The 57,187-nt window shown below is 61.5% G+C and carries 49 protein-coding genes, 5 tRNA genes and 1 pseudogene (2 of these 55 only partly in view); 22 read left to right on the plus strand and 33 right to left on the minus strand.

Going from position 1 to position 57,187, the window contains the following annotated elements; all coding sequences use genetic code 11:
* The 4 genes from gloA to PR017_RS08135 form a co-directional block, all read left to right on the plus strand.
* On the plus strand, positions 1-121 hold the 3' portion of the coding sequence (gene gloA, locus PR017_RS08120; RefSeq protein ID WP_111221776.1) for a lactoylglutathione lyase. It extends 320 nt beyond the left edge of the window; the window shows 121 of its 441 coding nt (coding positions 321-441); its start codon lies off the left edge, out of view; its stop codon occupies positions 119-121.
* 300 nt (positions 122-421) lie between these two features.
* A complete protein-coding gene (locus tag PR017_RS08125) occupies positions 422-1,195 on the plus strand; it encodes a hypothetical protein (RefSeq protein ID WP_111221775.1) in 774 nt (257 codons plus the stop codon).
* 190 nt (positions 1,196-1,385) lie between these two features.
* A tRNA-Glu gene (locus tag PR017_RS08130) sits at positions 1,386-1,460 on the plus strand.
* Between the two features lie 254 nt (positions 1,461-1,714).
* A tRNA-Glu gene (locus PR017_RS08135) sits at positions 1,715-1,789 on the plus strand.
* A 58-nt stretch (positions 1,790-1,847) separates the two neighbouring features.
* On the opposite strand, the gene recJ is transcribed toward PR017_RS08135, so the two are convergent.
* From recJ to PR017_RS08155, 4 genes are all read right to left on the minus strand, one after another.
* The gene (recJ, locus tag PR017_RS08140; RefSeq protein ID WP_111221774.1) at positions 1,848-3,656 is read right to left on the minus strand and encodes a single-stranded-DNA-specific exonuclease RecJ; all 1,809 of its coding nucleotides are present in this window, start codon (positions 3,654-3,656) and stop codon (positions 1,848-1,850) included.
* Positions 3,657-3,773: 117 nt separating this feature from the next.
* Positions 3,774-5,099, minus strand: coding sequence for a homoserine dehydrogenase (locus tag PR017_RS08145; RefSeq protein ID WP_111221981.1), 1,326 nt, complete (start codon positions 5,097-5,099; stop codon positions 3,774-3,776).
* 53 nt (positions 5,100-5,152) lie between these two features.
* Positions 5,153-6,373 carry an LL-diaminopimelate aminotransferase gene (locus tag PR017_RS08150; protein ID WP_111221773.1) on the minus strand — a complete coding sequence of 407 codons (1,221 nt, stop codon included), beginning with the start codon at positions 6,371-6,373 and terminating at the stop codon, positions 5,153-5,155.
* Between the two features lie 223 nt (positions 6,374-6,596).
* Positions 6,597-7,004 (minus strand): hypothetical protein, encoded by a 408-nt coding sequence (locus PR017_RS08155; RefSeq protein ID WP_240539100.1) that lies wholly within the window; start codon positions 7,002-7,004, stop codon positions 6,597-6,599.
* Between the two features lie 153 nt (positions 7,005-7,157).
* On the opposite strand from PR017_RS08155, the gene phaC reads away from it, so the two are divergent.
* The 6 genes from phaC (at position 7,158) to sthA (ending at position 13,806) form a co-directional block, all read left to right on the plus strand.
* Positions 7,158-9,002, plus strand: a complete 1,845-nt coding sequence (phaC, locus tag PR017_RS08160; protein ID WP_111221772.1) for a class I poly(R)-hydroxyalkanoic acid synthase — start codon at positions 7,158-7,160, stop codon at positions 9,000-9,002.
* Positions 9,003-9,059: 57 nt separating this feature from the next.
* Positions 9,060-9,803 (plus strand): DNA/RNA nuclease SfsA, encoded by a 744-nt coding sequence (sfsA, locus tag PR017_RS08165; protein WP_111221771.1) that lies wholly within the window; start codon positions 9,060-9,062, stop codon positions 9,801-9,803.
* A gap of 9 nt (positions 9,804-9,812) precedes the next feature.
* The gene (map, locus tag PR017_RS08170; RefSeq protein WP_111221770.1) at positions 9,813-10,649 is read left to right on the plus strand and encodes a type I methionyl aminopeptidase; all 837 of its coding nucleotides are present in this window, start codon (positions 9,813-9,815) and stop codon (positions 10,647-10,649) included.
* A gap of 3 nt (positions 10,650-10,652) precedes the next feature.
* A complete protein-coding gene (gene radC, locus PR017_RS08175) occupies positions 10,653-11,495 on the plus strand; it encodes a RadC family protein (RefSeq protein WP_111221769.1) in 843 nt (280 codons plus the stop codon).
* Positions 11,496-11,693: 198 nt separating this feature from the next.
* Entirely contained in the window at positions 11,694-12,296 is a 603-nt protein-coding gene (locus tag PR017_RS08180) for a dual specificity protein phosphatase family protein (RefSeq protein ID WP_206423216.1), read from the plus strand.
* Positions 12,297-12,399: 103 nt separating this feature from the next.
* Positions 12,400-13,806, plus strand: coding sequence for a Si-specific NAD(P)(+) transhydrogenase (sthA, locus tag PR017_RS08185; protein ID WP_111221768.1), 1,407 nt, complete (start codon positions 12,400-12,402; stop codon positions 13,804-13,806).
* A gap of 740 nt (positions 13,807-14,546) precedes the next feature.
* On the opposite strand, the gene tig is transcribed toward sthA, so the two are convergent.
* The 4 genes from tig to PR017_RS08205 all read right to left on the minus strand — a co-directional run bounded on the left by tig (position 14,547) and on the right by PR017_RS08205 (position 18,144).
* Positions 14,547-16,025 carry a trigger factor gene (tig, locus tag PR017_RS08190; RefSeq protein WP_111221978.1) on the minus strand — a complete coding sequence of 493 codons (1,479 nt, stop codon included), beginning with the start codon at positions 16,023-16,025 and terminating at the stop codon, positions 14,547-14,549.
* Between the two features lie 189 nt (positions 16,026-16,214).
* Positions 16,215-16,299 (minus strand) — tRNA-Leu (locus tag PR017_RS08195).
* Between the two features lie 142 nt (positions 16,300-16,441).
* Positions 16,442-17,044, minus strand: coding sequence for a GDYXXLXY domain-containing protein (locus PR017_RS08200; protein WP_111221767.1), 603 nt, complete (start codon positions 17,042-17,044; stop codon positions 16,442-16,444).
* Positions 17,041-18,144, minus strand: coding sequence for a DUF2157 domain-containing protein (locus PR017_RS08205; RefSeq protein WP_111221766.1), 1,104 nt, complete (start codon positions 18,142-18,144; stop codon positions 17,041-17,043). Before PR017_RS08205 ends, PR017_RS08200 begins: the two co-directional genes overlap by 4 nt.
* A gap of 742 nt (positions 18,145-18,886) precedes the next feature.
* Here PR017_RS08205 and PR017_RS08210 point away from each other — a divergent pair.
* The 3 genes from PR017_RS08210 to trmFO all read left to right on the plus strand — a co-directional run bounded on the left by PR017_RS08210 (position 18,887) and on the right by trmFO (position 21,039).
* Positions 18,887-19,033: a DUF1127 domain-containing protein gene (locus PR017_RS08210; protein WP_111221764.1), complete on the plus strand. Its 147-nt coding sequence runs from the start codon at positions 18,887-18,889 to the stop codon at positions 19,031-19,033.
* Positions 19,034-19,321: 288 nt separating this feature from the next.
* Positions 19,322-19,465, plus strand: a complete 144-nt coding sequence (locus PR017_RS08215; protein WP_111221763.1) for a DUF1127 domain-containing protein — start codon at positions 19,322-19,324, stop codon at positions 19,463-19,465.
* A 128-nt stretch (positions 19,466-19,593) separates the two neighbouring features.
* Complete coding sequence (gene trmFO / locus PR017_RS08220) at positions 19,594-21,039, plus strand: methylenetetrahydrofolate--tRNA-(uracil(54)-C(5))-methyltransferase (FADH(2)-oxidizing) TrmFO (RefSeq protein WP_111221762.1); 1,446 nt, start codon at positions 19,594-19,596, stop codon at positions 21,037-21,039.
* Here the strand turns inward: trmFO and PR017_RS08225 are convergent.
* From PR017_RS08225 to yajC, 5 genes are all read right to left on the minus strand, one after another.
* Complete coding sequence (locus PR017_RS08225) at positions 21,030-21,491, minus strand: hypothetical protein (RefSeq protein WP_111221761.1); 462 nt, start codon at positions 21,489-21,491, stop codon at positions 21,030-21,032. The two genes, trmFO and PR017_RS08225, sit on opposite strands and share 10 nt — an antisense overlap.
* 71 nt (positions 21,492-21,562) lie before the next feature.
* Positions 21,563-22,417 carry a phytoene/squalene synthase family protein gene (locus PR017_RS08230; RefSeq protein ID WP_111221760.1) on the minus strand — a complete coding sequence of 285 codons (855 nt, stop codon included), beginning with the start codon at positions 22,415-22,417 and terminating at the stop codon, positions 21,563-21,565.
* Positions 22,418-22,426: 9 nt separating this feature from the next.
* The gene (locus PR017_RS08235) at positions 22,427-22,816 is read right to left on the minus strand and encodes an Mth938-like domain-containing protein (protein WP_111221759.1); all 390 of its coding nucleotides are present in this window, start codon (positions 22,814-22,816) and stop codon (positions 22,427-22,429) included.
* Positions 22,816-25,365 carry a protein translocase subunit SecDF gene (gene secDF / locus PR017_RS08240; RefSeq protein WP_111221758.1) on the minus strand — a complete coding sequence of 850 codons (2,550 nt, stop codon included), beginning with the start codon at positions 25,363-25,365 and terminating at the stop codon, positions 22,816-22,818. The genes PR017_RS08235 and secDF overlap by 1 nt, the downstream gene beginning before the upstream one ends.
* Positions 25,366-25,427: 62 nt before the next feature.
* Positions 25,428-25,778, minus strand: a complete 351-nt coding sequence (gene yajC / locus PR017_RS08245) for a preprotein translocase subunit YajC (RefSeq protein WP_111221757.1) — start codon at positions 25,776-25,778, stop codon at positions 25,428-25,430.
* A gap of 199 nt (positions 25,779-25,977) precedes the next feature.
* Between yajC and PR017_RS08250 the strand changes: the two genes are divergently transcribed.
* From PR017_RS08250 to PR017_RS08260, 3 genes are all read left to right on the plus strand, one after another.
* Positions 25,978-26,853 carry an ATP-binding protein gene (locus PR017_RS08250; protein ID WP_425070022.1) on the plus strand — a complete coding sequence of 292 codons (876 nt, stop codon included), beginning with the start codon at positions 25,978-25,980 and terminating at the stop codon, positions 26,851-26,853.
* Between the two features lie 212 nt (positions 26,854-27,065).
* Positions 27,066-28,613, plus strand: a complete 1,548-nt coding sequence (locus tag PR017_RS08255; protein ID WP_111221756.1) for a putative bifunctional diguanylate cyclase/phosphodiesterase — start codon at positions 27,066-27,068, stop codon at positions 28,611-28,613.
* Positions 28,614-28,909: 296 nt separating this feature from the next.
* Positions 28,910-29,152 carry a GNAT family N-acetyltransferase gene (locus PR017_RS08260; RefSeq protein WP_206423215.1) on the plus strand — a complete coding sequence of 81 codons (243 nt, stop codon included), beginning with the start codon at positions 28,910-28,912 and terminating at the stop codon, positions 29,150-29,152.
* A gap of 205 nt (positions 29,153-29,357) precedes the next feature.
* On the opposite strand, the gene PR017_RS08265 is transcribed toward PR017_RS08260, so the two are convergent.
* The 12 genes and pseudogenes from PR017_RS08265 to PR017_RS08320 all read right to left on the minus strand — a co-directional run bounded on the left by PR017_RS08265 (position 29,358) and on the right by PR017_RS08320 (position 44,386).
* Positions 29,358-30,959: a LysM peptidoglycan-binding domain-containing M23 family metallopeptidase gene (locus PR017_RS08265; RefSeq protein ID WP_111221755.1), complete on the minus strand. Its 1,602-nt coding sequence runs from the start codon at positions 30,957-30,959 to the stop codon at positions 29,358-29,360.
* Between the two features lie 166 nt (positions 30,960-31,125).
* On the minus strand, positions 31,126-31,779 hold the full coding sequence (locus PR017_RS08270; protein WP_111221754.1) for a protein-L-isoaspartate(D-aspartate) O-methyltransferase: 654 nt from the start codon (positions 31,777-31,779) through the stop codon (positions 31,126-31,128).
* A 216-nt stretch (positions 31,780-31,995) separates the two neighbouring features.
* Positions 31,996-33,279, minus strand: a complete 1,284-nt coding sequence (serS, locus tag PR017_RS08275) for a serine--tRNA ligase (RefSeq protein WP_111221753.1) — start codon at positions 33,277-33,279, stop codon at positions 31,996-31,998.
* Positions 33,280-33,381: 102 nt separating this feature from the next.
* On the minus strand, positions 33,382-34,209 hold the full coding sequence (gene tatC / locus PR017_RS08280) for a twin-arginine translocase subunit TatC (protein WP_111221752.1): 828 nt from the start codon (positions 34,207-34,209) through the stop codon (positions 33,382-33,384).
* 275 nt (positions 34,210-34,484) lie between these two features.
* Positions 34,485-35,069: pseudogene (gene tatB / locus PR017_RS08285) on the minus strand (Sec-independent protein translocase protein TatB); the annotation flags it as partial.
* 54 nt (positions 35,070-35,123) lie between these two features.
* Positions 35,124-35,357, minus strand: a complete 234-nt coding sequence (locus PR017_RS08290) for a twin-arginine translocase TatA/TatE family subunit (RefSeq protein ID WP_111221750.1) — start codon at positions 35,355-35,357, stop codon at positions 35,124-35,126.
* Between the two features lie 187 nt (positions 35,358-35,544).
* Positions 35,545-36,225, minus strand: coding sequence for an SMC-Scp complex subunit ScpB (scpB, locus tag PR017_RS08295; protein ID WP_111221976.1), 681 nt, complete (start codon positions 36,223-36,225; stop codon positions 35,545-35,547).
* Positions 36,226-36,260: 35 nt separating this feature from the next.
* Complete coding sequence (locus PR017_RS08300) at positions 36,261-37,082, minus strand: segregation and condensation protein A (RefSeq protein WP_425070023.1); 822 nt, start codon at positions 37,080-37,082, stop codon at positions 36,261-36,263.
* 49 nt (positions 37,083-37,131) lie between these two features.
* Positions 37,132-38,145, minus strand: a complete 1,014-nt coding sequence (gene nagZ / locus PR017_RS08305) for a beta-N-acetylhexosaminidase (RefSeq protein WP_111221748.1) — start codon at positions 38,143-38,145, stop codon at positions 37,132-37,134.
* A 112-nt stretch (positions 38,146-38,257) separates the two neighbouring features.
* The gene (locus PR017_RS08310; RefSeq protein WP_111221747.1) at positions 38,258-41,293 is read right to left on the minus strand and encodes an SPOR domain-containing protein; all 3,036 of its coding nucleotides are present in this window, start codon (positions 41,291-41,293) and stop codon (positions 38,258-38,260) included.
* A 60-nt stretch (positions 41,294-41,353) separates the two neighbouring features.
* A complete protein-coding gene (argS, locus tag PR017_RS08315) occupies positions 41,354-43,114 on the minus strand; it encodes an arginine--tRNA ligase (protein WP_111221746.1) in 1,761 nt (586 codons plus the stop codon).
* 54 nt (positions 43,115-43,168) lie between these two features.
* A complete protein-coding gene (locus PR017_RS08320; RefSeq protein ID WP_111221745.1) occupies positions 43,169-44,386 on the minus strand; it encodes a deoxyguanosinetriphosphate triphosphohydrolase in 1,218 nt (405 codons plus the stop codon).
* Between the two features lie 206 nt (positions 44,387-44,592).
* Between PR017_RS08320 and erpA the strand changes: the two genes are divergently transcribed.
* Both erpA and xth read left to right on the plus strand, forming a co-directional pair.
* Entirely contained in the window at positions 44,593-44,925 is a 333-nt protein-coding gene (erpA, locus tag PR017_RS08325; RefSeq protein WP_111221744.1) for an iron-sulfur cluster insertion protein ErpA, read from the plus strand.
* A gap of 125 nt (positions 44,926-45,050) precedes the next feature.
* Positions 45,051-45,842, plus strand: coding sequence for an exodeoxyribonuclease III (xth, locus tag PR017_RS08330; RefSeq protein ID WP_111221743.1), 792 nt, complete (start codon positions 45,051-45,053; stop codon positions 45,840-45,842).
* 21 nt (positions 45,843-45,863) lie between these two features.
* On the opposite strand, the gene exoR is transcribed toward xth, so the two are convergent.
* The 8 genes from exoR to PR017_RS08370 form a co-directional block, all read right to left on the minus strand.
* Complete coding sequence (gene exoR, locus PR017_RS08335; RefSeq protein ID WP_111221742.1) at positions 45,864-46,667, minus strand: exopolysaccharide production regulator ExoR; 804 nt, start codon at positions 46,665-46,667, stop codon at positions 45,864-45,866.
* Entirely contained in the window at positions 46,660-46,980 is a 321-nt protein-coding gene (locus PR017_RS08340) for a hypothetical protein (RefSeq protein WP_111221741.1), read from the minus strand. The genes exoR and PR017_RS08340 overlap by 8 nt, the downstream gene beginning before the upstream one ends.
* A 352-nt stretch (positions 46,981-47,332) precedes the next feature.
* Positions 47,333-48,601, minus strand: a complete 1,269-nt coding sequence (locus PR017_RS08345; protein ID WP_111221740.1) for an OmpP1/FadL family transporter — start codon at positions 48,599-48,601, stop codon at positions 47,333-47,335.
* 403 nt (positions 48,602-49,004) lie between these two features.
* Positions 49,005-51,932 carry a valine--tRNA ligase gene (locus tag PR017_RS08350; protein ID WP_111221739.1) on the minus strand — a complete coding sequence of 976 codons (2,928 nt, stop codon included), beginning with the start codon at positions 51,930-51,932 and terminating at the stop codon, positions 49,005-49,007.
* Positions 51,933-52,050: 118 nt separating this feature from the next.
* On the minus strand, positions 52,051-53,025 hold the full coding sequence (locus tag PR017_RS08355; protein ID WP_111221975.1) for a DUF2497 domain-containing protein: 975 nt from the start codon (positions 53,023-53,025) through the stop codon (positions 52,051-52,053).
* 240 nt (positions 53,026-53,265) lie between these two features.
* Positions 53,266-53,937, minus strand: coding sequence for a protein-L-isoaspartate O-methyltransferase family protein (locus PR017_RS08360; RefSeq protein ID WP_111221738.1), 672 nt, complete (start codon positions 53,935-53,937; stop codon positions 53,266-53,268).
* Positions 53,938-54,340: 403 nt separating this feature from the next.
* Positions 54,341-54,414: transfer RNA gene (locus PR017_RS08365), tRNA-Cys, on the minus strand.
* Positions 54,415-54,572: 158 nt separating this feature from the next.
* Positions 54,573-54,890 (minus strand): hypothetical protein, encoded by a 318-nt coding sequence (locus tag PR017_RS08370; RefSeq protein ID WP_111221737.1) that lies wholly within the window; start codon positions 54,888-54,890, stop codon positions 54,573-54,575.
* A 117-nt stretch (positions 54,891-55,007) separates the two neighbouring features.
* Between PR017_RS08370 and PR017_RS08375 the strand changes: the two genes are divergently transcribed.
* The 4 genes from PR017_RS08375 to uvrB all read left to right on the plus strand — a co-directional run.
* A tRNA-Asn gene (locus tag PR017_RS08375) sits at positions 55,008-55,082 on the plus strand.
* Positions 55,083-55,332: 250 nt separating this feature from the next.
* Positions 55,333-55,623, plus strand: a complete 291-nt coding sequence (locus PR017_RS08380) for a hypothetical protein (protein ID WP_133255648.1) — start codon at positions 55,333-55,335, stop codon at positions 55,621-55,623.
* Between the two features lie 148 nt (positions 55,624-55,771).
* The gene (locus PR017_RS08385) at positions 55,772-56,263 is read left to right on the plus strand and encodes a hypothetical protein (RefSeq protein ID WP_240539099.1); all 492 of its coding nucleotides are present in this window, start codon (positions 55,772-55,774) and stop codon (positions 56,261-56,263) included.
* A 126-nt stretch (positions 56,264-56,389) separates the two neighbouring features.
* A protein-coding gene (uvrB, locus tag PR017_RS08390; RefSeq protein WP_111221735.1) for an excinuclease ABC subunit UvrB crosses the window boundary here: on the plus strand, positions 56,390-57,187 show its beginning. The gene runs 2,148 nt beyond the window's last position; only the first 798 of its 2,946 coding nucleotides appear in the window; it begins with the start codon at positions 56,390-56,392; its stop codon lies beyond the right edge, outside the window.

The following is a 57,187-nucleotide window of genomic DNA, read 5'->3' on the forward strand; positions in this document are numbered from 1 at the left end:
CGACGGTCACATGGCCTTCGTACGCTCGCCGGACGGCATTTCCATCGAGATTCTCCAGAAGGGCGACAACCTGCCGAGCACTGAGCCCTGGGCTTCGATGACCAATACCGGCGTCTGGTAGCCCCAGGCTTTCCCGAGGCTTGCAGGAAAGTCGAATGACGGCCTGCAAGCCACCTTCGCCCTTGCCGACGGGCAATGGCGCCAGCATGGTCCGGCTATCGAAGCATCACGCATCGACTCGTCGCGGCCTTGTCTCTCTCCCGCCGGCGGATCCACGGCGTCGTCCCTCCTGGACAGCGGTGCTTCTCGAGAGCCAACGCGGGGGACCGATCCTTTGGGCACAGTGCAGACGACTTCAAGCAGACAGTTCCTGCTCCGCGCGGCTACGGCCACCGCATGCCTCGTGATGTTGTCGGGATGCATGACGACCTCGGCCAAGAAGGCCAAGGAACAGCAGGTCGCGGACGCCGCAGAGCCCGCGCCGGAAGTGGTCATGCGGACGCCGGGCGAACAACTGGCGGCGGAACTGAACGCCAAGGCGCAGGCACAGGGCCAGAAACCGGGCGCCTATCGCGACCCGCAGGTCCGCACCGGCTCAGGCCAGCAGACGATAGCCCAGCAATCAGCGACCGGCCTGTTTCCCAACGCGCCGATGCCCGCATCACAGGCGCCCACCGAGCCCGCCAATATCGGCGGCCTGATCACCCAGCCGACGGCGGTCAATGCCAACCGCTCCAGCATATACGCCGCCCCGCCACCCATCGCCGTCAACCCAGACGGCACGCTGGCACCGGTCTCCGCCTATGCGGCACCGGCTTTGCGCAACGTCTACGCCATGCCACCGGGAACGGCGATGCAGCCGCAACCTCAGCAGCAACAGCCGATGATGACGCCGCCATCCGGCCAGTCCTCGAATGCGATGCCCCAGAGTGCGCCGAGGATGGCATCTGCCTCCGCGACCCGCCCGACAGCAGACGCAACACCTTCCCACGTCCTGCCAGCCCCCGGTTCGAAGGGCAGGCATCTCGATAGCCAGGAAGCGCTGATGATGGCGCGCAATCTCGCATCGGGCGGCAAGAGCACTCCCGCAAACTCGATGATGCCGCCGTCCTCCTCAGGCCTGACCCTGCCGCAAGGCGTCACGTTGCCACCGGGTGTGACATTGACGCCGGGCATGGAAGCCTCGCTGAAGTAGCGTGTTGCCCGGTCAAAGCCTGCGCCCCGCACACCTGCAACGACATCCGAAAGCCCCTGCAACCCGCTGTTTCCGCCCGTTATTCGCTTAGTGCCGGAACGACGATATAGACCTCGATTTTTTTCGGGAAAAAGCAGATTGCCGTCTTGCAGGATCTGAAACGTCCCCCTATAAGGGCGCCACAAGTTATGCGCCCTTCGTCTATCGGTTAGGACGACAGATTTTCATTCTGTAAAGAGGGGTTCGACTCCCCTAGGGCGTACCACTTGTTTTCCTTTTCAGTGCCGACCGTTATTTGCCGTGCTTGCCGCTGTGAGCGCCTGCCTTCTCGTATTCGGCGTTTCCACCACGATAGCAAATTATCGTCTCGCAAAGAGCGCTCGCCTCTCCGAGGCCGCGAGCCACTGCAAATCGCGCGCCTCCAAACACCGCTCAAAAAACCGCTTTTCATTGTGGATTTGTGACGATTTTGCGCTTGCGGGATCGGAATGGCCTGACTATAAGGGCGCCACAGTGATTGCGCCCTTCGTCTATCGGTTAGGACGACAGATTTTCATTCTGTAAAGAGGGGTTCGACTCCCCTAGGGCGTACCACTGCTTTTCCCCAAAATTCGAAATTACTGCTTCCGCGCGTCACTACAGGCAACTTCTGTCATGGCGCCTTGGCGGCATCCGTGACCCTTAGCTGGACGCGGCGGGCACCCTGCCAGTGGTCAGCACCCAGCGTTCCCGCGACGTGCAGCTGTGCTCCGCGTGAACCGAGCAGCAGGTCGCCGAGCGGCGTCTCTGCGGCCCGGAACGCAATGCCTTCCAGGCGGCCGCCATCCATTGCCTCGAGCGTCACCTTGATATGGTTCTGGCCGACCAGTCGCGAATCGCGCAGGCGGTGGCTGGGTATGGCGAAAATCGGCTGCGGGTGGCCGGAGCCAAACGGTCCCGCAGTTTCCAGTTGATCGACAAGTTCGACCGTGGCGCCGCTCGCCCCCAGCGCGCCGTCGATCTTCAACGTCGAATCGGCGACGAGCCCGAACACCTGCTTTTCGGCCCGCTCGGCAAAGAAAGCCCGCAGCTTGCCGAGATTGGCACGTTCGACCGTCAGGCCGGCAGCCATTGCATGACCGCCGCCCTTGACGAGCAGCCCGGCATCGACGGCGGCGCGCACCATCTTGCCCATGTCGAAGCCGCTGATCGAACGGCCGGAGCCGGTGCCCTTGCCCTGCGAATCGAAGGCGATGGCGAAGGCCGGCCGGCGGAACGAATCCTTCAGCCGTGACGAGATCAGCCCGACGATGCCCGGATGCCAGTTGTCATGGGCGGTAACGATGACGGCAGCACCCTCGCCGTTGCCGTATTCGGCCAGCGCTTCCGCCTCGGCCTCCTTCAGCATGACCGCTTCCATCGCCTGCCGCTCGCGGTTGAGCTCGTCGAGCTTCTCGGCAATGACGTCGGCTTCCGATGCGTCCTCTAATGTCAGTAGCCGGCTACCGAGCGCGGCATCGCCGATGCGGCCGCCGGCATTGATGCGCGGGCCGATCATGAAGCCGAAATGGTAGGGCGTAACGGGGCCGCCGAGCCCCGCCTTGCGGAACAGCGCCGCCAGCCCCGGATTACCTTGGTGGCGGGCAGCCAGCAGGCCCTTGACCACATAGGCGCGGTTCAGCCCCTTCAGCGGCACCACGTCGCAGACGGTGGCAAGCGCTACGATGTCGAGCCAGGCAAGCAGGTCGATATTGCCGGCTCTGAGATCGCCGGACTGGCGCAGCAGCCGCAACGTCGCCACCAGCACAAGGAAGACCACGCCGGCAGCGCAGAGATGGCCCTGCCCCGATAGATCGTCCTCGCGGTTCGGATTGACCAGCGCATGGCAATGCGGCAGCGCGTCGCCGACCTGGTGGTGATCGATGACGACGACGTCGATGTTCCGCGCCTTGGCAGCATCCAGCGATTCGAAGCTGGTGGAGCCGCAGTCGACAGTGACGATCAGCCTCGCACCGTTGTCGATCAGCTGGTTGATGGCTGTCGGGTTCGGGCCGTAGCCTTCGAAGATCCGGTCGGGGATATAGATGGTCGCCGGCACGTCGAAGTGCCTCAGGAATTTGTACATCAGCGCCGAGGAGGCTGCACCGTCGACATCGTAGTCGCCGAATACAGCGACACTCTCGCCTGTCTTGACGGCCTGCAGCAGCCGCTCGGCAGCCTTCTCGCAATCCGTCAGCCGGTGCGGATCGGGCATCAGGCCGCGAATGGTAGGATCGAGAAAAGCCATAGCCTCGTCGAGACCGACGCCGCGGCCGGCAAGCACGCGGGCGATCAGGTCCGCCATCCCGTGGGTCTGGGCCATCGCCAGTGCCCGGTTCTGTCCGGCCTGGTCGAGCCGCGACACCCAGCGGTTACCGCCGGCCGAACGCTCCACCCCCAGAAATGCCCGCTGTACGGGGTCTGCCGCTTCGATCGGTCCCATCAGATTGGCCGGATCCGTTCTTTCATTCGCAGAAGCCGGCCATCAGGGCGCGGCCTGGCGTGCTTTCGGGGCAGATTATCGCAAGCAGGAGGCGCGTCCACGGAAATTGCGGTCGCCTCACTGCTCGTGCTTCGGGCGCTCGATGCGGATGACCTGCGGTTCGCCGACAAGATAGCCATCGGTCTTGATCGCCGCCACCGCCTTGCGCACCGAATCCTCCATGGTCGCATGAGTGACGAGGATGATGGTCTGCTGGTCGGACGGCGACACGTGCTGCTTGGAGCGCTGGACGATCGATTCCAGCGAAATATGGTTTTCCGCCATGTGGCCGGCAATGCTGGCGAAGACGCCCGTGCGGTCCTGCACGCTGAGACGAATGAAGTAGCCGCCCTCATGGCTCTGCATCTGCGCCTTGCGGTAAGGCTCGAGCGACTTGGCGGGATGGCCGAGCACGGGCACGCGCTGCGTGCCGGGCTGGCTCTTGGCAATGTCGGCGATATCGCCGAGCACGGCCGATGCCGTGGCATTGCCGCCGGCGCCGGGGCCGACCATCAGCAGTTCGCCGAGAATATCGGATTCGATCGCCACCGCATTGGTCACGCCGTCAACCTGCGCGATGACTGAATCGAGCGGCACCATCGTCGGATGAACGCGCTGCTCGATGCCGGTCTCGGTGCGCTGGGCAACGCCGAGCAGCTTGATCCGGTAGCCGAGATCGGCGGCAGCCCGGATATCCTCGATGGAGATGTTGGAGATGCCCTCGAGATAGATGTCGTCGGCGGCAAGGCGGTTGCCGAAGGCGAGCGTCGTCAGGATCGCCAGTTTATGCGCCGTATCGTTGCCGTCGATGTCGAAGGCAGGGTCGGCCTCGGCATAGCCGAGCCGCTGGGCTTCCTTCAGGCAATCGGCAAACGACAGGCCTTCCTTCTCCATCCGCGTCAGGATGTAATTGCAGGTGCCGTTCATGATGCCGTAGATGCGCGAAATCGTGTTGCCCGTCAGCGACTCGCGCAAGGCCTTGATGACCGGAATGCCGCCGGCGACGGCCGCTTCGAAGTTCAAAAGCGTGCCCTTCTCCTCGGCGATCTCGGCAAATTCGACGCCGTGATAGGCAAGCAGCGCCTTGTTGGCGGTAACCACATGCAGACCGCGAGCCAGCGCCGCGCGCACCGATGCATTGGCCGCGCCCTCGGAACCGCCGATCAGTTCGACAAAGACATCGATATCGGCCTTGTGGGCGAGATCGACCGGACCGTCGAACCATTCGACGCCATCGAGATCGATGCCGCGATCCTTGCTGCGATCCCGCGCCGAGACGGCGACGATCCTGATCGGGCGCCCGCAGGTGGCCGTCAGCTCGGCGCTGCGCTGCTGAATGATACGGACAAGCGAGGCACCAACGGTGCCCAAGCCCGCAATGCCGATTTTGAGGGCATCTGCCATGATCGATCCTGATATGTCACGAAGCGGCAGCCGCATGGCGGCTGCCCTTGAAGTTAGCGGTGGGCGTTGAGCGAGATCACGTTGTGCATGGTCTCGTCTGCCGTCGATAGAAAGCGTTTCAGATTGCGCGCCGCCTGGCGGATGCGGTGTTCGTTTTCCACCAGCGCGATGCGGACATAGTCGTCACCCATCTCGCCGAAGCCGATGCCGGGCGCAACCGCAATGTCGGCCTTCTCGACCAGCAACTTGGAAAACTCCAGGCTGCCGAGATGGCGAAACTTCTCGGGGATCTTTGCCCAGGCGAACATCGTTGCTGCCGGCGGCGGGATCTCGAAGCCGGCTTTGCCAAAACTCTCGACCAGCACATCGCGGCGGCGCTTGTAGATCGAGCGCACCTCGGCAATGTCGGACCCGTCGCCGTTCAGCGCGTGGGTCGCGGCCACCTGGATCGGCGTGAATGCGCCGTAGTCGAGATAGGATTTCACCCGCGTCAGCGCTGCAACCAACCGCTCGTTGCCGACGGCAAAACCCATGCGCCAACCGGGCATGGAAAAGGTCTTCGACATCGAGGTGAACTCAACGGCGACATCGATGGCCCCGGGCACTTCGAGAACCGAAGGCGGCGGGGCGTTGTCGTCGAAATAGATTTCCGAATAGGCAAGGTCCGACAGCACGATGATGTCGTGTTTCTTCGCAAAGGCGATGACGTCCTTGTAGAAATCCAGCGTCGCAACATAGGCGGTCGGGTTGGACGGATAGTTGAGGATCAGCGCGATCGGCTTCGGGATCGAGTGCTTGACGGCCCGCTCCAGCGGCGGAAAGAAGCTTTCGTCCGGCTCGACCGACATCGAGCGGATGACGCCGCCAGCCATAAGGAAGCCGAAGGCATGGATCGGATAGGTCGGGTTCGGGCAGAGGATCACGTCGCCGGGCGCGGTGATTGCCTGCGCCATGTTGGCAAAGCCTTCCTTCGAGCCGAGCGTCGCCACGACCTGCGTGTCCGGGTTCAGCTTGACGCCGAAACGACGGGCGTAATAGCCGGCCTGCGCGCGACGCAGGCCTGGAATGCCCTTGGACGAGGAATAGCGATGGGTGCGCGGATCCTGCACGGCTTCGCAGAGCTTGTCGACGATCGACTGCGGGGTCGGCAGATCGGGGTTGCCCATGCCGAGATCGATAATGTCGGCACCGCCCGCTCGTGCGCTGGCCTTCAAACGGTTGACCTGTTCGAAGACGTACGGCGGCAGGCGACGGACTTTATGAAACTCTTCCATTTCTTCCCCCATGGGACGGCGGTGATCGAGGCGGCAATGAAGTTCGTCTGTCTCCGGGCAGCCGCGATACGAACCTCAGGATCGCGGCGCCATATTCTCGTTTGACGCGAGTGATGCGGTGAATTTGGGGCGAGCACGGCACACTTGCCGCCTCAAACCCGAACGATACATGCAAACGCTTCTTGATTGAACCCTTTGCGTGCAAATGGGCTTTTGCACAAGGTTACTTTTGGAGATCCGAGAGCGTCTGCTGCTGTTCGGCCTGCAGCTTGCGCATCTCAGCGACCTTGGCGTCGTACTGCGCCTGGGTAATCGCTCCGGAATTACGCGCGGCGCCGGCGGCCGTCAGCTGCTTGCGGATATCCAGCGCCTGCGGATCGGCGATCTGGACGTTGGCGGACGTGAGCGGGCCGTTGAAGGTAGGATAGCCGTCCTTGCCGTATTCTAGCGTCTTGGCGGCAGGTTCGCCCTTGCCCGTCTTCATCACCACGGCAGTCGGAGCGGCGCGCTTGCGGGCATCTTCCGCCTGCTTTTCGGCAATGGTCTTGCAGCCGGTCAGTGTCAGCGCAACGAGCCCGAAGACCACGGAATACCGGTAGAAACTTGCCACTATGCCGCTGCCTATCATCATTATCCTGCCCGGTCCCGCATTGCCCGGAACGACTGTTAAATTCGTCGTCCCAGCAAAGCAAGAGCAGGCGTGCCTGTCATTGGAACTTGTATTCCATTTCCCGGGCGATGTACAAACGGAAATGAGAGCAGCACCGCCGCCGGAGAATGACGCGTGAGCGACAGCAAACGGGACGATAGCAAGGGCGAACCGGCCAAATCCGCGTTCGACGCGGCATCGGCGGATCCCTATATCGTCAAGGATCCGGAGACGATGGCGTTGAATTTCGCCCGTGCCCTGGAGAATCTCGGCAAGGCTGCGTCCGCCTGGCTGGCCCCGCGCGAACGCGGCGAGCGGGTCGAAGGCAATGATTCGATGACCGACATGGTCAAGACGCTGTCGACCGTCTCGGATTATTGGATGTCCGACCCCCAGCGCAGCTTCGAGGCGCAGACCAAGCTCCTGTCCGGCTATTTTGGCCTGTGGACGCAATCGATGCAGCGGCTTTCGGAACCGCAAAGCGAACCGCCGCCGCAAGCGCCGATCAAGGACAAGCGGCTCTCCGGCGATGACTGGCAGAGCAATCCCTTCTTCGACTTCCTCCGCCAGACCTACCTCGTGACTTCCGACTGGGCGGACACGCTGGTGACTGAGGCCGAGGGGCTCGACGCGCACACCCGTCACAAGGCTTCGTTCTATGTCAGGCAGATCATGGCGGCGATCTCGCCCGCCAATTTCATCGCCACCAACCCGCAACTTTATCGCGAGACCGTCGCCTCGAATGCGGAGAACCTTGTGCGTGGCATGAAGATGCTGGCAGACGACATCGGTGCCGGCGGCGGCGACCTGAAGCTGCGCCAGACCGATCTCAGCCACTTCGCCATCGGCCGCAACCTGGCCATGACGCCGGGTAAGGTGGTGGCCGAGAGCGAGCTCTGCCAGATCGTCCAGTACGAGCCGGCAACCGAGACGGTCTTCAAACGTCCACTGCTGATCTGCCCGCCCTGGATCAACAAGTTCTACATCCTCGACCTCAACACGGAAAAATCCTTCATCAAGTGGTGCGTCGACCAGGGCCACACGGTTTTCGTCATTTCCTGGGTCAACCCGGATGCCCGCCATGCGGAGAAAGATTGGGCAGACTACATTCACGAGGGCATAGACTTCGCACTGGACGCGATCGAGACCGCGACCGGCGAAACCGAGGTGAATGCGATCGGCTACTGCGTCGGCGGCACGCTGCTGTCGTCGGCACTGGCGCTGCATGCGGCTGAAGGCATCGAGCGCGTCAAGTCCCTGACCCTCCTGACCTCACAGGTCGACTTCACCCATGCCGGCGATCTCAAGGTCTTCGTCGACGAGGACCAGCTGCAGGCGCTGGAAAAGCAGATGAGCCTGTCCGGCTATCTCGACGGCTCGAAGATGGCGACCGCCTTCAACATGCTGCGCGCCTCGGAGCTGATCTGGCCCTATTTCGTCAACAACTACCTGAAGGGCCAGGAACCCCTGCCCTTCGACCTGCTCTACTGGAACGGCGATTCGACCCGCATGGCAGCGGCCAATCACCTTTTCTACCTGCGCAACTGCTATCTGGATAATACGCTGAGCCAGGGCCGCATGGTGATCGACGGCAAGACGCTATCGCTCAAGGACGTCACCATTCCTGTCTATAACCTCGCTACCCGCGACGACCACATCGCACCGGCGAAATCGGTTTTTCTGGGCGGCTCGTTCTTCGGCGGCCCGGTCGATTTCGTGGTCGCCGGCTCCGGCCATATCGCCGGCATCGTCAATCCGCCAGAAAGGCGCAAGTACCAGTTCTGGTCCGAGGGTCCTTCGGGCGCAGACTTCGACGGCTGGATGGCTGGCGCCAGGGAGACCGCCGGCTCCTGGTGGCCGCACTGGCAGACGTGGATCGAGACACTCGATGCGACAAGGGTCGTCCCCCGCATCCCCGGCAACCACTCGCCGGTCCCCCTCGAGCCGGCGCCCGGCTCGTTTGTGATGCAGAAGACCTGACGGGCCTCGTTCACAAGACCTGACGGCCAACGGCCACCCTCCCCACAGAGTATCGCAATGCTGTTCGAACGCCCCCTCGTGCCGGCCCGGCTGATTGCCCGCTACAAGCGCTTTCTCTTCGACGCCGAACTGGAGAGCGGCGGCATCGTCACCGGCTTCTGCCCCAACACCGGCTCGATGCGCGGCCTGACGACACCGGGGTCGCTGATATGGCTCTCCGAGCACGACAGCCAGACGCGTAAATACCGTTATGTCTTCGAGTTGATCGAGGCAGACGGAACGCGCGTCGGCGTCAACACCGCCTTGCCCAACCGGCTTGCCGAGGAGGCCATCCGCGCCGGCCTCGTTGCCGATCTCGGCACCTATCCCGATCTGCGCCGCGAGCAGAAATACGGGCGCAATTCGCGTATTGACCTGCTGCTGGCCGCTCCCGGCAAGGCGCCAGCCTATGTCGAGGTCAAGAACGTCCACTTCGCCCGCACGCCCGGCCTCGCGGAATTTCCGGATTCGGTGACCTCCCGGGGTGCAAAGCATCTGGAGGAACTCGGCGACATGGTGGAACTCGGTCACCGCGCAGTGATGCTCTACGTCATACAGCGCGACGATTGCACCCGCTTCCGGATCTGCGATGACCTCGATCCGCAGTACGGCCGCGCCTATCTCAGGGCCCGGCAGCGCGGCGTCGAGGCCTTTGCGCTCAAATGCTCGATATCGCCGCTCGAAATCACGGCCGCAGGATTGATCCCCATGGACGAACCCGGCATAGCTGCATTACAAACTCAAACGGCAATTGTAGACTGAAGGCATATCATGGTGAACTATATCGAAGCAGCGACGGCATCGCCGAAGAATACCGGCGCCATCCGTCTCTACGGAGACGATGCTTTTGCCGGCATGCGCAAGGCCTGCCAGCTGACGGCACGCTGCCTCGACGAAATGGCTGCCCTCGTCGTTCCGGGCGTCGCCACCGACGTGCTCGACCGCTTCGTCTTCGAATTCGGCATGGACCACGGCGCCTACCCGGCGACGCTGAATTATCGCGGCTATACCAAGTCGAGCTGCACCTCGATCAACCACGTCGTCTGCCACGGCATTCCCAACGACAAGGGCCTGCGCGAAGGCGATATCGTCAACATCGACGTCACCTACGTGCTCGACGGCTGGCACGGCGATTCCAGCCGCATGTACCCGGTCGGTGTCATCAAGCGTTCGGCCGAACGACTGCTGGAGGTCACCTATCACTCGCTGATGCTCGGCATCGCGGCGGTCAAGCCGGGCGCCCGCATCGGCGCCATCGGCGAGGCGATCCAGACCTATGCCGAGGGTGAGCGCTGCTCGGTGGTGCGCGATTTCTGCGGCCACGGCGTTGGCAGCCTGTTTCACGATTCGCCCAACATCCTGCATTACGGCCGCGCCAGCGATGGCCCCGAGATGCGCGAAGGGATGATCTTCACCATCGAGCCGATGATCAATCTCGGCAAGCCGCACGTCAAGGTGCTTGCCGATGGCTGGACAGCCGTGACGCGCGACCGCTCGCTTTCGGCCCAGTACGAACACACCGTCGGCGTTACCTCGACGGGCTGCGAGATCTTTACGCTGTCGCCCGCCGGGCTCGATCGGCCGGGCCTTCCTCCTTATCAAGGGTGAACCATGGCCAAGCGCCCCGGTCTGGAAAACGGACATGGCGAGAGATCACCAGACAGCGAGGCCATACCGGGCGATAGCGAACCGGCGCTGTTCGACGAACGGATGTTCTTTGCCGAGCAGCCGGCCAAGACCGCCCAGCTGCGAAAACCCATCGACCTGCAGAAGGCCGACCCCATGGCCCATGTCCACGGTCATCGCGAACGGCTGCGGACGCGCTACCGGGAAAATGGCGATGCGGCGCTGGCCGACTACGAAATCCTCGAACTGCTGCTGTTCCGGCTGATTCCGCGCCGCGACACGAAGCCCATCGCCAAGGCGCTGATCGACCGCTTCCAGACGCTGGGCGGCGTCATGGGCGCGCCGATTGCGCTGCTGCAGGAGGTCAACGGCATCGGCGAGGCGGTGGCGCTTGATCTCAAGCTGATGGCCTCAGTCGCCCAGCGCATGCTGAAAAGCGAGATCCGTGGCAAGAAGGTGCTGGCCTCCTGGTCCTCCGTCATCGATTACTGCCACAGTGCCATGGCCTACGAAACCCGAGAGCAATTCCGCATCCTGTTCCTCGACAAGCGCAACACGCTGATCGCCGACGAGGTGCAGGGACGCGGCACCGTCGACCATACGCCGGTCTATCCGCGCGAGGTCGTCAAGCGGGCGCTGGAGCTGTCGGCAACGGCGATCATCCTCGTCCACAACCACCCCTCCGGCGACCCGACCCCGTCGCGCGCCGACATCGACATGACCAAGACCATCGTCGATACCGCCAAGCCGCTCGGCATCGTCGTCCACGACCACATCATCATCGGCAAGGACGGCCATGCGAGCTTCAAGGGGTTGCGGCTGATCTGAGGCCAGCAGGACCCTCACCGGCGCCCACGTTTCGGCGTGCCCTGTCACGATTTCATCATAGTTTCTTCAGGTGGCTGTCAGTCTGGTCTGGCAGAACGGCGATACTGCAGATCGCGGCATCTCCGGATGCTCGAGAGGTGCGGGAAAACCGATCGCTTTCACCTCGCCGGGCCTATGGAGCCGGCGCCCGGAGATACCATGCTGACAGCAGCTTCGCCGCGCCGCTTTTCATCCCTTCGCCTGATGGCGCGGGGATTTTTCATGTATGGGGTCCTGCCCCTTCTCGCCCTGATCGGCGGCTTCTATGCCCATATGATCTGGACCACGAATTTCCATCCGGTCATTTCAGGCGAACTCTACCGTTCGTCGCAGCCTTCTGCTGCCACGATTGCCGCACTGCAGAAGCAGTATGGCATCAAGACGATCATCAACCTGCGCGGCGAGAATGCCGGCCATGGCTGGTACGATGCCGAAGTTGCCGAAGCCAAGGAACTCGGTATCAACCACATCGACTTCCGCATGTCCTCGCGCCACGAGCTGACGCAGGAGCAGGCGGCAACACTGGTGCAATTGATGCGCGATGCACCGAAGCCGCTGCTGATCCATTGCCAGGCCGGCGCCGACCGCACGGGGCTTGCCACCGCCCTCTATCTTGCGGCGATCGACAAGACAACGGAGAAGGTTGCCGAAGGCCAGATGTCGATCATCTACGGCCATGTCTCGCTGCCGATCAGCGCCGCCTACCCGATGGACGAGACCTTCGAAAAGCTCGAACCCTGGCTCGGCCTCTCCAATTCGTGATTGTCCGCCGTTAGACAATCTGTAACACTGCTCCGGTACCGATTGAACTGCGTATATTGTGCGACGCACCACTGATTCGCATTCAATCCTGCGGGGCCATTCGATGTACCAATACGATCTTATTGTTATCGGCAGCGGTCCGGCTGGCCGCAGAGGCGCCATTCAGGCTGCCAAGCTCGGCAAGACGGTTCTGGTCATCGAGCAGGGCAAGCGCGTCGGCGGCGTCTCCGTCCACACCGGCACCATCCCTTCGAAGACACTGCGCGAAACGGCGCTCAACCTGTCCGGCTGGCGGGAACGCGGCTTCTACGGCCGCGCCTACCGCGTCAAGCAGCAGATCAGCGCCGAGGACCTGCGCCGCCGCCTGCTGATCACCCTCGACCACGAGGTCGAGGTGCTCGAGCACCAGTTTGCCCGCAATCACGTCCAGCACGTTCGCGGCAAGGCGAGCTTCGTCGATCCGCGCACGATCGAAATTACCAAGGACGACGGCGAGGTCGTGCGGGCGACGGCAACCAGCATCCTGCTTGCCGTTGGCACAAAACCTTTCCGCCCGAGCTACATGCCGTTCGACCACCAGACCGTGCTCGACAGCGACGAAATCCTCGAGATGGAAACGCTGCCGCGCTCGCTGATCGTCATCGGCGCCGGCGTCATCGGCATCGAATACGCGACGATCTTCTCCTCCCTTGACACGCAGGTCACTCTTCTCGATCCGAAATCGACGATGCTCGACTTCATCGACAAGGAGATCGTCGAGGATTTCACCTACCAGCTGCGCGATCGCAACATGAAGCTGCTGCTCGGCCAAAAAGCCGACAAGGTGGAGAAGCTCGAAAACGGCAAGGTCGAGGTCACCCTCGGCAGCGGCCGCCGCCTGGTGACCGACATGGTGCTGTTTGCCGCCGGGCGCATGGGCGCCACCGACGAGCTCAATCTGCCGGCCGCAGGCCTGGAGGCTGACAGCCGCGGCCGCCTCTCGGTCAACCCGGAAACCTTTGCCACCAGCGTGCCGCACATCTTTGCCGCCGGCGACGTCATCGGCTTTCCGAGCCTCGCCTCGACTTCGATGGAACAGGGCCGCATCGCTGCCCGCGTCGCCGTCGGCGCCATCGCCAAGGAGCCGCAGAAATATTTCCCCTACGGCATCTACGCCGTGCCGGAAATCTCCACCTGCGGCCTCACCGAGGAAGAGGTCAAGGAACGCGGCATCCCCTACGAATGCGGCATCGCTCGCTTCCGCGAAACCTCGCGTGGCCACATCATGGGGCTGGATACCGGCCTGCTGAAGATGATCTTCTCCTTGAAGACCCGCCGCCTGCTCGGCGTCCACATCGTCGGCGAAGGCGCCACCGAGCTGGTCCATATCGGCCAGGCCGTGCTCAACCTAAAGGGCACCGTCGAATATTTCGTTGAGAATACCTTCAACTACCCGACGCTGGCCGAAGCCTACAAGATCGCAGGCCTCGATGCAGGCAACCGCATGGGCGACATCAAGTCGGAGCTTTGAGGGTTTTCAACCGGCTGAAACCGGTTGAACCTAACCATCGCGGAAAAAACCACGCGATGGAATCCATCGGTGGGATCGAGCGGAAAGTCCGGAACAGGCGCTGAAAGCTGCCTCGCAGTGATAGTGGATTGAGTTTCTAAGTGACACCTCTCAGCGCCTCCCGTCCGGCCTGATACCGCCGGGTGGGACCCTCCGCACCCGCCAGCCGTTCCCATTCGAGCGGCTGACAGGTGCGTCTGCATCTCTGCACACAAGGGGTCTTTCGCAGCCCATTCGCCACGCTGTTCCCCTGGAGGTGACCTTACCTACGGTCGGAAAAGCAGCCTGCGTCCTGCCCCATCCCCAAACCGGCCCCGCTGAAACTGTCACGCCTGACAGCGACATCGGGACGATTGGAATATATTCCTATTTATCGGAGATGGGAAGCGAAATCTCGGAAGAGGCAAGATTGACGTCGGTTAGCGCCGCGCCAGCAAGCCCCCCTCTGTCACTGCGTGACATCTCCCCCACCAGGGGGGAGATTGGCTGGGGCAACTTTTTTTTGCAAAACCAGCACCGAACTCACAACGCCCTTCTGGTAAAACCGCGACCTATCGGCTGATCTCCCCCCTCGTGGGGGAGATGTCGGCGTCGCCGACAGAGGGGGGTGGCGCCACACCCTATGCAACGCGTTGCCCCAAACGCAAAAAGGCCCCGCCGCGAGCGGCAGGGCCTCCAAAACTTGCAGAGAGTTCCGAAAATCACTCGGCGGTGTCGTCGGTGGCCTTCTTCTTCGAAGCGGCCTTCTTCTTCGGAGCGGCTTCTTCGCCCTCGGCTTCGGAAGCGTCTGCCTTGGCAGCCTTCTTCTTCGGTGCCTTCTTGCCGTCGCTCTTCTCGGTGCTGTCGTCGTCTTCGGCGAGCAGCGCTTCCTTGGTGACCGTCTTGTCCGTCACGTCGACTTCGGAGAGCAGGTGGTCGATGACCTTTTCTTCGAAGATCGGCGCGCGCAGGTTGGCGGATGCGCCGGGCGTGTTGCGGAAGAATTCCAGGATTTCTTTTTCCTGGCCCGGGAACTGGCGGAGCTGTTCGTAAAGCGCGCGCTGCAGTTCGTCTTCGCTGACTTCGATGCCGGCCTTTTCGCCGATTTCGGAGAGAACGAGGCCGAGGCGGACGCGGCGTTCGGCAAGCTTCAGATACTCGGCGCGGGCTGCCTCTTCCGTCGTGTCTTCGTCTTCGAAGGTCTTGCCGCTTTCACCGAGATCGGTCTGGATCTGGCGCCAGATGCTTTCGAATTCGGCTTCGACGAGCTTCTGCGGGGTGTCGAACTGGTACATCTCGTCGAGCTGGTCGAGGATCTGGCGCTTGACCTTCTGACGCGTGACCGAGCCGTACTGGCTTTCGATCTGGCCGCGAACGATTTCCTTCAGGCGATCGGCCGATTCGAGGCCGAGCTTGGTGGCCAGTTCGTCGTTGATCTCGGTGGCGGCAGCAGAGGCCACGTCCTTGATCGTCAGGTCGAAGGTGGCTTCCTTGCCGGCCAGGTTCTTGGCTGGGTATTCGCTCGGGAAGGTGACCGTGATGACCTTCTCGTCGCCAGCCTTGACGCCGACGAGCTGCTCTTCGAAGCCGGGGATGAAGCGGTTCGAGCCGATGATCAGCTCGGCATTCTCATCCTTGCCGCCTTCGAAGGCTTCGCCGTCGACCTTGCCGAGGTAATCGAGCGTAACGCGGTCGCCATCGGCAGCTTGGCCTTCCTTGGTCTCGTAGGTGCGAGCGCTCTCGGCGATCTTCATGATCTGCTCGGTCACTTCGTCTTCGCCGATCTCGGCGACTTCGCGGATGACCTTGATGCCGTTCACTGGCTTCAGTTCGATCGCAGGGATGACTTCGTAGGACAGCGTGAATTCGAAGTCGGCTTCGGCAGCGAGGATCTTCTCGGCTTCGTCCTTGTCTTCGGTCATCGCGATTTCAGGCTGGGTGGCAGACTTTTCGCCGCGGCCGGTAAGGATCTGCGCCGGCTGGTCGCGAACGATCTCGTTGACGAGATCGGCCATGATCGACTTGCCGTACATCTTCTTCAGGTGCGCTGGCGGGACCTTGCCGGGACGGAAGCCGTTGATCTTGACCTTGTCCTTGACCTCTGCAAGGCGCTCGTTCATGCGGCCTTCCATGTCCTTGGCCGGAATTACGACCTTGATTTCGCGCTTCAGCCCTTCAGCCAGCGTTTCGATAACCTGCATTTTCTCAACCTTCATTTCGTAGCGGCGGTGCCCAGACAGCCGTTCGTTTCAATGAGCACGACGCCGGACCGACGACCGGGCGTGGCTTTTCATGCAATTCTCAAACATTTTGCAGGAGGCAAAATGGCGCGTCTTCTCGCAAGCCTTCGGATGAGACTGTATCAGCCTCCCCCGGCAGCAAAGCAGCCTTGGTGCGGGTAGAGAGACTTGAACTCCCACGCCTTGCGGCACCAGAACCTAAATCTGGCGTGTCTACCAATTTCACCATACCCGCGTCCCTAAAACCGCATAGCAATGCCTACGCATGAGGCCTTCCGGAGCGCGGCGTCTCTATATCACCCGTTTCAAACCGCGCAAAGGAAAAATGACAGTTGTGCGGACAGGATCGGGCAATCCCCGATTTTGTTCGAAAACGCTCAGTATAGCGGCTCTTCATACACAGGCTTGTTGTCGAGAAGCAGCGCTTTGATCTGTGCCGTGCCGCCCGGCGATACGCTGGCGGAGATGGCCATCCGGCCGTCCAGCTGCGCCTGCTCGAGCCTGTGCCCCTCGCCTTCCGGCACGTAATAGCTCTCGATCCCGTAATCGACCCGGATCGTCGCGGTATCGGCCGTCGGGCGATAATCGAAGGGCTTGCTGGCAAGCACGACAGTGCCGTCCTTGGGCGCCAGCGTCGCGAAGGATGATTCGGCGATGCCCCAGTAGCCATCCGCCTGCTTCGTCAGCCGCACCGAAAGCGTCTGCTCGCCCGCGACGCCAGGCCGCTCGCCCACCAGCGTCGACACCGGCACATTCGAGATATCGTAGTTGAGGATGACGTAGTCGCCACGCAAAAGATCGCGCGGATCGACCGGCGATGCCTTCAGCAGCACCTCGGAGCCGTTTCGCAGGATCGTCGCGCGACTGACGATCATGGTGCCGATCACAGCGGTCTGCAGCAGCGCCAATGCGATGGCAGCGATATAGGCGCGGCGAGCGAACGGCCGGCTCTCACTGGCGGCATCGATCAGAAAGCTCATGGCGTGACCTCCGGCGATGGGCTTGCAAAGCGGCGTTCCACGCGGATCACCAGCCATGCGACGACCGCAACCAGCAGTCCGGCAACCAGGAAGAAACCCGACGTCCCGATGATCGAGCCGATGGTTTCGGAGGCGAGAAACAGGATCTCCCCGGCAAACACCAGATAACCGGTGTAGCGCACCGCGCCGTTGTCCCGCCCGCAAAGAGCGATGGCGCCGACCGCGATGGCAAGGGTGGCAAGTCCCAGCGCAATGAGGCGGGGTCCGCTGACGATCTCGATATGCAGCAGCAGAAGACCGATGGCGACAATGCAGAATGTATAGAAGGCCGGCGTCGGCCCGGCAGTGCGCAGCATCCTTGCCAGCGGCGAAACCGGAACGCCGACGCACAGGAAGGCGACAAGCCCGATAACTGTGTAGAGCACCGCCATCCCCAACCCGTCGTTCAGGGAATAGATCCAGGTCAGCCAGCCGATCAAAAGCAGATAGACCAGATGCCGTGCCCGCCCGGCGCCGGTATAATAGATCAGCGCCAGCACGATGGCGGCCATCATCGGCGGCGCATATGGCGACCAGCCGATCCAGTTCGAAAGATTATTTTCCAGATAGAGCGCGAAATAAGCCCAGGCGAGAAAGCCGGCAACCACGACCTGGCTTCCCGAGCGAAACAGCAGGGCCGAGAGGCAGGCAAGCCCGAACCACATCAGCACCATCGTCATCTCGTCGCCCGAGAGATGATACATCTGCGCCACCAGCGACACGGCGCCGCCAAAGCTCAGGGTTGCCAGCAGCAGCATGGCGGCGGCCAGCGACGGCTGGTTGCGGGAGGAGAAGGCGGCACCGGACAGATAGAAGCCCCAGATCAGCAGCAGGCAACCAACGACCCGAACCAACCTCGGTATTTCCTCCCAGTTGGAAGCAACCAGCAGCAGGATGGCCGCAGCCACCAGCAGCGCTGCCAGCACCGAGAGAACACTGCCTAGACTGAAGCTCGCCGGACGGCTGTCGTAATCTGCCATGATGGCGGTTGCCTGGTCGCTCGCGAGCAAGCCCTTGTCCACCCAGCCACCGAGATCTCTCTGAAGTCTGCCGCGATACATTACTGCCTCATGCTGCACCCGGCGCCATCCGCCTCGCCATTCTCTATAGCGACCAAATGTGGCAGGTGGCAAATGCTGGCAAGCTTCGCCTTTTCGCTGCACGACATCAGGATGCGTCGAAATTTAACGCTCCGTTAGGATCGCTACATTATACTCGGCTAATGGAATGCAGGCTTGAGCAATCAGATATGCAACAGCAGCATGCCTGACAATCGATTGTAGAAGAGTAAACCCGGAGATCACGCCCGTGAAAGCGGGGCTCGTTGACAACTCCAAGCCACCGACCAATAGAACGCAGACTGACACGCAGACCGAGTTCGTGACGTTTCGGAGCCGCTCGTCCTCCCCGGCTGCTCCGATTGATCGGCAATCCTCCCCCATCCCTTGCTGATCCAAGCAAACAATGCCCACAGCTCCTCCCGCTGCGGGCATTGTTGTTTCCGTCACAAGCCCGCCCTCCGGGCATCCCTGACAAGCTCAGGCGGCCGACGCTGAGCGAATCGCCAATGGCGACCCACGCCGGCCGCACCCACGCACCCTGCATTTCTGGCAATGCGACAATTGCGCACATTTTATAACCAATCATGGTGCAAATAGTGGCAAGCAATGCGTCTTACGCATGGGTGGCATGATGCATTGACGCTTTTGGTTTTCGCGGCATGCGGTATATTCAGCCTCAGTAGAAAGAAGCCAGCGCAAACGATTGCTGCTGGCGGATCAAACCCTCGGAAAGGGGCTTACCATGAACATCACACGCTCTTACAACAACTGGCGCAAGTATCGTCAGACCGTTACCGAACTCGGCCGCATGAGCACACGCGAACTGCACGACCTCGGCATCGACCGTTCTGACATCCACCGCGTTGCCCGCGAAGCCACTGGTCGCTAAGTAGACCCTGGCATCGCCACCTGCGATAGCCTTACAACGCCCGTTGCGGATCCCGCGGCGGGCGTTCTTTTTTGTCTTTTATCAACCGGCGCCGTGTCACTGAAACCTACGCTATTTTGTCGCCTAAATTTTAAGTCGCGACTGTTATTTATGCGGCGTAGTGCACAAACGCATGGCAGTAGCCTTTTAATTGCACTGCACATTTTTCGGTCTATCGCCTATATAGAGGTCAACCGATGACACGGCAATCAAGCCTGTCTCAAACCTGATAGAACCGAGGATACCACCATGAACCCGATCCGTATTGCCAAGAGCTGGATTTCCTACCGCCGCACACTGAGCGAACTCGGCAGCCTGTCGAACCAGACGCTCTCCGACATCGGCATCAGCCGCTACGAAATCCGCAACATTGCCAACCGCTCGTTCCGTTAATAGTCTACGGAACGTTCTTCTAAAAACGGCGCCCGGGTGGCGCCGTTTTTGATTCTGAAGTTTTTGATTCTGGCGTTTTTGATTCCGGGTGATTGGAAGCGGCGAGCCATCGTGCTATTCAGCCGCCCATGAAAACAACCCTATCTCCCATCCACGTCATCGGCGGCGGCCTTGCAGGCTCGGAAGCCGCCTGGCAGATCGCAGCCTCCGGTATACCGGTAATCCTGCACGAAATGCGCGGCGTTCGCGGCACCGATGCTCATAAGGGCGACGACCTCGCAGAACTCGTCTGCTCCAATTCCTTCCGCTCCGACGATGCCACCAGCAATGCCGTCGGCGTCATCCATGCGGAAATGCGGCTGGCCGGTTCGCTGATCATGGCCTGCGCCGATCGCAACCAGGTGCCGGCCGGCGGCGCACTCGCCGTCGACCGTGACGGCTTTGCCGCCGATGTCACGCGGGAAGTCGAAAGCAACCCGCTGATTACCGTCGTTCGCGAGGAAATCACCGGACTGCCCCCGAAGGAATGGGATCAGGCGATCATCGCCACGGGACCATTGACCGCGCCGGGCCTTGCGGCCGCGATCCAGGCGGAAACCGGCGCCGATGCGCTGGCTTTCTTCGATGCGATTGCGCCGATCGTCTACCGCGACAGCATCGACATGGATATCTGCTGGTTCCAGTCTCGTTACGACAAGGTCGGCCCCGGCGGTGACGGCAAGGACTACATCAACTGTCCTATGGACGAAGCCCAGTACAATGCCTTCATAGATGCGCTGATCGGCGGCGACGCCGTCGGCTTCAAGGAATGGGAAGGCACCCCCTATTTCGACGGATGCCTGCCGATCGAGGTCATGGCCGAGCGCGGTCGCGAGACGCTTCGCCACGGGCCGATGAAGCCGATGGGGCTGACGAACGCCCACAACCCGACTGTCAAGGCCTATGCAGTCGTCCAGTTGCGCCAGGACAATGCGCTGGGTTCGCTCTACAACATGGTCGGCTTCCAGACGAAACTGAAATATGGCGCGCAGGCGGATATCTTCCGCATGATCCCCGGCCTGCAGAATGCCGAGTTTGCCCGCCTGGGCGGCCTTCACCGCAATACCTACATCCACTCGCCGGTGCTGCTCGATCACTCGCTGGCGCTGAAGTCGCGGCCGGGCCTGCGTTTTGCCGGACAGATCACCGGCTGCGAGGGCTATGTCGAAAGTGCCAGCATCGGGCTTCTCGCCGGACGGTTCGCAGCTGCTGAACGCCTCGGGAAAACGCCGAGCCTGCCGCCGGCCACCACTGCGCTCGGCGCACTTCTCAACCACATTACCGGTGGCCATATCGTCAGTGACGAGGAGCCCGGCAAGCGCTCGTTCCAGCCGATGAACATCAATTTCGGATTGTTCCCGGAGCTCGAACCCGGTTCGATCGTCAAGCCGGAAGGCATCAAGCGCTTTCGCGGCAAGGACAAGACGATCATGAAGCGGCAGCTGGTGGCAAAGAGAGCGCTGGCGAATTGCGCTCAATGGCTCGGTCTTGAGCCGGCTGCCGAACCAGTCGAGGCCATGGCCGCTCAGGGCTGATTGGCAGCTGTCTTTTCCGGCAGGACGAGATCATCGGTCGCGATATAGTTGCCGAGCAGCCACAGCGACACCTCGGCAGCCTCCTTTGCCGAGGTGAATTCGTAAGTGCCGTTGTGATGCGGCACGTCGAGGAAATCGATGGTGATGCGGCGATGGTCGGCTGCATCCCGCACCCGCGCCCTGCCCGGCTCGATCACGTGGCAGGCGAAATGCTTGCCGAGATCCTTCATGAAGCCCGCCTTGTTGTCGTGCAGGCGGACGAACAGCGCCTTGCCGTCTCTCGTCTTCTGCAGCTGGCGGATCGCCTCGGTCGGGAAGGCCCGGCCGAATTCGAGGATGGCGAGACCGAGGTCGTTGAGGCTCTCTTCCTTGTCCTGCGCCACCATGCGGGTGGCGTAGAACCCGAAACCTACGACAGCAACAAAGATCGCCAACCAGATAAACATTGCCATGGCGATTCTCCCTTAAGGACGAGTACGTTGAAGCCGCATAGCGCGCGAGACTTGCGCGAGTTTGACGGGCGTCAGAACTTTCCGCGCATCGCGGCGACGGCCATGACGAGCTGGCGACGCCATTGCGACGCTTGTATCGGCCGATCGAGAATGCCGGCGCCGAGTTTCTGCGCCTTGCGAAGGATAGGCCCTGCCAGCGCAACAGGCAAGAAGGCCGGCATGAGGCCGGGTGCGACGGGCGCTGAGGCGCGGGCTTTGGCCAGATGCTCCTGCCCGAGACCTGCAAATGCGTCGATGGCAGCGGTGATCCGGGAGATATCCTTGCCCGCGAGAAAGCTGTCACGGTCGAGCCCGACGGCGGAGAGGATTTCCAGCGGCAGGTAGAGCTGGCCACGATGGCGATGCAGCGGCATCAGCAGCAGACAGCCGGCGATCGCCTGGGCGACGCCCGCATGGCCGGCAGCATCGGTCGAGCGGACGGCATCGGACGGCGACAGCACCAGGCCGGCCAGCTGTATCAGCGCCGATGCGGTCTCGCCCGCATAGCCTTCGAGGGCATTCCGGTTTTCCATCGGGTCGTCATAGAGATCGAAGATCCGGGCGTCGATCATGTTGACCAGCGTGGCGCGTGGCAGCCTGTGTGCCTCGATTGCCTGCAACAACTCCGACGCCAGAGGATTGGCCTCGGTCGACCCGTGCGACTGGCCTTCGAGCAGGTCGCGCCAGTATTGCAGTCGCACTTCGCCGGGCAGTGGCTCGTGGACCAGATCGCGAATGCGGGCAAGTTCGGCATGAAAACCATAAAGTGCGGCCAACGGCCGGCGCTTGTCCTCCGGCGACAGCAGGCACGCGAGATAACGGTCGCGATCGGTGTCGCGAAGGGTGGCGAGGCAGATCTCCTCGTTGCTGCGAAGCGCTGCCGCCATCTCGGGCCCCTAGTCGACGGCGATCAGGGCGCAGGCAACCGCCCGCGATTCGGACAGCATGATGTTGAAGGTCCGCACTGCTGCTCCCGTATTCATCGGATCCGACGACATGCCGGCATCGCGAAACGCCGTCTTCAGCGCCTGCGGCAAGGGTCGCATGTCGTCACCGGTGCCGACCAGCAGGAATTCGATCTCGGCAGCCTCATCGATGACCTTCTGGAAGCGATCCGGCGTCAGTGCATCGGCGGCCGTCATGTCCCAGCCGTAGATGCCAGACGGCAGGCAGAGGATCGAGCCGCGATGTGACATGTCGGCAAAACGAAAGCCGCCATTGCCATAGACGTCGATCGGCGCGCGGCCGGGAAAATGGGCGGAGCGGATCTCTATGCCACGGGCCATCAGGCCACCGCCTTGCCGGCTGGCGGCACATCAGGCTGCGGACCGGGCTGCACACCGCGCGGCCGAAGCTTGAAGGCGATCAGCACCGGTGCGGCGATATAGATCGACGAGAAGGTGCCGACCGCAACGCCGAAGAACATCACGAAGGTGAACGAGCGGATGACCTCGCCGCCGAAGATCGACAGCGCCAGCAGCGCCAGCAATGTGGTTGCCGCCGTCAGCACGGTGCGCGACAGGGTCTGGTTGATCGACGCATCGATGAGGATCGGCAACGGCATCTGCTTGTAGTGCCTGAGGTTTTCACGCATCCGGTCGTAGACGACGACGGTATCGTTGAGCGAATAGCCGATGATCGTCAGCACCGCTGCGATGCTCGTTAGGTTGAATTCGATACCGGTGACAACGAACAGGCCGAAGGTCAGGATGATATCGTGCAGGGTGGCGATAATCGCGCCCAGCGCATACTGCCAGGCAAACCGCACCCAGATGTAGATGAAGATCGCCGCCAGGGAGGCCATCACGCCGAACGTACCCGCCCTCGTCAGTTGGCCCGAGATTGCCGGACCCACCACCTCGACACGGCGGAACTCGTACTTGTCCTGCAATTCGCCACGCACCAGCGTGACCGCCGACTGCTCGGCATTTTCGCCGCCATCCTGCGACTGCAGACGGATCAGCGCACCGGTCGCATTGCTGATCGGTTGCGCCTGCACATCGCCGATATTCAGCTGCCCGAGCCGCGTCTTGATATCCGGGATATCGACCTTGCCCTGCTTGGCACGAACCTCGATCAGCGAGCCGCCGGTAAAATCGACACCGAGATGCATGCCGAACGAGAAGAAACCAATCATCGACAGCACCGAAAGCACGGCCGAGATCGTGAAAGTATAGCGGCGGATGCCCATGAAGCGGATATTGGCACCGTCGAAGACAGCAGTCCGCACACCCTTCGGCAAATGCTTGGGCCGGCGGCGCTTGATCCAGATAGCAATCAGCCAGCGCGTCAGCGTGAAAGCCGTAAACAGCGACGCGATGATGCCGATCCCGAGCGTCACGGCAAAGCCGCGCACGGGACCGCTCCCCATGGAGAACAGGATGGCAGCGGCAATCAGGGTCGTAACATTGGCATCGATGATGGTCGTGTAGGCGCGCGCAAATCCGCTTTCGCAAGCCTGCACGAACGGCGTCCCACCTTTCAGCTTTTCGCGTATACGCTCATAGATCAGCACGTTCGAATCGACCGCCAGGCCCATCGTGAAGATGATGCCGGCGATACCGGGCAAGGTCAGCGTCGCCTGGAAAAGGCTGAGGATCGCCATGATAAGAATGATGTTGAAGACCAGCGCCGCAGTCGCGAAACCACCAAGCGAACCATAGAAGAACACCATGAAGGCAACCACGGCCAGCGCGCCGACGATGCCGGCGATGATGCTGGCCCGGGCGGAATCCGCGCCGAGCCCGGGCTCGACAGTGCGCTCCTCGACGACGGTCAGCGTTGCCGGCAACGAGCCGGAGTGCAGGAGGATAACCAGATCGGCAGCCCCCTCGGGCGAAAAATTGCCTGCCAGCATGCCCTTGCCATCGGTCACGGGCTGCTTGATCAGCGGCGCCGAGATCACCTGGTCGTCAAGCACGGCGACATAGGATTTTCCGACGTTCTTCGCCGTCGCCTGTGCGAATGCCTGGGTGGCCTTCGCGTCAAGCTGGAAGGTCACGACATTCTGCTTGGTCTGGGTATCCAGCATCGGCTCGGCGGCGATGATGCTCTGGTCGTTGGCAACGGGCCGCTTGAAGGCAAGGTAGCTTTCCGGCGGATCGTCCTGTGAATACAGTACTTCGGAATTTGCCGGTGGCTGGGTGTCGATCGCCGTCTGCACCGGCATGCTGGTATCCAGCATGTTGAAAGTCAGCTTGGCCGGCTGGTTCAGCAGCGTCTTCAGCCGCTGGGGATCGGTCAGGCCGGGCACCTCGACGATGAGCCGGTCGTTGCCCTGCCGCTGGATCAGCGGCTCGCGGCGGCCGACCTGCTTGACGCGGCTGCGAACCACTTCGATCGACTGGTCTAGCGCCTCTGCAGTACGGAAGGCGATGCCTTCGTTTGTCAGTGCCACGGTAATCAGGCCGCCATCGCCGGGGACGACGGTCGCCTCGCGGATTGAACCGCCAGTGGCCGAACTGCCGACGCTGTCGGTCAAAGGCTTGAGTGCATCGGTTGCCGCCGCCATCTGGCCGACGTCGGTCAGGTGCATGGTGATGGTCTGGACGGTACCGGAAAGATCGACGGTGGGAATTTTCGCATCACGCAGCCGACGGGCGACATCGTTGATCGTCGATTGCAGCCGGGCGGCGACGATCTCGTCGCGCTCGATCTTCAGCGAGATCCGCGATCCGCCCTGGAGGTCGAGACCGAGGATTGCCTTGTGGTGCGGCAGCCAGCTCGGGAAACGCTCGAGCTGGCGGTCGCTGAACAGGTTGGGAAGTGCGACGAGGACGCTGGCAACGACGGCAAGCCAAACGAGGATTGTCTTCCAGCGGGAGAATTGCAGCATGGCGTTCTCGACTTTACTATTCGTCGCGACGCGGCCGGACGGCCGGCCGCCCGTTATCGATGCTAGGCTGCGTCCGCCTTGACCGGTTCACCCTTGACGCGGACTTCCGATATCGCCGTACGGACAACGCGGACCTTGACGCCTTCGGCAATCTCGACTTCGAGTTCCTTGTCGTCGACGACCTTGACGACCTTGCCGACAATGCCGCCGCCCGTGACGATCTGGTCGCCGCGACGGATATTCTTCAGCACGTCGTCACGCTTGCGCGCCTGGGCGCGCTGTGGCCGGATAAGGAGAAAATACCAGACGACCATCAGCGGAACGAAGAGGAAAACCATTTCCATGCCGGAACCGCCAAACACGCCCATGGCGGTGTCGGTGGCGCTCTGGGCGTATGCGTTGGTGACAAACATCGGGAACTCCTCAAAATCCAGGCGGGAAACAACCCGTACACCGCGCGAGATATCATTGTGATCGTGGCAAATGCAACAAAAACAGCCGATAACCGTACCGTTTTCTCAGCCTCTTAACCTTTCGGCCGGGGAAAGGCCATGCTACCCGGCAGCGAAATAAACTTTTGCCGCTGCGTCCCATAACCCATCCGGAGTAAACATGGTGACCGAAGATCAAAACGCACTGATCCTTGCCGAACTCCGCCGTCTGGCATCGGCGGTCGAAAGGCTGGCCGGCCCGCCACCGGCCGTCAATGACTGGGATGTTGCAGACTGCTTCGTCTGGAGCCCTGCCCGCGAGCACCTGCAGCCAGTGCCGCGTCCGAACCGCGTGGCAATCGGTCTCATCCGGGGTGTCGATCATGTTCGCGACATCCTGCAGGAAAACACGCTGCGTTTCGCCGAGGGCTTTGCTGCCAACAACGTGCTGCTCTGGGGCGCGCGCGGCATGGGCAAATCCTCGCTCGTAAAAGCCGTGCACGCCGACATTATCCGCTCGACCGGCGTCGCATTGAAACTGGTTGAGGTCCACCGGGAGGATATCTCGACGCTGCCCCTGCTGCTCGACATCGTCAAGGCCGCGCCTCTGCGTGTCATCGTCTACTGCGACGACCTCTCCTTCGATCACGACGACACCGCCTATAAATCGCTGAAAGCAGCGCTCGACGGCGGTGTCGAGGGCCGACCCGACAATGTCCTCTTCTACGCCACGTCCAACCGGCGCCACCTCTTGCCGCGCAGCATGATGGAAAACGAGCAGTCGACGGCGATCAATCCGTCAGAGGCCGTCGAGGAGAAAGTCTCGCTCTCCGATCGTTTCGGTCTTTGGCTCGGCTTCCACAAATGCAGCCAGGACGACTACCTGTTGATGATCGATGGTTACGCCGAGCATTTCAACCTCGCGCTTGACCGAGAAGAAATGCACCGGGAGGCACTGGCTTGGTCCACGACCCGGGGAGCACGCTCTGGACGCGTTGCCTGGCAATACATCCAGGATCTCGCCGGCCGACAGCGGATCGACCTGCCGCGCGACTGATATCGCCCGACCCGTTCAAGGACGCGCTGAGATGTGCGAGCGTTCAGCCTGAACGTTCCCACAATACTTTCCACGCAAAGTATAGGAATAAAACATCATTTCCAATTGGAACTTGCTAATTAAGATTTACTTTATGATGCCGCGATATGTTCGGGCCGAGGAAAATGAGTGACCTCTGAGAAGGCTATGACAGCCACCGCCTGGGAGATGTCATGCCTTTTTTTCGAAGCAAAGCTGGCCACGAAGCGATATTCCTCGGTGTCTTCGGCACCCTCATCTGGGCGTTGGGCACCGAATTCCAGGCATTCGAGGCGGTTTCCGACTTTGTCATCCGCAATGACCAATACCAGCTCGACGACCTGGCGCTGGCGGTCACCGTCACCGGGTTCGTCAGCCTGATCTATTCCATCCGCCGCATCCGCGATCTCAGCCGTGAAGTTGGGCGCCGCGAGATTGCCGAGCGGGGAGTAAAGTGGATGTCCGGTCACGACGAGACGACAGCGCTCCCCAATCGCCGGTCTCTCGAAGAACGCATTAGCTGCCCTCCCCATAGCGGGGAGGAGAAGCTTGGCGTCTTCGCCGTCCAGCTCGACGGCTTTAAAAAGATCAAGGACCTGTTCGACCACAAGACGGCAGACGACGTTCTGCGGGTGATGGCGGAGCGCCTGAAGGCAATCTTCCCGCCTGACGATATCTTCAGGACCGGTGGACGGGACTTCGTTGCATTCATCGCCGGAGAAGACCACGCCGAGATCGCCGAGCGGGTAGCGGCTGTGATGACGAGACCGTTAGCCGTCAAGGGACAGGCAGTCGAAATCGGTGTGGCAATCGGCCACGCGCTCCTTCCCGACGATGGAACTGACGTGGCAAGCGTCGTGCGCTGCGCCGAAGTGGCCATGGAAGCCGCAAAGAACGACCCGGCACGAAAAATCCGGGCTTTCGAACCGACGATGCGCGAGCGGTGGCAGGAAAGCTCCGAGCTCGAGAAGCAGCTTCGTCAAGCGGTGAGAAAAAATACGATAAAGCCCTATTACCAGCCGATCGTCGACCTCCATACGGGCAGGATCAACGGCTTCGAAGCGCTCGCCCGCTGGGAACAGGAACCGGGCAAGTTCGTGCCGCCCACCGTGTTCATCGACCTTGCCGAACGCACCGGGCTGATCGGCGAGCTGACGGTCAAGCTCTTCAGGGTTGCCTGCGCCGATGCAGCCACCTGGCCGAACGGCGTCATCCTCTCTTTCAACCTGTCGCCGACCCAGCTGCACGACGGGCTGCTGGCGATCCGCATCCTGACGATACTTTCCGAAGCCGGACTCCCTCCCTCGCGCCTCGAGATCGAGATTACCGAATCGGCGCTCATCCAGGATCTGGTCGCCGCCGAGCGCATCATCGCGGATCTCAAGAATGCCGGCATACGAATTGCGCTCGACGACTTCGGTACGGGCTATTCGAGCCTTGGCCAGCTGTCGCGATTTAGCTTCGATAAGATCAAGATAGATCGCATGTTCGTCTCGGAAGCCGCCGACGGCAAGAAGAACGAGAAGATCCTGAGAACGATCATCGGCCTCGGCAAGGGGCTGGATATCCTGACGACGGCGGAAGGCATCGAGACCGAAGAGCAACTTCAGGCACTGACCCGGATGGGATGCAATCTCGGCCAGGGCTACCTGTTTGGCAAAGCCGTCCCCGCCGCCGAAGCATCCCGCCTCCTCGAACTCGATTGCAAACTGGTGGAAACCTCGGAGATGATGGTCGCCTGAGGCGGGCCTGTCGGCCCAACGCGGTCATGCCGCTGATCTGTCGCAATGGCACGGGGTGTGGCATATTGGATGGATCATCTGCATAACCAAGGAAGAGCCGTGCCAGTAGACATTAGACTTGCCGAACCCGCTGATGTTCCGGCGCTGTTTTATGTTCGGACTTCCGTGCGGGAAAACCACATATCCCGAGAGCGTCTTACAGAAATGGGTATTACGGACGCTTCGATCTCTGCAATGATTTCCGCCTCGCCGTGCGCTTGGGTCGCCGTCCTCGACGGTGAAATGTTGGCTTCTCAATGATCGCTATCACTGACGCCTCACTTTTTGCAGCATTCGTTCTTCCTTCGCATCAGGGAAAGGGGTTGGGCACCAGGCTCGTGCTTGAGGCGGAAAGCGAGCTGTTCCGACATCATTCCGAGATCTGGCTTGAAACTGACAAAGACAGCCGCGCTGCGGATTTCTACAAACGTCTCGGCTGGAGCAACGAGCGGCAGGCAAAAGGTAGCGAAATCCGACTTACAAAAACACGCCCTGGATAACTGCCTCAAACATGCCAGTCTTCCCATCGCGCTGAAGTCATCGATATCGAGGGAGGCCGAATATTCGAGGTCTCATTGCAACACTCGCTTGCACTGAGGCTACGGGTCGCAATTGCCACGCAGCGTTGCCACGCAGACGCGCCGTCCAAACGACAAAAAGCCCGGCATGACCGGGCTTTTTGCATAACTCCTCGAGACGCACTATCTATTCAAGGAAGGTCATTGGGTTAACCGGCGAAGCATTCTTGCGGACCTCGAAGTGCATCTGCGGCTGCTTGGCATTGCCGCTCATGCCGGAAGTTGCGAGTGTCTGGCCGCGCTGCACTTTCTGTCCACGGGTCACGCTCAGCGTGTCGGCATGGCCGTATACGGTAACCGTGCCGTCGTCGTGGCGTACCAGAACCGTGTTGCCGAGCGCCTTCAGGCCATTGCCTGCGTAGATAACGACGCCGTTCTCGGCGGCCTTGATCGGCGTGCCCGATGGCACAGAGATGTCGATACCGTCGTTGCGGCTGCCTTCGACATTGGCACCGTAGGCTGCGATGACCGCGCCGCGCACCGGCCAGCGATACTTGCCGATGCCCGTCGATTCCGGTGCGGCGGAGCCGGCATCCGTTTTCTGGGCGTCATTGACGGACTGCGTCGGCAGCGATGCGACCTTGGTCGGCTCCTCGGCAGCGACGGGTGCCGTTGCCTTGACCGGCGCCTTTTCCGGCGCGATCGAAGCCGTCTTCAGATCGTCGGCAGCAGGCGTTGCGCCACCGTGGGGCAGTTTTAGCGTCTGGCCGACCTGGATGCCGTTCTTGCCGATGCCGTTGGCCGCCTTCAGCGCGTCGATATGCGTTCCGGTTGCCTTGGCGATCTTGGTGAGCGAATCGCCCGGCTTGACCACGTAGCTGCCTGGCGTCGGACCCTTGCCTGCGCCGGCCGAAAGCTTGCCGGAGCCGTTTTCGGCGCTCATCTGCTGTTTGTCGCGGGCCGTATTGCCGTTCGGAAGAACAGCGGCGTCCTGTTCGGGCGCCTTTGACGGGATCGGCTGCTTGCCGCCCTTGTCGAGATCTGCGGCCTGCGACGATGCCTTAACGACATTGGCGCCGCCGTTCATGGTCGGAATAATGATGGAGCGGCCCGGCTGGGCGGACGCGGAGTTCTGCAGGCCGTTGACGCGCAGGATTTCCTTTTCCGGCACGCCGTAGCGGCTGGCAAGCGTCTTTGTCGTCTCGCCGGGGCGCAGCGTAACGGTTGGCGCGTTATCGCCGGTCCAGGCAGACGGCTTGCCGGGCGTGCTGCCGGTCGCCATGCGATCTGGAGCCTCGCGTGGTGGGGCCAGCGAATGCGGAGCAGACCCGCGGTTCGGCGCGGCATCGGGATAAGGCTGCGCAAGAGCCTGCTGCTCTTCGCGCGGCGGCCGTGTCGACAGGTGGTCGGATGTCGCGATCCCGGCAGGTGCGGCCAGCTGCGAACGCTGGACAGAAGGAGCGGCCGCGCTCCGGGCGTTGGAATAAGCCGGCTTGTAGGTCTGCGGCTGCGACGGATAGGGCTGGTTCATGGCAGCATTGCCATTGCCGTAATCCGATCGACCGGAAGCCACGTTTGCGGGCGGGACAGGATCGCGGTCGAGACCGCTCAGCTGCCGGCGCGGGATGGACCCCGTCGTCATGGTGTCGGAGCTCGAACCGGAGCTTGCGAACATCCCCGAGAAACGAGAGGCATCCGAACTGCAGCCTGTCGCGGCGCTCGCGAGAAATGCTGCAATCAGGACCTTGCCTGTCGTTGTGCTGATATGTAACGGAAAGCTGAAACGCATGACTCGACCCACTTAAGACGCAACCCATTTCTGAGTTCCATTAAAGCGCGTTAATCTTACCATGCGGTTAAGGCGCTGGAGTCATGTGGATTTTTTTGAGAAATTGCTAACCATAGTCCACAGCCCAGTGACTGCGGCGTGCCGAAGCGCTTCAATCCCGCAAGCCTCAGAGATAGGCAGCAAGCTTGGGGATGATCGGCAGGTAGGGAACTTCGAACAGTTCCTCGCGCTCGAACCGGCTGCCTGTCTTGGTCAGGCGCACCATGCGGCATACGGTATCCGTTATCATTACAGGCGTGATCATCGAGCCGCCGGATACCAGCTGGTCGGCATAGAAGCGCGGCATGGTGGGGAAGGCCCCGGTCACCAAGATGCGGTCGAACGTGCCCTCGCCCGGCATGCCGGCGCTGCCGTCCGCCTGGCGCACGATGACGTTGCGCATCGCCAGCGTCTCGATGCGCTTCTGGGCTGCAACCGTCAGTGTCTTGTAGCGATCGACCGTCAGGACCCGTTCACCGAGCCGGCCCATGACGGCGGCTGTGAACCCGGTGCCGGTGCCGACTTCGAGTACGCGGTGGCCCGGCCGGACCTTCAGATGGTGGAGAAGCCTGATGACGAGATCGATGCCTTCCATGAAGGATCCGCATTCGATCGGGATAGTCCGGCTGGAATAGGCGTCGGAGACAGCCTGCGGCGGCACGAACAGCGAGCGCGGCGTCTGCTCCACGGCCGTCAGGAGGTCTATGTCGGAAATGCCTTCGGCACGCAGCCGCAGCACGACGGCCGCAAAACCTTCCCTCTCAAGAAGTCGAGCTGTCAAACCGCTACTCCGTGACCAACCGCCCGCGATGTGCCGGACTGAGGGACATAATTGGCGTGATCGGGTTTCAAAGAAGTTACCGGCAGCTGTTTTTGCTGTGAGGCGCGCATCTCGCCACGCTCACCCGACAGGACACAGGCGGCGACGCCCGCAGCCACTGGCAGCGAGGTCGCGAAGGTGTGGTCAGTCTTCGTCGATGACACTGGCGCTGTCCTGCTATGCTGCCCGCTCGATAGTCTTCAACCCAGCCATATAGGGCACCAGAACCTCAGGCACAGTCACGGAGCCGTCCTCGTTGAGATAATTCTCGAGCACTGCGATCAGGCAGCGGCCAACGGCCGTGCCGGAGCCATTCAGCGTATGCACGAAGGTGGTGGCCTTGTCGTCCTTGCCACGGTAGCGGGCATTCATCCGCCGGCCCTGGAAGTCTCCGCAGACGGAGCACGAAGAGATTTCGCGATAGGCATCCTGGCCGGGGAGCCAGACCTCGATGTCATAGGTCTTGCGGGCGCCGAACCCCATGTCGCCGGTGCACAGCATCATCGTGCGGAAATGCAGCCCGAGACGTTTTAGCACTTCTTCGGCGCAGGCGGTCATCCGCTCGTGCTCGGCAACGGCGCTGTCGGCGTCGGTGATGGATACCAGCTCGCACTTCCAGAACTGGTGCTGGCGCAGCATGCCGCGCGTGTCACGTCCGGCAGAACCTGCTTCCGAACGGAAGGAGGGCGTCAGCGCGGTAAAACGCAAAGGCAGCTTGTCCTGCTCGAGGATATCGCCCGAAACCATGTTGGTGAGCGGCACCTCGGCAGTCGGGATCAGCCAGCGGCCATCGGTCGTGCGGAACAGGTCCTCGGTGAATTTCGGCAGCTGTCCGGTTCCATACATCGCCTCGTCGCGCACCATCAGCGGAGCGCTGACTTCGGTATAGCCATGCTCGGCCGTATGAAGGTCGAGCATGAACTGGCCGAGCGCCCGCTCGAGCCGCGCCAGCGGTCCCGTCAGCACGGTAAAGCGCGAACCGGAAATCTTGGCGGCCCGCTCGAAATCCATGTAGCCGAGCGCTTCGCCGATCTCGAAGTGCTCCTTCGGCGGATGGTTCCACCGCGGCTTTTCACCGACCACGCGGGCAACGACATTGTCGTGCTCGTCCTTGCCGACCGGTACGTCGTCGAAGGGAATGTTCGGCAGGCGCGACAGGGCATCCGTCAGGGCCGCCGTCAACTCGCGCTCCTCGGCCTCGGCGGCCGGCATGGCGACCTTGATCTCGGCCACTTCCGCCTTCAGCGTCTCGGCGAGCGCACTGTTCTTCTGGGCCATGGCGGCGCCGATATCCTTGGACGCGGTATTGCGGCGGGACTGCATGTCCTGCAGCGCCTGGACGACGGAGCGGCGCTTTTCGTCCAGTGCGATGATGCTTTGCGCCTGCGGCTCGGCGCTGCGCTTGGCAAGCGCGGCATCGAGGGCTTCGGCATTGTCACGGATCCATCTGATATCGAGCATCGTCGTTCCCGGTCGCTTCGTGAAAACAGCTCCGGCCGGGGCCTGACCAAGCCTCCGGCCGGAGTTAAAAGGCGATACCGCAAGGAATGCGGCGTTAAAAAATCAATCTTCGTCGCGCGGTACGACGGCCGAAGAGGACGCGGTCTCTTCTTCACCCTGTCGCTTGCGGCTGCGCTCCACCATGCGTGCAGCGTAGATCGAAATCTCGTAGAGAAGGATGGTTGGAACGGCAAGGCCGATCTGCGACATCGGGTCCGGCGGCGTCAGTATGGCAGCAGCGATAAAGGCAAGCACGATCGCGAACTTGCGCTTCTCCGCAAGCCATGTCGAGGTTAGCAATCCGACCCGGGCAAGCAGCGTGGTGATGACCGGCAACTGGAAGACCAGGCCAAAAGAAAACACCAGCGTCATGATCAGGCTGAGATATTCCGACACCTTCGGCATCAGCGAGATGGCGATTTCACCATCGGCCGGCGACTGCTGCATCTTCAGGAAGAACCACATCACCATCGGGCAGAAGAAGAAATACACCAGCGCCGCGCCCATCAGGAACAGCACCGGCGAGGCGATCAGGAATGGCAGGAAAGCATTGCGCTCGTTCTTGTAGAGACCGGGCGCGACGAATTTGTAGATCTGTGCCGCGATGATCGGGAAAGCGATGACCAAGGCGCCGAACATAGCCACCTTGACCTGCGTGAAGAAGAATTCCTGCGGCGCCGTGTAGATCAGCTGCGACTTGGCCACATCGAGATGGGCCCAGATCACGGCCCATTTGTAGGGGTAGACGAGATAGTTGAACAGCTGCTTGGCGAAGGCGAAGCACACCATGAAGGCGACGAAGAACGCGGCGATGGACCACATCAGCCGCGTCCGCAATTCCATGAGATGTTCGATAAGCGGCTGCGGCTTATCGCCGATATCACTGGTCATGCATCGTCTTCCTTGGTGGCAGGCGTGTTCGAGGTCCCATCCGCCTGCTGTGGAGCAGCGTTATCGACAGCAGGCTTCGGCGCGGCTGGCTTGCGCGCCCGCTTCGGCTTGTCGGCAGCGGGCAGCCCGACCTGGGCTGGCTCCACGACGGAAGACCCTTCCATATCAGCAGCCTGCGCCATTGCGCCGGTCCGGCGAGCGGGGCTCGAGGGGGAAAGAACTTCCTTGACGACGGGCACTGACGCGACGACAGGAGCCGAGGCCTGCACGTCGAGCGCTTCGGCCCGCACGCGCGGCTTGCGCGCGACCTTCGGCGCCGGGATCGCTTCGACCATCGTCTCGGGGGTCGGCACCTCGGTGGCGATCAGCTCCGGCTTGGCGCGCGGTTTGCGCACCGCCTTGGGCTTCACGGCTGCCCCGGATGCCACCGCAGCTGCCTCTGCGATCACGGCAGGTGCTGGAGCCACGACCGGGGCTTCGGCAACAACCGGAGTGGTGGGCGCCGGCGCAACGCCATCGGCGTTCGGCAGCATCTGCGGGTCTGCTGGGCGTTCGACTGCGGTCGAACGCTGCAGGTCGGCCTTGATGTCGTTGCCCATCTGCCGCAACGGGTTCATTGCCTCGCGCAGGCTGTGCGCCGGATTGAGTTTCTGGGCATCGGCAATCGTCTGGCGGACATCGTCGAGGTCAGCCTCTCGCAGGGCATCGTCGAACTGCGCCCTGAAATCACCGGCCACCTTGCGAAAACGCGTCATCATCTTGCCGAAAGTTCGCAGCATGGGCGGCAAGTCTTTCGGGCCAACGACAACGATCAAAACAACCGCTATGACGAGCAGTTCGCTCCAACCTATATCGAACATCAAAGGCTCCTGGGCGGGCAAGGCACGAGAAGGCCGCCATGCACCCCATCCTGGTTATTTCGTTTCGTCGGCCTTGTGATCGACGGTGCGGCCCATTTCGGGGCGGATGGGATCGCCACGGGGTTGATCGCGCGGCGCAGCCGTTTCGTCCTCGTCGGTCATGCCCTTCTTGAAACTCTTGATGCCCTTGGCAACGTCGCCCATCAGTTCCGGGATCTTGCCGCGGCCGAACAACAACAGCACGATGGCCAGAACGATCAGCCAGTGCCACATACTAAAAGAACCCATGACGATACCCCTTGTGTTATGTCCCTTGGATGTAAGCGGTTTGCCGAGCTTTTTCAAACACCAAAATCGCCCGGTCGCTAAGACTTGATACCACCATCCATCGCTGCCCGCTTTCGCCATCCATAGTCATCTCATCCTGTGGCGGAACAAAGACGGGTTGTCGAAGCAATCGTGGCCGCAACCGGCGTCAATCCGGCGCACCCGTCGGCGCCAGCAATCCCAGTTCCTCGAGGTCGAGCTGGGTGATCGGATCCTCGTCCTCGGTAAGCTCGTCGCTCATCACAGGCGAGGGCATGGCGAAATTGGCGGGGATACGCCCGGTGAGAAGCCCTGCTCCCTTGAGCTCTTCGATCCCCGGCAGGTCGCGCAGCTCTTCCAGCCCGAAATGATCGAGAAAATCGCGTGTCGTGCCCAGTGTTACCGGCCTTCCCGGTGTGCGCCGGCGTCCCCGGAAGCGGACCCAGCCCGCCTCCATCAGCACGTCCAGCGTTCCCTTCGATGTCTGCACGCCGCGGATATCCTCGATCTCGGCCCGCGTCACCGGCTGGTGGTAGGCAACGATCGACAGCACCTCAAGCGCGGCGCGCGACAATTTGCGGACCTCGTGCTCGTCGCGCCGAATTACGAAGGACAGGTCGGCAGCCGTCCGGAATGCCCAGGCATCGTCGACCTGGACGAGATTGACGCCCCGCCCCGCGTAATTTTCGCGCAGCCGCAGCAGCATGGCGCGGACGTCGATGCCGGCGGCAATCCGGTCGCGGATATAGGCTTCGGAGACCGGCATCGCCGAGGCGAAGATGAGTGCCTCGGTAATCCGCTCGGCCTCTGTCAGCCGCGCTGCATCAGCTGCTGCGCCCTCGCCCGTCATCTCACCCTCTGCCTGCCCCTCCGACACGGCCACTCCTATTCCGCAGCGTCGAGAATGGCGTGCTTCGGGCCACGACGCATGTAGAGCGGCTGGAAGGCGCCTTCCTGACGGATCTCCATCTTGCCCTCGCGCACAAGCTCCAGCGACGCCGCAAAAGCGCTGGCGATGGCGGTCACGCGCTCGCTCGGGCTTGTCATGTAGCGCAGCAGGTAATGCTCGAGCGCCGTCCATTCAGGCACGTCGCCGATCATCCGTGTCAGGATGGCGCGCGCCTCGACGAGCGACCACACGGTCCGCCGCTCGATCGTCACCTGGGTGATCGCCTGACGCTGGCGCAGGCCTGCATAGGCATTGAGAAGATCGTAGAGGCTGGCGTCGAAGGCCGACTGCCGCTGGTCCGGAATGTGCTCCGGCGCCCCCCGGGCGAACACATCGCGGCCGAGCCGGTTGCGGTTGACGAGGCTGGCGGCGGCATCCCGCATCGCTTCGAGCCGCTTCAGCCGGAAGGCCAGCGCCTCGGCCATTTCCTCGCCGCTCGGTCCGTCATCCTTGTTCTGCTGCGGAATGAGCAGCTTCGATTTGAGAAAGGCAAGCCACGCCGCCATGACAAGGTAGTCGGCGGCAAGCTCGATGCGGACCCGGCGCGCGGTTTCGACGAAGACCAGATATTGTTCGGCCAGCGCCAGCACCGATATCCGCGCCAGATCGACTTTCTGGTTGCGGGCAAGATGCAGCAACAGGTCGAGCGGCCCTTCGAACCCGGCGATGTCTATTACCAGTGCCGGCTCCTGCGGATCGCGATCGACGGCAGGTTCTTGCCACAGCCGATCCATCGGCGTTGCCGCCGCTTTGGTCATATCCGTGGCCTTGCCGTTATCCAATCTCGCCCCTCGCAGATCGCTCTTGTCAGGCGATCGACAGCATCCCGTCGAACTCGGCGCGAATGGCCGCCTCGTCGGCACCATCGCCCTGCCCGAACGCAGCCTCTACAGCCTTGGTCCGCGCAAGAGCCTCGCCCGAAAGCGCAGGCACTGCGCGCACCACCTGCTTCATTTCGTCCATAATGCCATTGCAATGCAACACGATATCGCAGCCGCCGCCAATGATATTCCGAGCCCGCTCGCCAATCGTGCCAGCCAGCGCATTCATAGAGGTATCGTCGGAGATCAGAAGTCCCCTGAAGCCGATGAAGTCGCGAATGACCTCGTCGATGACGATCTTCGATGTCGTTGCAGGGTTGTCGGGATCGATGGCGGTGAAGACGACGTGACAGGTCATGGCCATCAACTCGTCCTTCAGCGCGACGAACGGAGGGAAATCATGCGCTTCGAGGTCTGCCCGGGACACGGATACCTCAGGCAATTCATGATGCGAATCCGCAAAGCCCCGGCCATGGCCCGGCATATGCTTCATGACAGGCAGCACGCCGCCGGCCTTCAGGCCCTCCGATGCGGCGCGGCCCATCTCGGTCACGGTTACCGGGTCGCCGCCATAGGCGCGGTTGCCGATGACATTGCTGCTGCCCTCGACGGGAACGTCGAGCACCGGCAGGCAATCGATGTTGATGCCGAATTTCAGGAGATCGAAGGCGTGCAGTCGTGACATCAGCCAGGCGGCGCGCAGGCCCGCATCGCGGTCGCGGCGGTAGATATCTCCGAGCGCCTGGCCTGACGGATAGTGCTGCAGGATCGGCGGACGGATACGCTGCACCCGTCCGCCCTCCTGGTCGATCATGACGGGCACATCGGCACCGACGCTGTCGCGAAGGGCAGCCACGAGGTCGGCGATCTGCGCCGGCTCGCCAATGTTGCGGCCAAACAGGATGAAACCCCACGGCCGCTCGCCGGCATAAAAGGCGCGCTCTTCGGGAGTGATGGACAGGCCGCTACAGCCCAGGATCATTGCTTTCGATTCGGTCATGCCAGAATCATAAGGGTGGCAGGGCTCGATGACGAGCGCAGGCGGCCACTCGTGCACAAAAAAGAACGGCGGACCGAGGTCCGCCGTTCACTGTCTGCGATAGCTGGATCGCTTATTTCGAGATCAGGCACGTGCCGCCGGCAGCCCGGAACTTGACGCAGAGCGCTGCGGCGTCGTCCTTGGAGCCAACCGCGACACGGACGCGGTAGTATGTACCCTTGCCGGCGATGTCGACCTTGCGAACCTCCATCGGATGGCCACCGATGACGCTGGCATATTTCGCCGCCATGTTGGCCTGCGAGCGCTTGGCCTCCTGCTCGGAAGGCAGCGACGCGATCTGCATGCCATAGCCGCCGGCCGAGGCCGTAGCTGCGGGTGCGGTCTTGACCGGCTGCGCTGCCTGCGTGGCCGAAGCCACACGAACAGGCTGAGGAGCAACCGGAGGCTTGGCGGCTACGGGGGCTGCCGATGCTGTTTGCGTCGGACGGGCCGTCGGCACCGGTGCTGCGTCGGTGGAGCCGGCGGCAGGCGTGTTGGCCGGCGGCTGGGCAGCAGCGGGTACGTTGGCAAGCTGCGTCGTCTTCACCATGCGGATCGGAGCGCTGTCGGCACTCGGCGCATCGCCGTCGTCGGACGATGCAATCTGGGTGTTGCCGGCAGCAGGCGTCGTCGGCGCTGCAGTCGCAGCGGGGGCGGCTGGCGTTGCGCTGTCATCTGCGGGAGCCGCCTCTTCGCGAGCCACGAGCGAGCCGTCAGGCTTGACGATCATGGTGCGAACGCGGCGCGCCGCAACGCCGGAATTGCCGTCCTGGCTGGTGGCCGCAGGGTTGCCTTGGCCTGGCAACAGGCGCGGATCTTCGGTTTCGCCGACGGGTGTCGACAGGTTGGCTTCTCCGCTGCCGTCATTGTCATCGGGAAGGCTGTTTTCGGGGATCAGCGTCTTCTGGACGACGTCGACCGGCTGCTCGTCCGAAGTCACGAGTTCCTTCTGCTTCGGCGGCTGGGTGGCCGCGCCGGCAACACGGTCGTAGACCGCCTTGTCCTGGTTCGGCACCACCTTGCCACCCGGATCGGTCGGAACGACCTTCACGGGATCCTTGTCGGCAGTGATGACGCGTGGCTCACCAGATGCAAAGCTGATCGGCGACCCGTTATGGGAGACCCAGCGGTACATGCCATAGGCGCCGCCACCGAGCACGACGACAGCGGCAGCAGCGATGGCGATCCCGCGCATGGAACGCGCCCGCCAGCGGTCGTTGGCCGTGTGCGACGATTCGAACATCATCGGCGAGACATTCTCAGGCCGGCTGGATGTTTCGCGGAAACTCTGGCGGAAATCTTCCTCCAGCGCCCGTTCGAACTCGTCGAGGCCTCCGCCGGTCTTCTGCTGCATCGTGACGCCGCGAACGGGAACAGACGTTGCCACTCCCGGTGGGAATGCAGCTTCCGTCATGGATGGCGCCGAGGCTGGCTCGGGCGAAGTATCGGCCGGCGCACTGAACAGGCTCGCCATCTCCGCATCGATGTCGAAATCGTAGTCCGGAGCCGCAGCGACCGGCTCGTCCGGTTCCGCCGGCGGCAGTGCCGGAACGTGGATATCCTCGAACGTCTCGACCCGGTCTTCCGTCTCCGAAATCTCATTGGGATCGAATGGCAGTTCCTGGTAGCTGTCGACGACGGGTTCAGCCTCGTGGACGGCGGCTCGCGGTTCTGCAGGCGCAGCAGCGCTGGCATAAGTTGGCGCAGCAGCGCTGGCATAGGTAGCGGCGGCTGCAGCAGCATAGTTTGGAGAAGGCTGGACGGCGGCCACAGGCTCCGGCTGTCTCCAGTCGGTTGCCGGCTCAGCAGCCTTTGCAGGCTTTTCGACCTCTGCGAGCGACTTCGGGTCGGCAAAATCGAGTTCCGCCAGTTCCAGTTCGATATCGGCAAGATCGAGGTCGAAATCATGCTCGTCGAAGCCATCGAAGTCTTCGTCCGCAGCAGCAACGACCGGCTCGGGGTCAGGTAACTTCACCGGTTCAGGCTGGGCCATGACAGGCGTGGCCATCGTCGGACGTGGTGCTGCCGGATTGACGAGTGAAGGATCGATCCGCGCGGCGATTTGTTCGCGCGACGGCACGGGATAACGCGATACGTCTGCCAGGAGATCGTCGATATCAAGACCCTGGTAGCTGCTCGCAGCCGGCACATGGACAGGTTCCGGCACAACAGAAGCGGAAGCCATTTCGTCTTCGCGGGCCGCAGGTGCGAGATCGACGCTGGCAGCCGGGGATTCTTCTTCCATACGAGCCAGAGTCGGCTCGTGCTCGGAAACCACAGGCGCCTCGGCCTGTATTGCTTCGTCACGGTCCATATCCACACGATAGGCAGGCTGCTCGTGCGCCACGAATTCTGCGACGGGTTCGTGTGCAACGGTCGCGACTTCCGGCGGCGCAGCAGGCGCAACAGCTTCAACGGTGGGCACAGGCTCGACCGCGCCGAAGGCATCCATCGTCGGCTCGCGGCGTGGAGCATTGAAATTCGCAAGCGGCAATCGAATGGTGGCTGCAGCCCACTGCTGCGTTCTCGGCGCGGCCGGCTGCACGTCCGGTGCGGAGATCGACATTTCCAGTTCGTCGACCAGATCGCGGTTGCCAACCTCAGGCGCAGACGCCAGTTCTTCCAATTCTTCGGCAGCGACCGGCATGGTGGTCGGCTCGACGACCGAATCCCAGCTCTCCGCAGCCGGTTCAAAATGCGAGGCATCGACGACCGCTGGCTCAGCATGAACTGGCTCTTCCGGCTGCAGCACCTGCTCTGCATGCGGAGCTTCGTACGCGGCCTGCACTTCGGCCTGCGGCTCCGGCGCATGCGTCGGTTCGACGGCGGCGAAATCGTTGGCAGGCGTCCCGTTCCCGTACACAGGCTCAGAATAAACGGCTGGGCTGGGCTGGGATGCCTGGGGAGTGCGCGGCGCGTCGTAACGCTCGAACTCGCGGAGCAACTCGTCCTCGAGATCGAAAGCCGGCTCCTGCCGCTGGTTTGCAGCGACAGGTGTGGATGGCCGCTTGTCGTATCCGACGATGCGGGCGAGTTCGGCGAGCGGATCGTCGTCCGCGAAGAACTCATCTTTTCCGCCTGCGCGGTACGCCAACTGTTTTTCAGCCATTACTTCATCCACCCGCAACTGCTACGCTATTGCCAGCGCAATGTGGGTAAATGGTGACGTTTATCGCATTTCAGCCGGTGCTGCGGTCCCGGTAATACCGAGACCAGATTTCAAAACCGACGCGACAGCGTGCACCAGCCCAAGTCTGGCAATGCTCAATTCTCGGTTTTTATCGTTAACAAATCGTAATTCCGGAAAATCTTTACCTTTATTCCAGTGTCCGTGGAAGAAACTCGCCAGGTCATACAGGTAAAATGCGATGCGATGCGGCTCCTGGGCCAGCGCCGCACTCTCGATGATTCGCGGAAACTCCGCTAGTTTGGCGACAAGCGCCAGCTCCGTCGGATCGACAATCGCACCATGGACGGCAGCCGCCATTTCCTCGACAGATACTTCCAGACCCGGGAATGCTTCCTTCGCCTGGCGGAAGATCGACATGCAGCGCGCGTGGGCATATTGCACGTAGAAGACAGGGTTGTCCTTCGACTGCTCGGTCACCTTGGCGAAGTCGAAGTCGAGCGGCTCGGAGCTCTTTCTGTAGAGCATCATGAAGCGCACAGAGTCGCGGCCGACTTCGTCGACGACCTCGCGGAGCGTCACGAAGTCGCCGGAACGCTTCGACATCTTCACCGGCTCACCGTTGCGCAACAGCTTGACCAGCTGGCACAGCAACACCGTCAGCTTGGCCTTACCGTCGGAGACCGCACGGGCCACCGCTTCCAGCCGCTTGACGTAGCCCCCATGGTCGGCGCCGAGGACGTAGATCATTTCGTTGAAGCCACGGTCGTACTTGTTCTTGAAGTAGGCAACGTCGGCAGCAAAGTAGGTGTAGGAGCCGTCCGACTTAATAAGTGGTCGATCCATGTCGTCGCCGACCTCGGTCGAGCGGAACAGCGTCTGCTCGCGATCTTCCCAGTCCTCTGCCACCTGCCCCTTAGGCGGCGGCAGGGTTCCCTTGTAGACGAAGCCCTTGAAGGTGAGGTCGTTGATCGCGGTGCGGATCGGCGCAGCGCCGTTGGCGTGCAGCGTCCGCTCGGACAGGAACACGTCATGCCGCACGTTGAGAGCTGCAAGATCCTCGCGGATCATGGCCATCATGGCGTCGATGGCCTTGTCCTTGACGATGGGCAGCCACTGGTCTTCCGGCATGCTACGCAGCTTGGTGCCGAATTCATCCGCCAGAGCTTTGCCAACCGGCACGAGATAATCGCCCGGGTACAGTCCCGCCGGAATTTCGCCGATCTGCTCGCCGAGTGCCTCGCGGTAGCGCAGGAACACCGAGCGCGCCAGGACGTCGATCTGCGAGCCGGCGTCATTGATGTAATATTCCTTGGTGACGCCATAGCCGGCGAACTCCAGCAGATTGGCCAACGTGTCGCCGACAACAGCGCCACGGCAATGACCGACATGCATCGGCCCGGTGGGATTGGCCGACACGTATTCGACATTGACCTTGATGCCGTCCCCGACGGTCGACCGTCCGAACGTCTCGCCATTGGCAATCACGCCGGACAGAAGGCGCTGCCAGTAGCCGATGGACAGGCGGATGTTGATGAAGCCCGGACCGGCGACGGAAACTTCTGCGATATCCGCATCTTCGCGCAACCGGACACAGATGGCGTCGGCCAGCACGCGCGGGTTAGTGCCCACGGCTTTCGCCAGCACCATCGCAGCATTGGTGGCCACATCGCCATGACTAGGATCGCGCGGCGGCTCGACGGCGACGCGGCGAAAGTCCAGCTCGGATCGCTTTTCCTTGATGATATCAATATCTTCAAGGGCGAGCTTAACTCTGGCTTCGAAGTCTGTGAATAGGTTCATAATCAGTTCCAAGCATGGGCGGTTTCAGTCAGCCATCCGTCGGCGACCCGGTGCCTAACGCAAATCGGGAGTCTGGTCAAACAATCGCCTGTGGGCACTTATGGCATAGGTATCAGTCATTCCGGCCAGATAATCGCCGACATGCCGGGCCTTGGCGGCATCGGCGAGGCCGGAGATATGATCCACCCAGTAATGGCTCTGCATCTCGCGCGGATCGGCCATATAGGCGTGGAAAAGATCGGTGACGATCTGAGCGGCACCCGCACGGATGCGCATGATATCGGGATGCCGGTAGATGCGCTTGAACAGCATAGCCTTGATCTGCCTGTCGGTCTCGGCCATGTCGGGCGAGAAGGCGGCGACCACGCGGCCGGCATTGCGGATATCCTGAGCGCTCGTCGGCCGGATCGAGGCGAGATTTTCCTGCGCCACCGAAATGACGTTCTCGACCATGCGGGTGATCTGCCGACGCATGATCTCATGGGTAAACCGGCTGGCTTCCAGATTGGGGTAACGGTCCCTCACCTCGGCCATCAGCCCGGCCAGAAACGGGATATCCTCCAGCATCTCGAAACTCAGATAGCCGGAGCGCAGGCCATCGTCGATATCGTGCGTGTTGTAGGCGATATCGTCGGCAATCGCCGCCGTCTGCGCCTCGAGGCTGGCATAGCTGCCGATCTCGAGATCGTGCAATTCGCAGTAATCGAGGATCGGCTGCGGCACCGGCCCGTGCGTGCCCTTGCCGTCCGGCGCCAGCAGCGGGCCATTGTGCTTCACCAGTCCCTCGAGCGTCTCCCAAGTCAGGTTCAACCCGTCGAACTCGGCATAGCGCCGCTCGAGCTTGGTGACGATGCGCAGCGACTGGGCATTGTGGTCGAAGCCTCCATAGGGCTGCAGCATCTCGTGCAGCGCATCCTCGCCGGTGTGGCCGAACGGCGTATGGCCGAAATCATGGACCAGCGCCACGCCCTCCGCCAGATCCTCGTCGAGCCGCAGCGCCCGGGCCAGCGCCCTTGCCACCTGCGCCACCTCGATCGTGTGCGTCAGCCGCGTGCGATAATGATCGCCGTCCTGCGCGATAAAAACCTGCGTCTTGTGTTTCAGCCGCCGGAAGGCGGTTGTGTGGACGATGCGGTCTCGGTCGCGCTGGAAATCGGACCGGGTCGGGCTTGAGGATTCGTCATAGAGCCGGCCGCGCGTTGTCCAGGGGTCTGCCGCATAGATCGCCCGTTCGCCCGTGCCGAAACCCAATGCATGCCTGTCGATCGTCATAATCCATCCATCTCGGCCGCTGGCCATTGACGCCGCGTTCCGGCCTTCATACCTACAGTTTCAAGGAACGGCAAAGCAGTCCGGCGAAAACACCCAACTGTTGCTGTCGCCGCCAGAAGTTTGGTGATAGCCTTGTTCGATATCAGGCGTTTGAACGCCATCCTCAACTCATTCTCTCCGGGCCTTGACCCCGGCAGGAGGACATCATGACCGAAACAACTGTAACCCTTTCGGATTCCGCCGCCAAGCGCATAGCCGCAATCGTCAGCGCCGAAACCGGCAAGAGCGCGCTGCGCGTCGCCGTCGAAGGCGGTGGCTGCTCGGGCTTTTCCTACAAATTCGATCTCGTCGAAGCCCCCGCCGAGGACGACATCGTCGTTGCCAAGGGCGACGCCACAGTCTTCATCGACAAGCTGTCGCTGATCTACATGGCAGGCTCGCAGATCGATTTCGTCGACAACCTGCTCGGCCAGTCCTTCCAGATCAACAATCCGAACGCGGTCGCCAGCTGCGGCTGCGGCACCAGCTTCTCGGTCTGAACCGACAGACAGCATTCCAGAACCGGTCGACGGCACAGCCGCCGGCCGGTTTTCTTTTGTCCTGAAGCCAATGGCCAAGCGCCGGTCGTAACGATAAAAGGGGCAATCCAAGGAGTCCCTCGCCCATGAAAATCGCCACCTGGAACATCAACGGCATCAAGGCCCGCATCGACAACCTTTGCCAGTGGCTGAAGGATTCCAGTCCCGATATCGCTTGCCTGCAGGAAATCAAATCAGTCGACGAGGGCTTTCCGAGGCTGCAGATCGAGGAGCTCGGCTACCATGTCGAGACCCACGGCCAGAAGGGCTTCAACGGCGTGGCGATCCTGTCGAAGCAGAAGCCGGATGCGGTGATCCGTGGCCTGCCGGGCGACGATACCGACGAGCAGTCGCGCTTCATGGAAGCCTGCGTCTCCATCGCCGGCGACCGGACGCTGAGGGTCGGCTGCATCTATCTTCCGAATGGAAATCCGATCGATACCGAAAAATATCCCTACAAGCTCGCCTGGATGGAGCGCCTGCAGGCCTTTGCAGCCGGCCGCCTGGCGCTCGAGGAGCCGCTGATCCTTGCCGGTGACTACAATGTCATCCCGGAGCCGCAGGACTGTTTCGATCCGAAGGCATGGGCCAGCGACGCGCTCTATCTACCGCAGACGCGCCAGGCCTTCCGGAGACTGGAAAATCTCGGCCTCACCGATGCCCTACGCGCCACCAGCGACCAGGCGAAGCTCTATACGTTCTGGGATTATCAGGCCGGTGCCTGGCCAAAAAACAACGGCATCCGCATCGACCATCTGATGCTGTCACCGGAAGCTGCCGACAGGATGACATCTGCCGCCGTCGAAAAACACGTTCGCGCCTGGGAAAAACCGTCCGACCACGTACCGGTCGTCGCCCATTTCGATTTTGCGGCCTAGCGGGCAATTACGCCCGCCCCTTTACTCTGGAGCGGTCACGTCGAGTTTGTGGGCCATGACGACGGCGTTGCGGCGGTCGTTCTCGTTGGCGACGGAGAAAGCCTGCTCCTGCAGGTCTTCCATCCACGGACAATCCTTCGGCTTGCACTTGTCGAGGGCCGCCGTCATGAACGCCAGCCCGCGTGTCGACTGGCCTTCCTGGAAAAGGATATTGCCGAACACGGCCATGGCGCCGGGATGGCCGCTCTTGCGAGCCTGATTGAGCCACTTCTTCGCCTGCTGGACATTCGGCGTGCCGCCCTCGCCCGACAGCATCATCTTCGCCAGCTGGAACTGTGCCTCGGCGATACCAAAGGTCGATGCGACCTGAAAATACAGCTGGCGCGCCTGGTTCAGGTCCGTCTTGACCGGTGTATTGGGAATTCCGCTCTTGTAGTAGTTGGCGAGAGAAAGCAGCGCATTGATGAAGAAGCCGGTGTCTTCGGACCCGGGTTCGACGCCTTGCTGGGCGATCTCGTTGTAGATCTTGAAGGCCTCGAAGTCGTCCTGTGCAACGCCGTCGCCATCGGCATACATGTTCGCAAGTGCCCAGCGCGAGCCGGTATGGCCTTTTTCGGCCGCATATTTGTAAGCTTCGACGGCTTCTTCCTTCTGGCCGTTCTTGTAGGCCTTGAAGCCGAACTTGAAGAGGTCGAAGGGTCCCGATTCCTTTGAGACGCCGGCATTGATATCAAAGGCCAAAGCAGGTGCCGCAACGGCAGCCGGCACGATCAACGCCATGCCAAGCCATATAACTCGTACTGATGGAAACTCGGATCTAAGCATCACAGTCGATTTCTTTCGCTCTATCCGGATACGCCACGATCAACCCCTCGTCACCGTTCAGCGCCGGATAAACTCCCACAAGCCGCATACACCGGCCCGCATTCCATTCCGACCGGACCTTGAGAACGCCCCCGCTCCAGGATCCACTCGCCGCTTGTCCAAGCGCTGCGGCAAGCCGTTTCCAAACTTCGGAAACATTTGCCGCCTCGCCTTTCGTCACATTTTCAACCGTATCGCGAAATTGTGACCAAACCAGCGTAGGCACGTCCAACAGAGAATTTTTTGGCTCTTCAAACGTCAAAAAATTCTTCATCAGGGATCGATAGGCAGACTCATTAAATTTCAAAAAGCACCATGGAAACAGGAAGCTACGCCTATTTTCTCGAAGTTACTCGAACCTCGGTTATGACACTTGTCTGACATTCTCCGAAACCAGCATGAAGATCCCCACTACACGTTTTCAGACAGGCTCGCCCTGAGCCCGCACTTATCGGTGCGCTCTCTTTGTGGCGGGAAATGGACAGATTTCCCGCAGGACGGGGCAGCGTAAACGGTTGCAAACGAGTGTTGCGATTTCGTCACAAAATGGCGCAACGGCGCGCACGTGTCCCACCCCGAGCAACTGTACGGAGCGGATAGGGATGGGGAAATATTGATTGAGCCAGCTAGAACTTGACCTTGACCGATGTCGAAAGGGCACCGACGAAATCGTTGCCGTAGCGATAGGTGACATCGTCGCCATAGGTCACACCGTCTGATGTGACGGTGCCGGACTTGCCTGACGTCAACAAACCGACAGCGCCGGCAAGCCGATACTCGACATGCTCGGTCGGCGAGAAGGAGAGGCCTGCCCCAAGCATCCAAGTATCCGACGACAAACCATATCCCTGGCTCGTGCCCTGGTCCCAGGTGAGGCTGACGGCGCCGCTCCACTGGGCATTGAACTTGTGTCCGATACCGCCGCTCAACGTCCATCCGTCCTTGTAGAGGAGATCGAGGGAAGTGAGTTCCACCGCACTGCCCGGCCTGCAGGCAACCAGTCCGCGCGTCGATTTCGGACAGAATGCGATACTCTGCAGCGTGCTCCAGTTGGTCCATTTGGCGGAACCGAAGGCCAGCCAGTCGGGCGCGATGCCGGTCTGCAGCTTCAGCTCCAAGGAATCCGGCGCCGTGGCAGAGCCGTAGACGGGCGTGACCGTGCCGACAGCTGGATTGCCGGGGACGGCAATCTTCGGCACAGCGCTGAGGTCGACCGTGCCGGCCAGATTGTCGTAGTCAACTTGGCTGTTGTAGACGAGGCTGGCGCGCATCGCGTATTCGGGGATTTCATAAGCGACACCGGAGCGCCAGCCCCAGCCGCTGCCACTGATGTCAAGGCGCCCCATGCCGCTGTAAAGCGACGACAGAGGCGCCGGCAGGGGTGCCACCAGTTCCTGCTTGAAGCCGCCCACCTCTTGGAAGAAGCTGCCGCCGATCAGCCGCAGTTGGCCCGGACCCGCGTCGAACTTGTAGGAGCAGGTCAGGCCGTAGTTGTGGCTGTAGATCTTTTCCTCGGTGTTGTAGTTGGCACCGGCCCAGTTCGTCCCGGGATTGGAATGCGCGCCGAACGGCTCGGAGTAATCGGCCAGGCAATCGACGTCGTCGGTGATGCCGATCTTGATGCCCACGGAAGGCACGCCGAAATTGGGACCGTCGCTGACGGAGTGCGGGCGATTGTTGAGGTTGCCATCGCGTGGATTGATGTCACGCGCATCGGTGAGCTTCCGGTCGGGCAACACGAATGTAACGCCGCCTTCGAAGGCATAGCGTGACTTGTCGAAGAGCAGGTCGATGTCGTAGCCAGCGCGTTCAATGCCGCCGGCGTAAGCGGAACTGACGAAGCTACAGCCGGCAAGCAGCACGAGGGCGGCCTTGGCCACTGCACGATGTCCCATTACACTTCCCCGGTACCCTACTGCGGCGATCTTACGGCCATCGCAAGAATAGGCAACGCAACGGTGAGCCCGTTACATCGATACCGGTGTGATCACCGGGAGAACTGGCGTCACCCCATCGCTCGAATATCACAAAGCGCAAAATTTTCTTCCGGAGAATGCATCGTTCAACGCGCGCAATAGATTCTCTTTCTATCTCTTGCGTTCGATGTATCAAACGGACCACAGCAGCGAAATATAACTGCCCCCTTAAAGTGAGGGGTTTCGTATTCAACCCAAGACTATAATTCGAATCCAGCCGATCCACCTGAAGTCGAATTTTCTCATGGATTCAAGAAGGGCGCACCACTTTCGCGGTACGCCCATTGTAATCCACCGAACGATTCTCCAGCGGCTGTGACGATCAGCTGACTTCGCCAAGCCTTGTCAGAGCGACCTTGAGGCTGGCCAGCTGGCTCTGTAGCTCCTCCAGCCGTTCGCGTTCGGCAGCCACGACTTCGGGGTTGGCATTGGCAACGAACCGCTCGTTCGACAATTTCCCGACGATGCGATCCGCCTCAGCCTGTGCCTTGGCGACGGCCTTTTCAAGCCGGCTGCGCTCGGCGTCGATATCGATCAATGTGCCTAGCGGCAGGCATGCAGTCGCCTCGCCGATGACGATCTGTGCCGAGCCCTTCGGCGCAGCTTCGGCAAGCGAGATCGCCTCGACGCGGGCAAGCCGCTTGATCGCTGCATCGTGGCGGAACAGCCGCTCGCGGGTGACGCCATTGGCATCGACGAACACCAGCGGCGCTGTGGCTGCTGGCGGCACGTTCATTTCCGAGCGGACCGAACGGATACCCGAGACCAGGTCGATCAGCCAGTTGATCTCTGCGGCCGCGACATCGTCAGCGTAGGACGGCACCGGCCAGTCGGCGTGGCAGATCAATCCGTCACGCTCCTTGCCCTCGCCGGCCGTGTGAGCCCAGAGCTCTTCCGTCATGAACGGCATGAACGGATGCAGAAGCTTGTAGATCTCCTCCAGCACGTAGGCGCTGCAGCCCTGCGCCTCGACCTTGTCGGCCTCTTCCTCGCCCATGAAGACAGGCTTCAGCAGTTCCAGGTACCAGTCGCAGAACTGGTTCCAGACAAAGCGATAGAGAGCGCCGGCCGCATCGTTGAACCGGTAAGCCTCGAGTGCCTCCGTGACATCGCGGGTGGTGCGCGCCAATTCTGTCAGGATCCAGCGGTTGACCGTCAGTTCAGCCGCCTCGGGCACGAAATGCGCGCCGCTGGCAGCGCCGTTCATCTCCGCAAACCGCGTCGCATTCCACAGCTTGGTGCCGAAGTTGCGGTAGCCGGCTATGCGTGCCGGATCGAGTTTCACGTCACGCCCCTGTGCTGCCATGATCGCCAATGTGAAACGCAGCGAGTCGGCACCGTACTCATCGATCAGTTCAAGTGGGTCGATGACGTTGCCCTTCGACTTCGACATCTTCTGGCCGCTCTTGTCGCGAACCAGCGCATGAACATAGACCGTGTTGAACGGCTCGACCCCGTTGCCGGCGTCGTCCTTCATGAAGTGCAGGCCCATCATCATCATCCGGGCGACCCAGAAGAAGATGATGTCGAAACCCGTGACCAGCACGTTGGTCGGATAGTAGCGGGCAAGCTCCGGCGTCTGCTCAGGCCAGCCGAGCGTCGAAAACGGCCAGAGAGCGGACGAGAACCAGGTGTCGAGCACATCCTCGTCGCGGATGAGGATTTCGCCGGGCTTGAAGTTCTCCAGTTTCTCCTCGACCCAGGCCTTCCAGACACCTTCATGGGACAGGTAGTGCTGGATCGCAGCCTGCAGCGCCTCTTCGTCGGTCTTTTCGACGAAAACCTGACCATCCGGGCCGTACCAGGCCGGGATCTGGTGACCCCACCAGAGCTGGCGCGAAATGCACCAGGGCTGGATGTTGTCCATCCACTCGAAATAGGTCTTGTCCCAGTTCTTCGGCACGAAATTGGTGCGGCCTTCGCGCACGGAGGCGATGGCCGGCCCTGCCAGCGTCTTCGCATCGACAAACCACTGGTCGGTCAGCATCGGCTCGATGACGACGTTCGAGCGGTCGCCGAACGGCTGCATGATCTTCTTGGCTTCGACGTAGGGAATATCGTTGCCTTCGGCATCCTTGACAGTGACAGCCAAGCCCTCGGCGTTGATCGCATCCACAATGCGCTTGCGGGCGACGAGCCGGTCGAGACCGCGATAGTCTTCCGGTACGAGGTTGATGTCGTCGATTTCGGATTCCGTCGGCATGTCGCCGCCGCGGGCAATCGCCTGCGCCTGGGCAGCGCAGACCGCATAGGGCTCGCCGTCATCGCGCATTTCGGCGCGGCCGTTCATCAGCCGGTAGAGCGGAATGTCGTTGCGCTTGGCGACCTGGTAGTCATTGAAATCATGGGCGCCGGTGATCTTCACCGCGCCGGAGCCGAAGTCCGGTTCCGGATATTCGTCGGTGATGATCGGGATCAGGCGGCGATGCTCCTTCGGCCCGACCGGGATTTCACAGAGCTTGCCGACGATTGGCGCATAACGTGTATCCGAGGGATGGACGGCCACGGCGCCATCGCCCAGCATCGTCTCCGGCCGGGTGGTCGCGATCGAGATGTAGTCGCGCTCCTCCTGGAAGGTGACGTTGCCGTCGGCATCCTTCTCGACATAGGTATATGTCTCGCCTCCGGCCAGGCGGTACTTGAAGTGCCACATATGGCCGTTGACTTCGCGGCTTTCGACCTCGATGTCGGAGATCGCGGTTTCGAACTGCGGGTCCCAGTTGACCAACCGCTTGCCGCGATAGATCAGGCCTTCCTTGTAGAGCGACACGAAGACCTTGAGGACGGCTTCCGAAAGCCCCTCGTCCATGGTGAAGCGCTCCCGCGACCAGTCGCAGGAGGCGCCGAGGCGCTTCAGCTGGTTGAAGATCAGGCCGCCCGACTCGTCCTTCCATTCCCAGACCTTGTCGATGAAGGCATCGCGGCCCATGGCCACACGGCCCGGCAGTTGCAGTTCCTTCAGCTTGCGCTCGACGACCATCTGCGTGGCAATACCCGCATGGTCCATGCCTGGTTGCCAGAGCACGTCCTTGCCGCGCATGCGCTCGAAACGCACCATGATGTCCTGCAACGTATTGTTGAGCGCGTGGCCCATATGCAGCGAACCGGTGACGTTCGGCGGCGGAATGACGATCGTGAACGTCTCGGCTCCCGGCTTGGCATTGGCACCAGCGCGAAACGCGTCGGCCTCGTCCCATTTCTGGGCGATTTTCGGCTCAACAGCGGCAGAATCATAGGTCTTTTCGAGCATTTTGGGACCGGATCTAGAGTTCGATGATGCCGGTTGGTAAACAGGATGGCCGTCGGCAAGTCAATAAAAAAGCCGCCCCGTGCCCGGAGCGGCTGTCGTCGCGAGGTGTCGGAAAAAACTAGCGGCGGGGGCCGCGGGCAACCCGTTCGATCTCTTCGCGCACCAGCTTTTCGACCAGCGTCGGCAGGTTGTCGTCCAGCCATTCCTGCAGCATCGGCCGCAGCATGTCCTGGGCGATGTCGTCGAGCGAACGGCGTTCGGCGCCAAGCGCTGCGGCAAGCTCGTCGAAAGAGCGGGCAACCTGTTCGCCGGTGGCCTCCGAGACCAGCATCTTCTGGGCCTCTTCATGCAACTGCGGCAGGAACCGGTCATGCTGCTCGGCAGGCGCTACATAGGCGGCCTCCGGCTCGACATGAACCGGCTGCGGCGCAGCGGCGCGCTCGGGCTGCGGCTGTGTCCGTACACCGGACGGCATGTCAGGTGCCCGAGTGACCTGTTCGACGGCCTGCTGCACCGGCTCGACCGGCCTGATGTGCACGACCACGTCGGACATCTCGGCAGCAAAATCCTGCGACACGGCAGCCATCGGCTCGCGTTGCATGTACCGCGCCTCAGCCTCGGCGATATCGGGCTGCATCGCATGCGAGCCAAGGCGCACCTCGGCAAGGCGGGCAGCCATTGCCGGCGGCAATTCGCGAGACGGCTGCGCTTCGCGGGATGGCGGAGCTTCGCGCGACGCGTTCATCTGCATGGAATTGCGATCGGAAGCGGCGCGCACGCGGGCGGCTACGTCGGCCAGCGACATTGTGCTGCGCGGCGCGGCATCCGGATCGTGGCCGGCCGAATTGGCGGCAACGAAGCGCGGGTCCTGGGGAGCCGGCATCGGCGGCATGTCGTCGTCGAGCACGCCTTCGAATTCATCATCGACAGTCAGATGTATCTCGTTGTCGTCGTTTTCCGCAGCCTCGTAGAGCGGCGGCATCGAAGCTGACAGGGAAGGACCACCACCTGGCTCGTTGCTTTCGATGATCTTGCGGATAGAGGCAAGAATCTCTTCCATCGACGGTTCACGCGCAACATTGGACTGAGCCATTTTCATCCCCGTTATCCTGCAGAAAGGACCGAAATGCCAGCGCGCCAGCCATTCGAATCATCGTCACCTTAGGATACTCTCCGGGGGAAAAAAATCACCGCGAATCGACTAAGTCCGCTGATGCACAGTTTTGTTTACCTTGTCCATAGCCGCACGCAAAAGCAGCGGCGATGGAAACACCGCAAATGAAAACGGGCACCCAGGGTGCCCGTCCGAATAATCGTCAACCGGCAGCCTTGCTCAGAAGACGAATTCCTTGACCTTGGCAAAGCCTGGCAGCGCCTTCACGGAGGCGTTGAAAAATGTGTTTTCCGAGATTGCCCCACGCTCGCGAACGAACACCGAGGCCCGCGCCGAATTGCCGAAACCCTTGACGACGACGAGACGGCCATTGTCGCGCAACTGTCCGAAAAGATCGGTCGATACTTCTTCGACAGCGCCGTTGACGAAGATCAGATCGTAAGGCGCTCCGGCAGCATGGCCCTTTTCAAGCGCACCTGTCGCCACCGTGACATTGCCATAGCCATGCGCCGAAAGCGTTTCGCGCGCCTGCGACGCCAAAGTCCCGTCGCATTCGAGCGCAACGACCGAGCCAGAAAGCAGCGACAGCAGCGCCGAGGTGTAGCCTGTTCCGGCACCGACCTCAAGCACCACATCGTCCTTGCCGATGGCGGCAAGCTGCAGCAGCTTTGCCAGCGGCGATGCCTGCATCAGGTAGCGGGGTGGATTGCCTTCGAGGGCCGGACAGATCTCGACGTCGTTATCGATATAGGCCAGCACCTTGAGCTTTTCCGGCACGAACGCTTCGCGCGGCACGGAGAGAAAAGCGTTCAGCACGGAGTGCGAGGTGACATCCGTCGTCCTGATCTGGCTCTCGACCATCTTCAACCGCGCGTTTCCGAAATCCATCATGCTCTCCCGCCCCATCAAAAGCGATTATCCGTGCACCGTCTTAGTCGCCGCCGCTAAAGCTTTCAAGGCGTGCATGTGGACGGAAGGGAAAATCCTGCGGAGAGCATCGTTGCTTCAAATTGACAATTGTCCGAGCGAATGTCATCGGGGATTAAATCTAAAGAGACAGGAGTGTCGAAGCGCATTCGGCCTTGAATAAGCAATCGCCCGGGACCAGAGCCTCCGGCGGATCAGTCAACGGACGCAAATCGCGCCCAAGCGTCCGCGCCATCAATTTTCTCTTTGATCTCGCGGTGGAAATAGCCGGAAACCAAAGGAAGAACTTGCAACACGAGTGCTATATGAACTTGCCCAATTGGGCACCATATTGGCGCTAAAATATTGATTTTATTGCTTTAGAAAGTGGAGGCCTCGCCCGGAATTGAACCGGGGTACGAGGATTTGCAGTCCTCTGCGTCACCACTCCGCCACGAGGCCATCCGTGTGTGGTCGCGGCGATTTAGACTAGCTCTAGACAGAGCGCAAGACCCTTCGCCGCCAACGGGATGATTTTTCGTACCCTTCGCTGCCAAGATAGGCTGCCATCAATAAGTCACCTGAAGGCGATGCGCCGCAGCTTTTCCGGGAAGCAGGCACTATCTGGCGTTCGGCTGTCGCTTGCGGCCCCACCATACCGACATGCGGCGGCGCCAGCGGCGGACGGTGGCGCTGTCCTGCGAAAGGATGACGAAACCAAGCGGTATCATCCAGAACCCGAGAATCGGCAGGAAGCCGAGGCAACCGCCTCCGATCAGCGCCGTGCCGACCGACATCCGCGCAAGCCGCGATTTCGGCAGCGGCACGTGCACGGAGCCGAGCACCAGCTTGCCGCGGGCGTGATCGACGCCAAAACGTGTTTTCGGCTTTGGCCGGCGCGTGGCGTCCGTATGTGGCGGGTTCGAAGCATCATTCATCCACAGGAAATGGTGATATGGGCGATTAATGCAAGACGATGGGCGATTTTTGAAAAAACCGCTTGGCAAATCGGGAAAGCATTTGTATTAGGCCACTCACACCGCGCCAAGCGGTCTTCCCTGGTAGCTCAGCGGTAGAGCATTCGACTGTTAATCGACAGGTCGCCAGTTCGAATCTGGCCCGGGGAGCCAAATTATAAAAAGCCTTTGCAGCAATGCAGAGGCTTTTTTCTTTTTCGATGCAATGGTTTCCAGCTCACCTTTCACACGTTTGGTGAAATGTGAGACAGCCGGTATTTCCCAAAAATGAACCGCTGCCTCCACGCGTCATATCTTGTGCCGCGACCCTGGACCTGCGACCAGTTGGCTCCAGCCGGACGGGTAGAGGTCGCCTCCCCAATGATCGCTAAAAGCCGTTGCCGTGTCGCCAGAGGAGCGTGAAATGAAACTTATGCCTGTGCTTGTCGCTACCGTCTTGCTCTTTCCCGGGATTTCGCTCGCGGCACAATGTACGCCGAATGACGGCTCGGCCCGGATTCTGGCATCCCCGAACCCGGACGACATCCATCCGGACTGGAGCGACGGCTCGACCATCGGTTTGAGCTGGACCTTCGAAGGCAAGGAGGTCGGCGACAGCGGCGACTACATGAAGGGAAAGCTGATTTCACCGCGCGGCGATGTCGCCAACAAGGGTGTCTATATTATCGCCCGCGAGTGGGATTGCACCGAATAGGCGCTGAGCCAAGCTCGGACTGAAACCAATCTCACTTCCCCGTTGCTCGAACGGGCAAAGCGGTGGAGAATGGCGTTTGTTCGACGTCCCGCGCCAAGACCCGCTGGAGGCGTGTGTAACCTTTCGTGTCCCAGCAGGAATCGATCCCTTGATCCACACATCCCTCACCCGACTTCGCGCCCTCAGCCTAGCCATTGGCACCTTCGTCGCCCTTGTGCTGCCGCAGACGGCTACCATGGCAGCGCCAAGCTGCTGGTCGCTGCTGCAAAGCAAATATGGTCCGGGTATCCTGAAAGCGGTCGACGAAGCCGATCCCTGCGCCAAAATTCCCGGTTTCGACAAGAAGGAACGCTTCAACCTCACGGGCCTCGACCTTTGCACCGCGCCGGATGGCGTGCAGATCAACGCCCAGGCTGACCTTGCCTGCAAATCGAGTTCGCACGGACTTCTCGGCGGCATCGACATGAAGGGCAAGCTGCAGGCATCGATGTCCGTCGATATCGGCGCCTGCAAGGTCACTGACGCCCGTGTCAGCGTCAGCGGCCCCGTCGGCGAATTGCTAAGCTCGGTCGGCGATATCCAGAACCTGGCGCGCAATTTTGCCCAGAAGAAGATCTCCGAGGTCTGCGGCCCCCATTAGGCGCATACTGTAAAAGACATCGACATTGCGTGCAGGCGGTCGGCCCCTGCGTCAAACCGCTGCGCCGTTGCCCTTTTGTACTCATGCCCTCTTCACTTTCCGCCTTCGCCGCTCCATATTCCAGGCATGGCTAGATCCCCGAAAAACTCTCCCGCTCGCGATGATCGAAATATCGGTTTCGAGGAGGCTCCGCAGGCGCCCTTCGAAGGCGCGCCGTTGTCAGGCGGGGTTGCCGACTGGGTGAAGCAGCTCGAAGCGGAAGCGGAGATTTCCGGCGTCGAGACGCAGCGCGAGATCGCCTCCAAGGCCGGCAAGCATCGCAAGAAGGTCGAAATCGCCGCCTCCAAATCGGCGCGCGGCACCTCCATGGGCGGTTCGACCGATCCGAAGACGCGGGCTGCCGCCGGGCTCAATCCGGTCTCCGGCATGGATACCTCGCTCGAGGACGCCGCCAATGCGGGCACGGCCGTCACCGCCACTGTGGAGGCACTGTCGGCGCTGATCGAAAGCGGCAATCCGCTGTTCAAGGACGGCAAGATGTGGACACCCCACCGTCCTGCCCGGCCGGAAAAATCGGAGGGCGGCATCAAAATCCGCATGCAGTCCGACTACGAGCCGGCCGGCGACCAGCCGACAGCGATCAAGGAACTTGTCGCCGGCATCGACAGTGGCGAGCGCAGCCAGGTGCTGCTTGGCGTCACCGGCTCCGGCAAGACCTTCACCATGGCCAAGGTGATCGAGGCGACGCAACGCCCTGCCCTGATTCTCGCGCCGAACAAGACGCTGGCGGCCCAGCTCTATTCCGAGTTCAAGAACTTCTTTCCCGACAATGCGGTGGAATACTTCGTCTCCTATTACGACTATTACCAGCCGGAAGCCTATGTGCCGCGCTCCGACACCTTCATCGAGAAGGAATCGTCGATC

Source organism: Rhizobium tumorigenes, assembly GCF_003240565.2.
GTDB lineage: Bacteria > Pseudomonadota > Alphaproteobacteria > Rhizobiales > Rhizobiaceae > Rhizobium > Rhizobium tumorigenes.

Excerpts from the sequence above, each read along its gene's own strand:
- PR017_RS08310 (WP_111221747.1), bottom strand. The coding sequence starts at position 41,293 with ATGGCTGAAAAACAGTTGGCGTACCGCGCAGGCGGAAAAGATGAGTTC.
- PR017_RS08180 (WP_206423216.1), top strand. The coding sequence starts at position 11,694 with ATGCTGACAGCAGCTTCGCCGCGCCGCTTTTCATCCCTTCGCCTGATG.
- PR017_RS08345 (WP_111221740.1), bottom strand. The coding sequence starts at position 48,601 with ATGGGACATCGTGCAGTGGCCAAGGCCGCCCTCGTGCTGCTTGCCGGC.
- PR017_RS08230 (WP_111221760.1), bottom strand. The coding sequence starts at position 22,417 with ATGGCGGCAGCGCTTCGCAGCAACGAGGAGATCTGCCTCGCCACCCTT.
- tatC (WP_111221752.1), bottom strand. The coding sequence starts at position 34,209 with ATGACCAGTGATATCGGCGATAAGCCGCAGCCGCTTATCGAACATCTC.
- map (WP_111221770.1), top strand. The coding sequence starts at position 9,813 with ATGGTGAACTATATCGAAGCAGCGACGGCATCGCCGAAGAATACCGGC.
- serS (WP_111221753.1), bottom strand. The coding sequence starts at position 33,279 with ATGCTCGATATCAGATGGATCCGTGACAATGCCGAAGCCCTCGATGCC.
- PR017_RS08290 (WP_111221750.1), bottom strand. The coding sequence starts at position 35,357 with ATGGGTTCTTTTAGTATGTGGCACTGGCTGATCGTTCTGGCCATCGTG.
- radC (WP_111221769.1), top strand. The coding sequence starts at position 10,653 with ATGGCCAAGCGCCCCGGTCTGGAAAACGGACATGGCGAGAGATCACCA.
- PR017_RS08370 (WP_111221737.1), bottom strand. The coding sequence starts at position 54,890 with ATGAATGATGCTTCGAACCCGCCACATACGGACGCCACGCGCCGGCCA.
- PR017_RS08205 (WP_111221766.1), bottom strand. The coding sequence starts at position 18,144 with ATGTATCGCGGCAGACTTCAGAGAGATCTCGGTGGCTGGGTGGACAAG.
- xth (WP_111221743.1), top strand. The coding sequence starts at position 45,051 with ATGAAAATCGCCACCTGGAACATCAACGGCATCAAGGCCCGCATCGAC.
- nagZ (WP_111221748.1), bottom strand. The coding sequence starts at position 38,145 with ATGACCGAATCGAAAGCAATGATCCTGGGCTGTAGCGGCCTGTCCATC.
- erpA (WP_111221744.1), top strand. The coding sequence starts at position 44,593 with ATGACCGAAACAACTGTAACCCTTTCGGATTCCGCCGCCAAGCGCATA.
- PR017_RS08145 (WP_111221981.1), bottom strand. The coding sequence starts at position 5,099 with ATGGCAGATGCCCTCAAAATCGGCATTGCGGGCTTGGGCACCGTTGGT.
- PR017_RS08200 (WP_111221767.1), bottom strand. The coding sequence starts at position 17,044 with ATGAGCTTTCTGATCGATGCCGCCAGTGAGAGCCGGCCGTTCGCTCGC.
- PR017_RS08250 (WP_425070022.1), top strand. The coding sequence starts at position 25,978 with ATGGTGACCGAAGATCAAAACGCACTGATCCTTGCCGAACTCCGCCGT.
- PR017_RS08265 (WP_111221755.1), bottom strand. The coding sequence starts at position 30,959 with ATGCGTTTCAGCTTTCCGTTACATATCAGCACAACGACAGGCAAGGTC.
- PR017_RS08300 (WP_425070023.1), bottom strand. The coding sequence starts at position 37,082 with ATGACCAAAGCGGCGGCAACGCCGATGGATCGGCTGTGGCAAGAACCT.
- PR017_RS08380 (WP_133255648.1), top strand. The coding sequence starts at position 55,333 with ATGAAACTTATGCCTGTGCTTGTCGCTACCGTCTTGCTCTTTCCCGGG.
- PR017_RS08210 (WP_111221764.1), top strand. The coding sequence starts at position 18,887 with ATGAACATCACACGCTCTTACAACAACTGGCGCAAGTATCGTCAGACC.
- PR017_RS08225 (WP_111221761.1), bottom strand. The coding sequence starts at position 21,491 with ATGGCAATGTTTATCTGGTTGGCGATCTTTGTTGCTGTCGTAGGTTTC.
- PR017_RS08360 (WP_111221738.1), bottom strand. The coding sequence starts at position 53,937 with ATGATGGATTTCGGAAACGCGCGGTTGAAGATGGTCGAGAGCCAGATC.
- PR017_RS08255 (WP_111221756.1), top strand. The coding sequence starts at position 27,066 with ATGCCTTTTTTTCGAAGCAAAGCTGGCCACGAAGCGATATTCCTCGGT.
- recJ (WP_111221774.1), bottom strand. The coding sequence starts at position 3,656 with ATGGGACCGATCGAAGCGGCAGACCCCGTACAGCGGGCATTTCTGGGG.
- PR017_RS08320 (WP_111221745.1), bottom strand. The coding sequence starts at position 44,386 with ATGACGATCGACAGGCATGCATTGGGTTTCGGCACGGGCGAACGGGCG.
- secDF (WP_111221758.1), bottom strand. The coding sequence starts at position 25,365 with ATGCTGCAATTCTCCCGCTGGAAGACAATCCTCGTTTGGCTTGCCGTC.
- trmFO (WP_111221762.1), top strand. The coding sequence starts at position 19,594 with ATGAAAACAACCCTATCTCCCATCCACGTCATCGGCGGCGGCCTTGCA.
- PR017_RS08215 (WP_111221763.1), top strand. The coding sequence starts at position 19,322 with ATGAACCCGATCCGTATTGCCAAGAGCTGGATTTCCTACCGCCGCACA.
- PR017_RS08340 (WP_111221741.1), bottom strand. The coding sequence starts at position 46,980 with ATGAAGAATTTTTTGACGTTTGAAGAGCCAAAAAATTCTCTGTTGGAC.
- PR017_RS08125 (WP_111221775.1), top strand. The coding sequence starts at position 422 with ATGACGACCTCGGCCAAGAAGGCCAAGGAACAGCAGGTCGCGGACGCC.
- PR017_RS08155 (WP_240539100.1), bottom strand. The coding sequence starts at position 7,004 with ATGATGATAGGCAGCGGCATAGTGGCAAGTTTCTACCGGTATTCCGTG.
- PR017_RS08355 (WP_111221975.1), bottom strand. The coding sequence starts at position 53,025 with ATGGCTCAGTCCAATGTTGCGCGTGAACCGTCGATGGAAGAGATTCTT.
- PR017_RS08235 (WP_111221759.1), bottom strand. The coding sequence starts at position 22,816 with ATGGCCCGTGGCATAGAGATCCGCTCCGCCCATTTTCCCGGCCGCGCG.
- argS (WP_111221746.1), bottom strand. The coding sequence starts at position 43,114 with ATGAACCTATTCACAGACTTCGAAGCCAGAGTTAAGCTCGCCCTTGAA.
- sthA (WP_111221768.1), top strand. The coding sequence starts at position 12,400 with ATGTACCAATACGATCTTATTGTTATCGGCAGCGGTCCGGCTGGCCGC.
- PR017_RS08350 (WP_111221739.1), bottom strand. The coding sequence starts at position 51,932 with ATGCTCGAAAAGACCTATGATTCTGCCGCTGTTGAGCCGAAAATCGCC.
- PR017_RS08260 (WP_206423215.1), top strand. The coding sequence starts at position 28,910 with ATGATCGCTATCACTGACGCCTCACTTTTTGCAGCATTCGTTCTTCCT.
- PR017_RS08150 (WP_111221773.1), bottom strand. The coding sequence starts at position 6,373 with ATGGAAGAGTTTCATAAAGTCCGTCGCCTGCCGCCGTACGTCTTCGAA.
- sfsA (WP_111221771.1), top strand. The coding sequence starts at position 9,060 with ATGCTGTTCGAACGCCCCCTCGTGCCGGCCCGGCTGATTGCCCGCTAC.
- exoR (WP_111221742.1), bottom strand. The coding sequence starts at position 46,667 with ATGCTTAGATCCGAGTTTCCATCAGTACGAGTTATATGGCTTGGCATG.
- scpB (WP_111221976.1), bottom strand. The coding sequence starts at position 36,225 with ATGACGGGCGAGGGCGCAGCAGCTGATGCAGCGCGGCTGACAGAGGCC.
- yajC (WP_111221757.1), bottom strand. The coding sequence starts at position 25,778 with ATGTTTGTCACCAACGCATACGCCCAGAGCGCCACCGACACCGCCATG.
- tig (WP_111221978.1), bottom strand. The coding sequence starts at position 16,025 with ATGCAGGTTATCGAAACGCTGGCTGAAGGGCTGAAGCGCGAAATCAAG.